The following is a 43,808-nucleotide window of genomic DNA, read 5'->3' on the forward strand; positions in this document are numbered from 1 at the left end:
CCCTTTTTCTTCCCTTTCGGCCTTTTTACCAATTTCTACCCCTCCTTCTTCCCCTTTTTACCATCCTCTTTACCTCTAATTTGTACAATAGGTATGACTTATGCCCCACTGCCCCCCGCAAAGCGGCAAATTCAGACTTTATTCACACAATCCCGTCCCGCTGTGCTACAATAAGCAGGAATGAAAGCAAGGGAGGCGGGGCCATGAGCGCTCATTCCGGCGGCAAGCGGACAAAAGCCGCGCCGAGAAACAAAATATGGGTGGCGATACTGACGCTGCTGACAGTGCTGCTGCTCTGGTCGACACTGCGGGCAGAAGCTGTCCCAGCAGGACAGGGCATCATGCCGCAGGCGGCGTATCTGGACACCTCCGGGCCGCTTTACCACTACACCGACCCCACCGGGGACGTTATTGCCCGGACAGGCGTGGATGTTTCCTCCTATCAGGGGGACATTGACTGGAACGCAGTCCGGGAGGCCGGGGCGGAGTTTGCCATAGTGCGGGTGGGCTTCCGGGGCTACGGCACCGGGGCCATCGTGGAGGACAGCCGCTTTTTGCAGAATGTCCAAGGTGCAAAGGCCGCCGGACTGGAGGTGGGCGTCTACTTCTACTCCCAAGCCTTAACAGAAGCCGAGGCCGAGGAGGAGGCTCTGTTTACGCTGGAGCGGGTACAAGCGCTGGGATTGACAGGACCTGTCGCCTACGATTTGGAGTTCTACACAGCAGACGAGGCCAGGACAGACGCCCTCACCGGCCAGCAGGCCACACTGAACGCAGCGGCGTTCTGCCAAGTACTGGAAACCGCGGGACTTCGCAGCGTGGTGTACATGAACGGCCACTGGTCCGGGGCCATGTACGATTTAGACGCGCTGGCGGACTGGCCCATCTGGTACGCCGGGTACGGCCAACCGCCCACGCTGGAACGGGGTGTGCTGCTGTGGCAGTACACCGAGGAAGGCACGCTCCCCGGTATTAGCGGACCGGTGGACATGGACCTCTGGTTCGAGAAGTCGGGCACTTAAATATTATAATAGGTATCAAAGGGCGGCTCCCGGAGTGGGAGCCGCCCTTTTTGTCCGATTAGGCTAATCGTCCGCGTTATTCCGCCATAGGGTAGGCACCGTTATAGACCACATTGCGCCAGCCAGCTGGATCCGTGTCCCCCTCGGTGCTGAACAGGAGGATAACGGAGTGTTCGTCCAGCTTCAGCTTATCCCGAAGAGCAGCATAAGCGGGGTCGCAAAGCAGCAGAGAGACCAGTCCCGATGTCACCGCGCCGGATTCACCAGAGATCACCTGAGCGTCACCGTCCCGGGGAGCGGCCAGCACCCGCATACCGCGGGCCGTTACACGATCGTCACAGGCAAAGCAGAAGTCGGCATAGTCCCGCATAATGGGCCATGTAACTTGACAGACCTCGCCGCAGTTCAGTCCCGCCATGATCGTCATATTGTCCCCGGTGGCAGGATGTGTCGCACCGTCCTGCTGCTGAACAGACTCGTAAATGCAGGCCACATGGTCCGGCTCCACAATGGAGACGCAGGGCAGCGCCGTGCCGTACACACTTTGCAGCGCACCCAGCACACCGCCGGCCATAGCGCCGACACCGGCCTGCAAAAACACATGGGAGGGACGGTCATAGCCTTTGTCCCGGAGCTGGTCCAGCGCTTCAAAGAGCATGGTGGTGTAGCCCTGCACGATCCATGTGGGGACATCTTCATAGCCGGGCCACGCGGTATCCTGTACCAGGAACCAGCCGTTTTCCTCCGCCAGCTTTGCCGAATAACGCACGGCATCGTCATACGTCAGGTCGGTGATGGTGACATCGGCATTGCCGACCTCCCGAATGGCCTGCGCCCGGACCTCTACGGAGCCTCTCGGCATGAACACATGGGCACGGCAGCCCAGCATTCCGGCAGCCCATGAGACACCCCGACCGTGGTTTCCGTCCGTGGTGGTGATGAACTCCATGCGGGAGACCCGGTCCCGATATTCCGGGGACTTCAGCGTGTCCATGGTGGCGGTGCGGTGATCCAGCCCCAGCTCCCGGCACACCACCCGGAACAGAGCGTACAGTCCGCCCAGCGCCTTAAAGGCGTTGAGGCCGAAGCGCGGGGACTCGTCTTTCACCAGCACGGAGCGGACGCCGCCCCGTTTGGCAAGACCGGATAATTCCACCAGTGGCGTAGGGGCATAGCCCGTCATGGAACGGTGGAGCCGCCGGGCCGGAGCGGTGGCCTCCCTGGAAAGGAAGCTCGTGTCCGCCGTGGGGGCGGCAGTATGGGGATTTTCCAGCATGGAAACAACGCGGACAGTCGTGGAATCAAGCATGGTGCACCTCACTTCTCCCCCCGGAAAACCGGAAGGAATCTAAAAATTGATTCTGCCGGTCTGAACCGGCGGGAATCTGGAGATACTATTACTATACAGGAGCGCAGGTTGGGACGCAAGGAGCAATTTTCGGACAGAACTCACGTGAGTTTTGTCCTACTGCTCCTCAAAGCACGAAAATGCCGGGTAATAGCGGTAGGGAATCGCCGCGCCCAGACCGCCGGAGCGGTTTTTTAAAATCTTCAGCTCCAGCTCCCGGGGGTCCTTGCGCTTTTCCTCGTCCACGCTGAAGCCGGGACGTCCCGCGCCCCGGGCCTGAAGACCGATGAGGACGTCAGCGGAGTAATCGATGCCGCCGGATTCCTTGAAGGCGTTCATGCTGACCTCTAAATTGTAATTTTCCCGGTTGAAGGAGGAAATGGCGAAAATAGTTAAGCCCTCCTCACGGCTGAGCTTTTTCAGGGCGCAGACGGAGCGGTCCAGATTCTGCTTGTCCGTAAAATGGACGTCCACCGGGGCGATGATCTGCAGATAGTCGATGAGCACCACCGGGCGCACGCCGGTTTCCCGGATGTGGCGGCGCAGCTCGGCACGGATATAGTCCAGCCCTGTCTCGTGGTCGCCCTCCCGGAACCAGAGATGTCCGGCGTAGGCGGCGTAGGCAGATTTGGCCCTTTGCAGATGCTCCCGCTCCTCTAACGAGTAGTCCGGGTAGCGGCGCCCGTCCAGCACGCCGCGAACGGTGCGGGAACGGAATTTCGTGCGGCTGTCATCGGCGAGAAACGTCTCCCGGCTGATGGAGCGGGCCATCAACTCAAAGGCGGTCATTTCCAGCGTGAAAATGAGAACGTCCCGCCCCTGCCGGGCTAAATTGTCCGCCATCTGCATACAAAACGCGGTCTTGCCGAGTGAGCTCACCGCGCCCATGACGTACAGTCCATCGTAGAGGCCGCCATCCAGCGCCGCGTCCAGTTTGGAAAAGCCGGTGGAAAGAGGCGGACGCTCCGCCTGCAGGGCGATGTAATCCTCTAACAGAGCCATCTGTCCCGCCGCGCTGCGGGTCTCATAGGGTGGTGGGAGCTGAGCGGCGCGGCTGTCGATGCAGCTTTGAAGGTACTGCCCTGCAAGTGCTCTGTCCGCACAGAGAAGCTCGTTGAGGTCCTTGCCCTCCGGCAATGGCGGACAGCGGTACAGCCACGGGAACTGCTCCGTCAGGACGGAGGCCCATTCGTCCCCGGCTTTGTCATTATCCGGCAGCAGCAGTATCGGCGCGCTGTCCGAAAGCGTTTGCAGAATGGCCGCGATTTTCGTTCGGTTGCCGCTGCCGTTCATGGCACAGGCGCAGAAGCCCAGTTCCTCGGCGGAGAGTGCATCGAACACGCCCTCTACTATGAAGACCGGCTGGCTGCCGGTGAGCTTATCCGCCTGAAATAGCGGTGAGGGCAGACCCTTTTCATTGAGATAGCGCTTTTCCGCCACAGCTCGCCGGACGATGTGCCCTCCATCACAGGGCAGCACCACGCAGTCAAGGGCCGAATCGTAGCCTAATTGAAATCGGGCGGCGGTTTTCTCAGAGAGACCTCGCCGGACAAAATAATCCGTCTCCCCCCGATGCGCCGCGCAGCTTACAATATAGCGCTGTGCTTCAGCCGTGGCTTGCGGCTTGGAGGTTGGACGCTTTTCGGAAGAAGCGGGGTTGTCTGTATGTATGTTGCCGTGTCCGTATCGTCGAGAGGCTTCAGCCAGCGCCTCCAACGGTGAGGACAGGTGTTCGTTCATTTGCAGCAGGTCATAGAGGTCATAGTCTGCGCCGCAGGCAAAGCAGTGGACCTTGTGGCGTTTCGAATCATAGCCCATGGAGGGATCGTGGTCGAAATGCTCCGGGTTCAGGCAGCGAAAGCGCTTGCGGGGATCAATGCCCTGTTCCCGGAGGTAGGTTTCCAGCATGGGACGCAGAGAGTCAAAGGTATCCGTCATAGCTGCTCCTTTTTATTGGTTTATTGAGCGGTAATAGTATAACATACCCGGCCTCCGGGATATATTCGGAGACCGGGTCATCAATTATCTTAGATATCAATAAGGGGATGAGGACGGGAGCGCACGGCGCTGAAACCGTTGGGAGCGCCCAAAAATGAGGGGGGCGGAAAAAAAGTCTGCACGGGGCGGGGTCGGGTCTGCACGGGTTGAAGTCGCCGCAGCACGGAGCGAGGTGGGAATATGCGGCGGTATGGGGAAAGATTGCCAACATACCGGGGTATTTTCGCCGGAAAGTGCCGGTTTCAGTGGGGGTTTTCGGCGGATTGACGGAATGATGTGGAGTGTTTTTCCCCAATGCGGCTTTGCGCGGTGCAGCAAGACGGAGAAAGCCGACATCGTTTCGTGCAGATGCAGGTCAGCCTTCAGTGGGCTTATCGGCGCTGTTGTCGGCCTTTTTCTTGCGGGACACCCTCTTTTTGCCGGTCTCTAACTGCTTGGCCTGCCGGCGGGTCTCGATTTTGTGGCGGTAGCCCTGTATCGTTTCATCAATGCCGACGGTCATTTTGCCGGCAAGAAATGAGTTGATGTTATCGTAGTCGAAGGACATATGCAGCGAGCCGCCGGAGATGTCTTCGATCTCCTCCACCGCCCGGTTAAAGGGACGGATGATGGCCTCGTCATAGTTGCGGTTCTTGACCTCCTCTTTGGTGGGAAGGCCGATGTAGTTGATAATGTCCTCCACTCGGACAAGGAAATTGCCGCCATCGTCCACCGGGGCCTTTCGAGCGCGGTAGTAAAGGTAGAACGCCATGCGGTAGGCATTTTCGGAGAGTTGGCCCATCCAGTCCGGGATGAGCTGGTAATACTGCGTCAGGAACTGCCGGACGTTTTCGGCAAAGGAGATCTGCACCTCGCCGGTGTATTTTTTGATGCTGGCCTCGGTGGCAAGGTGCGTGATGTAAAAGGACTCGAAGTATTTTTTATAGGACTCGGCGGTGAGCTTTACGTTTGTGATGGACTGGACGTCCTTTTTGAGCTGGCGGTAAGCGGCGTCCCGGCTGGAAAGGCCGGACCACGCCATGTATTCCGTGATGTTGAACCGGGCGCAGTTATCCCGCCATCCGTCCCGGTTGCCCCGCATCAGCGTGTAGATCAGAAGCCGGTGGGCGGTCCACGAGAGGTTTTTCGTGTATTCGCTGACCGCCTCGAAGATCAGCGTCATCTCATAGTCCTTGTTGCGGTAGCGCACGGACTGGTTGCCGTAGGCGTCCGGCTGGGAGTATGTGACGGTGATGCCGTTGGACGCCGGATGAAATTCCCGGCCCCGCTTCATGTTGGCCCACACGCCGCAGATGAAATAGGTGGCGGGGCTGTTGCCCAGCACATCGTATTCCGTCCGGGCAAGCTGGGAGAGCGTGTCGGAGAAAATGTCCATCAGCGTTTCGGCAAACGCGACGGTCTCCGGCGCGGCGGCCTCCACCAGAGCGGAGAGCTTGTCCGGCGTGGAGAGGTCATGGGCGGACAAAAAGGCGTCCATCACGGGGTAAATGCGCTGGAAATCGTATTCGGAGCATTGCTTGGCAAAGGATTTCGGCTTCGTGTCCGCCAGAGGCTTCAGCTTTTCGTAGGTCTTACGCATCTCCTGAAACTGGTCGCTTTCCAGAAACCGCGCCGGGGCCTCCTTCCGCAGGGCCTCTAAGGATTCGGATATCTGTGCCATGCGGGCGTATCCTCCCTTTTTCAGATATGATTTGATCAGTGCAAGCATATCACAATTCGCGCTCCTTTGCAAACAAAAATACGGGGCGGCAGCCTGCCCTTTCGGGTGTCCGGCGTGTCCATCCGGGCGAAAACGGAAGAAGCCGGACGGGCGGGGTCGGATGCGGGCGGAACAGGCGCCCCTATATACCCTCGTTCCGACGTGGTTTGGTGCACGAAAACGTGCAACAAACGAAAAAGTTTTTTTGTTTGTTTTCGGAGCGGGTGTCCGCAGCGGCGCTTCGGAGAAGAAATCCGACTTAAAACCGTGCAGGTCGGTCAGGGGCACGGAGCGGGAATCGGGAGGCTTCGGACAAGTCTCATGTGAGTTTTTTTGCGGCGGCGCGTCCGGGAGGCGGCTTGCTGCCGCCGGGGCGGTCACCACAAGCCCTGACGGTTTTCCGTCCCGGACAAACACAAAATGTTGCATATCCGGGCGGTTTTGTGTTCGAAATGACACAAGGCAGCGCAGCAGTCCGCATTGGGTGCGAGGAGCCGGAGACGGAGCTTGCACGAAAGCAAATCGGAAATCGGAATGGGGCTTGCACGAGATCAAGTCGGAAGCTGGGAATAGCTCTGCACGAAATGAAGTCGGCCTTCGGCATATCGCCTGCACGAAACCGTGTCGGAAATCGCGGCAGGGGATGCACGAAATGACATCGGAACAGACAGATGAGCGTGCACGAAGCTGAGTCGGGACACGGAAAAAGTCGTGCACGATTTTAAGTCGGAACTGCGCTTTATGATTGCACGAAAAAGAGTCGGAGTTTGACATTGTGTCTGCACGAAAGCAAATCGGAAATCAGGGATAGCGCTGCACGAAAAGAAGTCGGAATAGGGGAATCCGGCGCCGAGGTCTGTCAAGGGATGAAGGTCGGACAATTTTCCAATAGCTATTTGCGGCTATAAAAGTATTTACAGTCTATGAATAGGATTTATACTTTACAGAAAGATGGCCACTTTTCTGATAGATATTCCGCGCAGGAATGACACAGCGGCGTGAGATTGTCCTGTTGTCATTGACAAAGCGGTGCGTTCTTTGGTATGCTGATTGACAGCATATAAAAATAAGGAGAAGAAAAGGAGAAATTATGCTGGCTTATGTAATTTCTGTTCTGAGCAACTGGCTTTATACCTACATTTTAGTGGCGCTGCTGTTGGCGGCGGGCCTCTATTTCACGCTGCGGACGCGCTTTGTGCAGCTTCGGATGTTTGGAGAATCCTTCCGGGTTCTGCGGGAGGAAAAGCATGAGGAAGGCGGCGTGTCTTCGTTCCAGGCGCTGATGATCTCCACAGCCTCCCGGGTGGGTACCGGCAACATTGCGGGCGTATCCCTCGCTATCTGCCTCGGCGGTGTGGGGGCGGTGTTCTGGATGTGGCTGGTGGCGCTGCTGGGCGGCGCGTCGGCCTTCATTGAGAGCACGCTGGCGCAGATCTATAAGGTGCCGGACGGAAACGGCGGCAGCCGGGGCGGCCCGGCCTACTATATTGAAAAGGTGCTGGGGAGCCGGGTGCTGGCCCTGCTGTTCTCCGTGTTTTTGATTCTCACGTACATGGTGGGCTTCAACATGGTGGCGTCCTATAATCTGATGGACGCCTTTTCCGGCTATAGCTTTTTCTCTCCCACCACAACGCCTACGGTGGTGGGCGCGGTGCTGGCGGTACTGACCGCGCTGTGCATTATGGGCGGCAGCCAGCGGCTCAGCCGCGTGACCGGTGTGCTGGTGCCGGTGATGGGCGGCATTTACGTGCTGGCGGCGCTGGTGATGATTGTGCTGCACATAGGGCTGCTGCCGGGGGTCATTGCCGCGATTTTCCGCAATGCCTTTGATTTCAAGGCCATTTTCGGCGGCTTTACCGGCTCGGCCATGATGCACGGCATCAAGCGGGGACTGTTCTCCAATGAGGCGGGTGTGGGCTCCGCCCCCAATGCTGCGGCTGCGGCTTCAGTGTCCCACCCGGTCAAGCAGGGTCTGGCACAAATGCTCTCCGTGTTCCTCGACACCCTCGTCATCTGCTCCGCCACGGCGTTTTTGTGCCTGTGCTCCGGCGTGGCGCCCTCTCCGGAGCTGAAGGGCGTGCCCTACGTGCAGGCGGCGCTGGGGGCCACCTTCGGCCCTGCCGGCAACTGGTTCATCACGGTGATGACGCTGTTCTTCGCCTTTACCACCATTCTCGGCAATTACTATTACTGCGAGAGCAACCTCCACTACATTCTCAGCCGAGAGGCCCGGAAAACGGAGCTGCTGGTGTTCCGCATCATCGCCGTGCTCATCGTATTTCAAGGCGCGCGGCTGAACTTCTCCCTTGTGTGGGACACGGCGGATGTGACCATGGGCTTCATGGCCCTTATCAACCTGCCCTCTATCGTGCTGCTGGCAAAGCCCGCGCTGCTGGCGCTTCAGGATTACACCCGCCAGCGCCGGGAGGGGAAGGACCCGGTGTTTCATGCGGCGGACATCGGCCTCGGCGGCAAAACGGCCTATTGGAACTGAAAAAGCGGCAGGAGGTGTCTTGACACCTCCTGCCGTTTCCATTCCCCGGACAAAACTCACGTGAGTTTGCAGAAAAGCAGCGCCCCCGGACGGTTTTCCGTTTCGGGAGCGCTGCCTGATTCCTATATGATCTATTTTGCCGGAGCGGTTTCTGTCCGCTTCAGCCACAGGGCCACGGCCAAATCCACGGCGCAGACCGCTGCGCCCAGCACAAAGACCCATTGCGGCCCCGATAGCTTCCACACGGCGCCCAACAGGCCGGAGACCGTCACCGCAAGGATGTGGTCGATGCTCAGGCCGAAGGACAGGTTTTCCATGACGTCTGCCGGGGACTCGCTGAGGGAGCGCATGAGCATGGTGTGCACGGCGTTGAAATGGTCGGTCATGAAGATGAGAATATAGGCCAAAAACGCCGCGGCCATGGCGGCATAGCCGCTTAGTGCGCCGGAGGTTACGCCATGCACTGCCCACGCGGCGTAAAGGAACACCGCTGCCACGCTCACAGATTCCAGCAGCAGGCCCTGCCGGACGCCCCGGCGGTCCAGAAAGCGGCCGATGATGGGGGCGAACCAACTCCCACAGAAGTGGGCGGCGATACCCAGCAGCGCCACGGTGTCCGCGCCCATGGACAGCAGCTCAATGATGATCCACGGAGCGAACACCGCCCGCATCCGCTTCTGGAAGCCGTATACCGCTGTGACGAAGTAATAGGGTACGTAGCACCGTTTTACCGGCAGGCCACGGCGGCCCGCCTCCCGCTTGCGGACGTCCAGCGCGGGCATGGCGGCTCTCAGGCGGCACAGACAGACGATGGCTGCCGCCAAAATCACCATAGCAAGGCAGAACGTGGGTACAATGCTGTCCGGACGGAAATAGAAAAAGCCCGCCCGGAAGCCCACAAACACCAGCGCAGAGGCCGCCATGGAGGCCACGGTCATCACACTGCGGTACGTGCCGAGGAATGTGCCGGTTTTGCCCTCCTCGGATAAATCCATGGCGATGACGTCCCGGAGGGGCATAAACATATGGTCGCCCATCGAATAGGTGAATACGAACAACTGCATCACGGCGTAGCTCGGGGAAAGCAGTCCCAGCACGAACAGGCCCACGAAGTACAGCCCGAAGCCAAGCAAGGACAGCGACAGGCTGCCAAGAGTCGGCAGCGCCGCGATGACCAGCACGCACACAACTCCCGGCAGCTCCCGGGGAATCTCCAGCAGGCCCCGCTGCACGGCGTCTACGGCAAAGACACCCTTGAAGTAATTGGAGATGATGGAAGCACTGAGACTCCCGGCGATGGTGAACAGGAACAGCGCGATTAAAAACAGCCGTTGTGCTTTGGTGCGCTCCATGGAGCAATGCCCTCCTTGACAGCGGCGGACGCGGGGCATCAGCCCCGGGCCCGCCGGATTTCATGCCTGACCATCATACACGTTCCGGCGGAAAAAGGCAACCGTTTTTCCCATGGGATTGGGAAGAAACACGACAATTTTCAGTCCATTTTGTAGAATAAGTAGAATATTATACGATTTGAAATCGAAATTTGCCTTTCAATTCGGCCAAAGAACCCCGGACAAAACTCACGTGAGTCCGCGCCGGGAAGGGGAGGCGTGTCGAAAACCGGGGGGCGGGTGCGATTCATGTCGAAATCGGTGCGTTTCGTGCAGATGTCCCCCGGCGAATGGGGCGGTATGGTATGCTGTTACTGTGAAAAATTGGGGGCAGGCGGGAGCCGCCGGGGATAGCCGGCGGGTCTGTGCCCAAGCTGTGAAAAAAGGAGGCAGAAGCTATGAAAAAGCGAATCATCAGTCTGCTGTTGGTGGTGAGCATGGTACTGAGCCTGCTGCCGGTATCCGCGCTGGCGGCCGGAACCAAAGACACCGCGGCAGACAGTCCCTTCACGGATGTGAAGCCGGGGGACTGGTGCTATGACGCGGTGCTGTACGCCAAAGCCAACGGCTTTTTCAGCGGCACCAGCGAGACCACGTTCAGTCCCAACGGCACTATGACCCGTGGGATGTTCGTCACGGTGCTGGGCCGTATGGCGGGCATTGACCCGGCGAAGTACGGCGGGGACACCGGCTTTACGGATGTGCCGGAGGGAATGTACTACGCGCCCTACGTGAAGTGGGCGGCGCAGTACGGCATCACCGGCGGCACCGGGGACGGACGCTTTTCCCCGGACGCGCTTATCACCCGCCAGCAGATGGCGGCGCTGTTTGTGCGCTATTTTGAAAAATTCGGCATCCGCCTCACCGGCGGTACACAATATACCACCGTGCCCGCCGATTTGGACGCCGTGGCGCCCTATGCCCGGGAGGCCGTGGTGAAGCTGTGGCAGGCGGGTCTTCTGAACGGCAACGGGACGCGGTTCAATCCCACCGGCAACGCCAGCCGCGCACAGGCGGCGGCACTGTGTCAGCGGACGGACAAGGCTGTGGAGACATGGTACACCGAGCCGGGCGTGGCCTCCAAGCGGGTCAGCGTGGACCCGGCGGCCCAGACCTCCGGCAGCGGCAGCAGCAGCTCCGGCAGCTCGTCCTCCGGCGGCTCTCACAGCGGGGGCAGCAGCTCCGGCGGCAGTTCCTCCGGGGGAAGCTCCGGCGGTGGGACCAGCACCACAACCTATTATAAGGTGATGTTTGACTGGGGCAATGAAGTATCCCACGAGGGCGCGGTTCTGCCCACCGACAATACCTACGCCGCAGGCACGGCCATCCGCCTGCTGCCTACGCCCACCGTTCCCAAGGGCGGCGTGTTCCTTGGCTGGTACTATAACGCGGAAATGACAAACTCCGTGGGCGCGGGGGATACCCTGACCCATGATGTGACGCTGTACGCGGACGTGACCACCGGCACCGTTCCCATCAGCGAAACGCCTAACTACGAGACCGTGACAGTCAGCGCCGGGGAATACAGCTTTGGCGTCACCGGAGCAAGCAAAGCCGACATCAAATTCATCGACATCACCGATGCCAACGCCAATGTTGACTTTGAACTCAGCGCCGATGGAACCGTTTCCGCCGTACTGGAGGCCGGTGAGACTTATCAGGTGGAGCTGCTGAACGAGAAGGCGCAGTTTACGGGTAAGGAAGCCTCTGTCCGCTACCTGAACATTATCGTAGAGAAGAATGAGGTCCAGAATGCCTCTATCCGCAAAGATGTCAAACAGGAGGACGCAAGCGCTGTGGAGGGCTTGGATGCTTCCGTGTTTGAGGGCCTTTATAAAACGGATGGCGTCAGCACACAGGGCAACGAGACCACCGGAACGTTCCGGTCTCCCACGGCTTATGCCGTGGGAGAGACGGTAGCCTTTACAAGAGGCTCCGCAGACCTGACAGATGTGGACAGCACAAAGGGCGATGTGGCCTATGTGAAGATCACAAAAATCGGAGATACTACGGACGGTAAAACCGAATACACCTACGAGATGGCGGAGGCCGAGGATGTGCTGTTCATGCCGGATACCCTGCCGCTGTCTAAGAAGTATTTGGATACTGCCGATGGCAATACCATCGCAGTTTCAGTGAACGACATGACCAAGGCCATGACGGACGTGGACGCTACCGCACTGGATGTGGGTGATTTTATTGCGTTCTGTGACGGTGCTTACAGCGAAAACGCTACAGCCTCTGCCTACGGCAAAATCACCGGCGTTCAAAAGAGCGAGGACGGTACGCAGTACCTCATTACCTATGAAACCTACGAAAATGAGAACGATTACACTGCCGCGCTGGATGAAGCGCTGGACGTTTACTACGAGCGGGCAGAGGATATTACTCTGACGCCGGAGGAGCAGAGCGAGCTCCAAAAGCACCTGATCGACGATGTAAAGCAGAGCGGCTACATGGAGCAGGCGGCGCAGTATATGGCCGCTGTGCTGCTGGAGAGCGAGGACCCCAGTCATATCCCCACTTCGGAGGAAATTGAGGCCCGGATGCAGACCATCAGCGGGACCATGCTGCAAGCGGACGGCGCCTCGGCTAAGGTAGACTGGACGGCAGCCCGGGTCAGTATGTACAGCAAGCTTCAAAACCTTAGTGGCAATGGCTTCGGCGTGACTGTCATTGTGCCCTTCACCGTGGAAATGGGTAATGTGAGCGTGGAGGTCACGGCCCAGTTTAAGGAGGAGGTGCTGCTCAAGCAGAGCATCAGCACCAAGCGCCACAAGATCGGCTTTTTGAAGTATGACTACTCTCTCAACGCCTCCTTTGAGGTGGGCAACTACACCGGCGTGAATTTCAAGGCCGTGGTGCACACCGAAAATGAGAAGGAGTCCGACGCCGCGCTGGGCAAGCGGCTGGAGCAGGTGGTGGAGCTGCTGGAGCAGCTCTCCAATGGTGCGGACACCGCCGCCCCCGGCATGGAGGGCCTTGCGGCCACGTACCAGGACCTGATGGAGAACACCAGCGGCACCTGGAGCCCCATTATCAATCAGCAGTTGTTCCGCAGCAGCGGCAGCGCTTTCCTGCACATTTTCTGCTGGGAGGTCAAGGGCAGCTTTGTGGTGTCCGCCAATCTGAACGTGGCCATGGGTATGGACTTCCAATACAAGAACCACAAGCGCTATAACTTCTCCGTCCGGGTGAAGGCCAAGACCTCCACAAACGAGACCATCGACCTCGTTCCCGCCCAGTACAGCTTTGATTTCTACGTGGTAGGCACCGTGGCCCTGCGGGCGGGCATCAAGCTGGAAATGTATGTGGGTCTGTTCTCGCTGAAGGTGGACAAGATCGGCATTACCGCCGAGGTGGGCGGCTACGTCCAGCTCTGGGGCTATTTCTACTACCATAAGACATGGCAGGAGAAGCTGGGGGCTGCCTCCAACAGCTCCGGCGCCATGCGCATCGAGATCGGCATTTACATTGAAATCAAATTCGTGGCGCAGGCGTTTTCCAGCAGCAAGCTGACGTATAACCCCACGCTGTATGCCCACCAGTGGCCGCTGTGGTCGGCGGGGCAGGTAGATAACATCTATGCCTTTGCCAACACGGACAATACCGGCTATACCTTTAAAACGGTCAAAACGCTGGCGCTGCCCTCCAGCACGTATCTGATGCGGGCTATGGACCTCAGGACCGGCAAATTGAAGGACCTGAACCGGGACGATGCCGCGGAGAGCAATTTCCGCATCGCCTTTACCAACCCGGTGTTCAGCTATAACGCGGCCACCAACACCGTGACGGTGGCGCCGGTGAACGGCTCGCTGGCGGAGAGCACGGACATGACCATCGTGTGGAAGAAAGCACCTCTGACGTTTACCTCCACGCCCATCAGCAAGACGATTCATCTGGAGTGGAGCGACCCGGCGGGTATGCGCTATATTGCCTTTGACTCCAAGGGCGGTTCCGCCGTGGCGGGGCTTTCCGGCGGCAGCGGCGCGCCCCTGACATGGCCGGCTGACCCTGAAAGACCGGGCTACACCTTTGATGGCTGGTACACAGCAGAGGGAAAACGCTACAGCAGCGTCTCCGTTATGCCCACGTTCCCGGAGGGCCAGACCGGCGTGACGCTGGAGGCCCACTGGAAGCCGAATTTGGTGAACTACACCGTGGAGTATTACACCGAAAAGCTGGACGGCAGCTACGATATGGAGACGGAGACCCGGCAGGGCAACACCGACAGCACCACGAACATGACGGCGCAGCCCAAAGAGGGGTATACGGCCAAGCCCATTGAGCAGCAGACCGTTGCCGCCGATGGCTCCACTGTGGTGAAGGTTTACTACGAGCTGAATACCTATCAGGTAAAGTTCCATGATCGTTTCTCTGAAACATACGAGAAGACATACCGGCATGGCGAGACGATTACCGCACCTCATGTGGCAAAAGAGGGCTACGCCTTTGCATATTGGTATTCCGATTATGGAACGACGCATTTCGTAGAGGGCACGGCAGCCACTGAAAGCATTGACTATTATGCTGAGTGGGTCCCCATCACTTTCACCGTAGACTGGATCGTAGATGGAAAGTCCATCGGAACCAGTACGGTTCAGTATGGTGAGGCCATCCGTAACTGGCAGAGACCGAACGATCACCCCACCAAGGCGGAGGACAAAACCGGTACCTACGAGTTTACCGGCTGGAACACGAAGGAGGACGGAACCGGCATCCAGTATGACCACAATATGCGAGTCAAGGTTGGTATGACGTTCTATGCCCAGTTTAAGCGGACGCCCGCAAAGTACACGGTGACATGGGACGCCAACGGCGGCGATGCGCTGGTCATGGCGGATACCACCACCAACGGCCAGACGGATTACGGCACGGTCATCGTTCCGCCCGCTGACCCCACCAAGGCCAGCACGGCCGCTGAAAACTACACTTTCAACGGCTGGAATACCAAGCCGGATGGTACCGGCACGGCTTGGACTGAGGGTGCGACCGTTACCGATAATGTGACCTACTACGCCCAGTGGACAGCAGGTGTGCAGAAGTATACCGTGGGGTGGGATGCCAACGGCGGCGCTGCGCTGGTCATGGCGGATACCACCACCAACGGCCAGACGGATTACGGCACGGTTATCGTTCCGCCCGCCGACCCCACCAGAGCGGAAACGGCTAAGGCAACCTATGACTTCCTCGGCTGGAACACGCAGACGGACGGAACCGGCGCCGCGCTGAACACGCTGACGGATAACCCGGATAAGGTCACTGCCGATGTGATGTATTACGCCCAGTGGAGGGAGAATATCAAGTCCTACAAGGTGATGTGGGACGCCAACGGCGGCAATGAACTGAGCAGGACCTCTGAGGAGCTGCCCTATGGCACGGCCATTGTCCAGCCCACTACGCCCACCAGGGACAGCACTGACACCACCGCCTATACCTTCACCGGCTGGAACACCGAAAAGAATGGTACCGGCACGGCTTGGACTGAGGGCGCGACCGTTACCGATAATGTGACCTACTACGCCCAGTGGAAGGCCGAAAATCGTGTGTACAGCATTACTTATTATAGTGAGGGCGGCGAGCACTCCAATCCCAATACCTACACCTACGGCACGGCGGTAACGCTGCAAGACGCGAAGCGGACCGGCTACACCTTTGACGGCTGGTATATGGCTGGTGAAATGGACGCCGGGACGAAGGTCACGGAAATTTCCGCCATGCAGACCGGCGATGTGATCCTCACCGCCCACTGGACAGCCAAGACCTATACCGTTAATCTGAACGCCAATGGCGGCACCGGCGGCACGGAGAGCATAACGGTCACGTATGGACAGCCTATGCCGAGTATTCCGGAACTGCCGACCAATAATACAGGTCTGGTCACCTTTGGCGGCTTCTATGATGCGGAACGGTATGGAACAAGGTATTATGACGAAAACGGCACGAGCGTAAGAATGTGGGATAAGGACGAAGACGATGTTACGCTGTATGCCCGTTGGAATGACAATACCAAATATCCGCTGTTCATTGCGGACCCCGATAGCGGCGAAATGATTCAGGTTACAGGTTCCAATCGCGACGATATATTTGGAGATACTGAAAACGAGCATTGGATAAGCGCGAGCTTTACCTATGATCCTACTACCGGTGGCGTACTGACACTTAATCAGACCTATATCCGAGTTGCACCTCATAATTACCGGGACTCCATTGATTCTGAAACACCGACCAATGCACTGAATGTGAACGGTGAATATGTAACGGCGCCTATCGTGTGGCTGGGATACTCTGGTTTTAGCAGCTACAGCAGTGATCTGACCATCAAACTTGTGAGTTCCAATAGCATTTATAATCTTACAAGGAACAACATTGAGCTACCCACTGATGCGACACTGGTCAACTGCGGCATTTATGCACAAAAGGGCGACCTGACCATTTCTGTTGCAAACGGTGGCTATTTGGACATTGATGTTATGCCTGATGGAACAAAGGCTTACGGCATTTATAACGGGGAAGGTAAGATCATTCTGGAAAAGGGAAAGATTACCTCGTCTGTTATGGCTAATAAGACCAGCGCTGCGATTTACACCAAGACAAATGAGGTCAGGATTGAGGAAAATGCCAAGGTCATAGCCGGAGAGGCAACACCCTATAGATTGAATGAGTATGGCATTGAAGCTGACAAAATTTATATTTTGGGTTGTTTGGATGCGGCCGGTAACACACGCGCGCTATGGCTCGATGGTAGGTTCGGCAATGAAAATATTGTGCAGAGCCTCTACATGACGTATCAGGGGAAAAAGAACGAAAGTGATGAGTGGGGAGATTTTAGTACATTGTACTACAAAGACTATAAATACCTTCACGCTTTCTTCCGAACCTCCACTCAATCCGCAGAGGCGGAGCTGCCCGCCGTATTTGCGGACGAGGAGCCTGTCGATGTGGTCTCGGTGACGGAGGCTCCTGACGCCCTCCCGGCTAAGGATGAGGCTGTTCTCACCACGGAGGAGCCCTCCATCGCGTAACAGGCACAGACAAAACCGAACATTACAGCATAGGGCCCCGGCGGCTGTCCCATGCGGACGGTCGCCGGGGCCTTTGTATGCGCCGGGAGCGGTCTGTTAAGACGCCGCAGCGCCGGGAGCTTGACCGAAAATGTTGCAAATCGTGATAAAATTTGTGATTACCACAAGAAAACCAAAAATATGTAGAGGAAACGTCAGTTTGTCCGGAATGTAATCGGTTACTTACACGAAGATGCACAAGACGGTCGAAAGCGTTATGACCGATATTGACTAAAAGCGGAGACCGGTTTGTTGACAGAACTGTGCAAAAGTGCTAAGATAAGGCAAACCCTGAATAGGGTAAATGATGATGGAGGTATGTTATGAAAAAGATTTTTTCTCTCCTGCTGACGCTCACCATGGTCTTGTCCCTGGCTGCCTGCGGCGGCAACAGCGCTGCCCCCAGCACTCCTGGCAGTGACAGCTCTAACACCGGCTCCGACACCGCTTCCGATTCCGATACCATTAAGATCGGATATGTTTCCGACCTGACCGGCGCTACCGCCCTGTGGGGCACGGCCGGACAGTACGGCGCCGAGCTTGCTATCAAGCAGGTCAACGAGAACGGCGGCGTTCTGGATGGCAAGATGCTGGAGCTGGTCCCCATGGACGGTAAGGGCGAGCCCGCCGACTCCGTGTCCGCTTTCAAGAATCTGGTGGAGGTACATAACATCGTGGCCGAGATCGGCACGAACTTCTCCTCCTGCAACATCCCCATGGCCTCCGTTGCCGACGAGGTGAAGGTGCCCATCATCGGCACTGCCGCCTCCAACGAGCTGGTCACCGTGGATGAAAACGGCAACCTGCACCCCTATTCCTTCCGTATGTGCTTCATCGACTCCTATCTCGGCACCGTCATCGGCAACTATGCCTATGATACGCTGGGTTCCCGGAACGCGGCTCTGTTCACCGTGGCCGGCAACACCAACTCCGAGTCTGTTGGTCAGTTCCTGCGTGATGCCTTCACCGCTAAGGGCGGCACCATCGTGGCTGACGAGCAGTGCCAGGATGGCGACGTGGACTTCCGCGCACAGCTGGCCAACATCGGCGCTAAGAACCCCGACATTGTGTTCGTCATCATGAACGACTATGCTAAGAACGCTACCTTTGCAAAGCAGGCCCGTGAGATGGGCATCGACTGCATGCTGATGGGTCATGACGGTTGGGACTCCGCCCAGCTGGCCGGTGAGGCTGAGGGTGCTTTGGAGAACTGCCTGTATGTCTCCCGTATCGGCTTCAGCACTCCCGAGGCCAAGGCCTTCGGCGAGGAGGTCGCCAAGACCTACAACATCACCATGGAGGGCGAGTGCCTGTTCGGTCATGACGGTGTGATGTGGCTGGTGGATGCCATCAACCGCGCCGGCTCCGCCGATCCTCAGGCCATCCGCGACGCTCTGGAGCAGACCGATGTGTTCGAGGGCCTGATCGGTACGCTGGTCATGGACCCCGCTACCCACAACCCGTCCATGGCTTGCGCCGTGTATGAGTGCCATGGTGACTCCTTCGACTTCAAGGAGATCATCGAGGCCCAGTAATGTCCGTGACAGGGGGAAGGATATTCTCCTTCCCCCTGCATTTTTTTAGACAAAAGCCTCTACTGCGACTTTAGGAGTGATAAGATTATGTTTTTACAACAGTTGGTGACGGGCATTTCTGTTGGCGGTATCTACGCGCTGCTGGCAACAGGCTACTCCCTGATCTACAGTCTGCTGGACTTCTCGAACTGGGCCCACGGCGAATTCGCCATGGTCAGCGCTTATGTCGCCATCGTCCTGTCCAACATCATGGGAATGCCCTTTGTTCTCGCCGCCATCGGCGGCATGATGGGCGGCGCACTGGTGAGCTTTCTGTGCGAGCGCCTTGCCTATCGCCGTATCCGCCGCAATGGCGCCCCCAATATGTTCCTGATGATCGCCGCCATGGGCCTTTCCAATATGTTCCAGCAGGCGGCCAACCTGATCTTCTCCGGTCAGTACCGGTCCTATCCCTTCAAGCTGCCGGTCTCCACCATTCAGGTGGCGTCCGCCTACATCGGTGTGCTGGACCTTGTGAGCCTTGGCATCACCGCCGTTATCATCGCCATTCTGGTGTACCTCATCAATAAGACGCAATTCGGACTCAATGTCCGTGCAATCGCCTGCAACGCCCACGCCGCCAAGGTCCTTGGAGTGAAGGTGGACCGCTGCATCGCCACGGTGTTCGTGCTGGCGGGCGCTCTGGCCGGTGTGGCCGGCGTTCTGTACGGAATGAAATATAATGTGTTCCCCACCATGGGCAACGTGGGCCTCAAGGCGTTCATCGCCTCCGTTATCGGCGGCCTCGGCAGCGTGCCCGGTGCCATTGTGGGCGCTATCATTCTGGGCGTGATCGAAACGTTTGTCTCTGCGTTCGTCAGCTCCAGTCTCCGAGACTTTTTCTCCTTCGCACTGCTGATCGTCCTTCTGCTGGTCAAGCCCAGCGGCCTGTTTGGCGTGGACGTGCAGGACAAGGCATAAGGGGGGCAGAGGAATGCTTGCATTATTTAACAGTATCAACAGCGCCGTGTGCGGCGCACTGGGCATCAATACCTATTTGCAGGGCGTGATCATCATGGTGTGCATCAACATCATCGCCGTGCTGGGTATGTCGGTGCTGACGGGCTTCACCCGCCTGTTCTCCTTCGGCAACGCGGGCTTTATGTCCATCGGCGCCTACACCGCCGCCATTTTGACGGTGAAGTTCAACGTGAACTTCCTGCTGGCCATCATCTTAGGCGCTCTGTTCGCGGGCTTCATCGCTTTTCTGCTGGGTTCCATCACCCTGCGGCTGAAGGGCGACTATTTCCTTATCACCTGCCTTGGCTTCGGCGAGTGCGTCCGTGTGCTGTTCAACTACACGAAGAACATCACCGGCGGCTCTGCGGGCTATCCCGGCATCCCCGCGTATTCCAACGCGCTGTTCAGCCTTGTGTGCGTGGTGCTGGCGTTTTTCGCGGCGTGGCGCTTCATCCACTCCAAGTACGGCCGGAACCTGACGTCCATCCGTGAAAACGAGATGGCGGCCGAGGCCGTGGGCATCAACGCCTTCCGGGTCAAGCGGATGAGCTTCGTGTTCTCCGCCATCTATGCCGGCTGGGCCGGCGCGCTGTACGGCGGCTACCTTATGTACATCGTTCCCAGCAGCTTCAACCTTGCCAAGAGCTGCGAGCTCATCACCACCACCGTGATCGGCGGCCTCGGCTCCCTCACCGGCTCCGTGCTGGGCGCCATCATCGTCACGGTGCTGCCGGAGATCTTCCGTTCCCTTGCCAACTACCGTATGCTGCTCTACGGCATGGCCGTGGTGCTCATCATCCTGTTCAAGCCCAGCGGCCTGTACGGCTATAAGGAATTTTCCCTGAAGCGGACCATCCACTGGTTCCGCACGCTGCCGGCACGCCTGAGCGGCCGGAAGCAGGCTGAGACAACTGAGAAGGGGGGCCGCTGATATGGCAACACCAGTCCTTGAAATGCAGAATGTGGAGAAGAACTTCGGCGGCGTCCGCGCCATCGACAATTTCAGCGTGACGCTGGAGCCGGGAAAGATTCATGGCCTCATCGGCCCCAATGGCGCCGGTAAGACCACCATCTTCAACAACATCACCGGCATTTACGCGCCGGATAGCGGCAAGATCATCTTCAACGGCACGGATATCACCGGCAGCGCGCCCCATCGGGTGGCGCAGCTTGGTATCGGCCGCACGTTCCAGAATATCCGCCTGTTCTCCAACCTCTCTGTTTTGAGCAACGTGGTCATCGCCAGCAATCTGGACGCCACGTACAATCTGGCCGACGCCATGTTCAAGACGAAGAAGTACAAGGAGCGGGAGAAGCATCTGGAGGAAAAGGCCATGGACCTGCTGGAGGTGGTGGGCCTTGCCGATAAGGCGAACGAGCAGGCCAGCTCCCTGCCCTACGGCCACCAGCGCAAGCTGGAGATCGCCCGCGCCATGGCGCTGGACCCCAAGCTGCTGCTGCTGGACGAGCCGGCCGCCGGTATGAACGCCGAGGAGTCCGCGGAGCTGGTGAGCTTCGTGCGGCAGATTCGGGACCGCTTTGATATTACCATTTTGATGATCGAGCACCACATGGACGTTGTCTCGAACCTGTGCGACCATGTGACGGTGCTGAACTTCGGCAAGACCATCTGCGTCGGCACGCCGGAGGAGGTCAAGAGCGATCCTGAGGTCATCAGAGCCTATCTGGGAGGAGAATGATCATGGCATTGTTGGAAGTCAAAGACTTAACGGCGGCCTACGGCGGCATCCAGGCGCTGCGGGGCGTGTCCTTAACGGTAGAGGAAGGGCAGATCGTGGCCGTTCTGGGCGCCAACGGCGCCGGTAAATCCACGCTGCTCAAGTGCATCTCCTCCGTGATGAAGCCCACCGGCGGAACCATTGAATTTTTAGGCAAGCCTGTTTCCCAGAAGCCCTACGAGGTTGTGGAAGCGGGACTTGTGCAGGTGCCGGAGGCCCGGCAGATTTTCGCCAAGCTGACGGTGGCGGAGAATCTGCGGGTGGGCAGCGGCCTTAGAAAGGACGCCGACGGTATCCGGCGGGATATGGAGCGGGTGTATACCATGTTCCCCCGCCTGAAGGAGCGCGAAAAGCAGTACGGCGGCCTGCTCTCCGGCGGCGAGCAGCAAATGCTGGCCATTGGCCGGGGCATCATGGCCAAGCCGAAGCTGATGATGCTGGATGAGCCCTCTCTGGGCCTTGCGCCCGTCATCGTGACGCAGGTGTTCGACATTATCAAGGAGATCAATAAAGAGGGCATGGCCATCATGCTCATTGAGCAGAACGCACAGAAGGTTCTGGAGTTCTGCGATCAGGCCTACATCATGCAGGTAGGCAAGGTGGCCATTTCCGGCCGGGGCCGGGATCTGTTGGAGGATAACGCCGTTGCCGCGGCGTATCTGGGCGACTAAAAAAGACTGTTTCCAAGAAAGGACGAATATGCGTATGGAGGTAAAAAAAGCCGCGCAGCTTTCTCTGCTGGGCGCACAGGCCCGCAGAAGCGCGCTTGAAATGGTGTATCGGGCCACATCCGGCCATCTGGGCGGGTCCATGTCCCTGTGCGAGATTCTTTCTGTTTTGTATTTTGACACCATGCGGATCGACCCCGCCAAGCCGGATGACCCGGACCGGGACCGCTTCGTATTGAGCAAGGGACACTGTACGCCGGCATTGTATTCCGTTCTGGCAATGCGGGGCTTTTTCCCCAGGGAAATGCTTTCCACCTTCCGCAGCATCGACGGGCATCTCTCCGGTCACGCGGAAATGCGCCATGTGCCCGGTGTAGATATGTCCACCGGCAGTCTCGGTCAGGGCATTTCCACCGCTGTGGGTATGGCGCTGGCCGGTCAGGTAGACAAGAAGGACTACCGGGTCTATGCCGTGCTGGGCGACGGTGAGCTGGAGGAGGGTCAGGTCTGGGAGGCAGCCATGGCTGCCGGGAACTACCATCTGGACAACCTCTGCGTTTTTGTGGATAACAACAACATCCAGATTGACGGTACGCTGGAGGAGATCATGTCTCCCTATCCCATCGACAAGAAGTTCGAGGCCTTCAACTGGCACGTGGAGTGCTGCGACGGTCATGACGTCACCGCCATCGCGGCGGCGCTGGAAAACGCCAAGGCCGCCAGGGGCAAGCCCACGGTCATCATTGCCAGGACCGTGAAGGGCAAGGGCGTTTCGTTCATGGAGAACAATAAGGAATGGCACGGCAACGATCCCGACAAGGAGCAGTATGAAAAGGCCGCAGCCGAGCTGGACGCTCTGGTGGCTGCGGCAGAGAAGGAGGCGGCTCGCTATGAATAAGAAGATCTCTACAAGAACGGCTTACGGCGAGGCGCTGGCCGAGATCGGCTCCGATCCCCGCATCTTTGTGCTGGACGCGGATCTGCAGTGCTGCACCCGGACGGAGAAGTTCGGTGCGCTGTATCCCGAGCGGTCCCGGAACGTGGGTATCGCGGAGGCAAACATGGTGGGCATCGCCGCCGGTATGGCGGCCTGCGGCAAAATCGTGTTTGTCAACTCCTTTGCCATGTTCACCGCCGGACGGGCCTTTGAGCAGATTCGCAACTCTCTTGCCTATCCGCACCTGAATGTCAAGGTCATCGGCACCCATGCCGGCGTCAGCGTCGGTAAGGACGGCGCCACCCACCAGTGCCTTGAGGATCTGGCGGCTATGCGCTCCATCCCCGGCATGGTGGTGCTCTCTCCCTGCGACGCCAATGAGACCCGGCTGATGACGAAGGCCATGGCGGCGTATGACGGTCCCTGCTTCATGCGCCTGGGCCGGCTGGACGTGGAGGAGTGCACGAACTTTGTCCCGGGCTACAGGTTTGAGTGGGGCAAGGCCACGGAGCTTTACGAGGGCACCGATGTGACCATCATCGCCACCGGCCTCATGGTGCAGGAGTCCCTGAAGGCCCGCGAACTGCTGGCACAGGAGGGCATCAGCGCCGCCGTGCTGGATATGCATACCATCAAGCCGCTGGACCGCGAGGCGGTCATCAAGGCAGCGGAGAAGACCGGCTGCATCGTCACGGCGGAGGAGGCCAACATTCTCGGCGGCCTTGGCGGCGCCGTGGCCGAGGTGGTCACGGAGACCTGCCCGGTGCCGGTGCTTCGCGTGGGTGTGAAGGACATTTTCGGCCGCAGCGGCGACCCTTACGCGCTGTTGGAGCGCTATGAGCTGACCGCGAAGGATGTTGCGGCCGCCGCGCGGCGGGCCGTGGCCATGAAGAAATAACGATATGCAGGATGTCATTTATGTTGCCTGCGACGATTCCGGCGCGGAGGCCAAGGGCTGGATCTTAGAGTATCTGGACGCCCACGGCTATGCGTGGCGGGATTGCGGCGGGGATGAGACCCCCTCCCGCTATCCCTATTACGCGGCAAAGGTGGCAGCGGCGGTCTCCCGGGGGGAGATTCGCCGCGGCATCCTCATCTGCGGCTCCGGCATCGGCATGAGCATCGCGGCCAACAAATTCCGGGGCGTCCGGGCCAGCGTGGTGACGGATGATTATTCCGCCCGCCTCACCCGGCGGCACAACGATTCCAATGTGCTGTGCCTCGGAGGCCGGATGGTGGGCCGGTGGATGCTGCTGCGGATCGTGGAGACATGGCTGACCACGGACTATGACGGAGGGCACCATCAGGGCTCACTGGACCTGCTGGCCGAAATGGAAGCGGCCATGCTGCCCGGAGCCGTGTGGTGCCCGGAGGAAATTCCGTATGAACCCTTTGAGTGGGACCCGAAGCAGGGCCTGTAACGCTCAGTAGACCAGCCGGATATTTTTGGACTGGCAGAAGGCGGCCCACTCCGCCGAGGGCTGGACGTCCGTGATGATGGCGTTCACCAGCTCCAGACCGTTGAAGCGGATGTTGGCGCTCTCATCGAATTTCGTGTGGTCCATGATGAGGAACCGCTGCCGGGCGTGCTTGAGCATGGCCTCGCGGACACGGGCCTCGTTGAGATAGTTGTCGGAAAGGCCCTCCGCCAGCGTGACCTTGGGGCTGCTGATAAAGGCGCAGTCGGCATAATACGTGCTGAGGATGTCCGTGGTGTGATAGCCCACAAAGGACAGCGTCCGGGTCCGCAGGCTCCCGCCGAGGCAGATGAGATTGATGTGGCTGTTGGGCTCCGTGCACAGGCTGCAGATCATCATGGAATTGGTCACGATGGTCAGGCTCAGCTTGCTGCCGAGCAGCTGCCGGGCCAGAGCAAGACACGTGGTGCTGGAATCGAGGAAGATCACGTCCCGGTCATGGATGAACTCCATGGCCTTCAGGGACATCTGGTTTTTCTCCTCCTGATAGAGCGTTCGGCGCAGGGGAGAGGCGTAGGTCTTGTCATATTTGTCCGAGAGATAGGCGCCGCCCCGGATGCGGTTGAGCTTGCCAACGGCTTCCAGTTCCCGCAGGTCCCGGCGCACCGTTTCCTCGCTGCACCCCAAAAGCTGACTGAGGGAGGGAATGTCCAGACTGCCCTTTTGCTTCAGCTCCGCCTCAATTTTGGCAAACCGTTCGATTTTCAGCATATCGCACCGCCTATGATTGAAATTATTTTGCACTTATCTGTGGATTATACAGCAATTTTGAACAAAACTCAACAAAAACGTTCAACCGAACAAGTTGACAGAAGGGAAGTACCTTATGTCTGATTACAGCAGCTTTTTTCTGATGAAACCGGAGGATGTGAAGCGGTACGCCGTGGAAGTGCTCCATTTTTTCCAGCCCGACGAGGAGACGGACTGCATTGAGATCGGCGATGGCAACATCAACTATGTCTTTCAGGTGCGTTCCTGCAAGGATGGCCGCTCCGTCATCGTCAAGCAGGCAGACAAGCTCCTGCGCTCCTCCGGCCGCCCGCTGGACCTCTACCGCAACAAGATCGAGGCGGAGACGCTGAAGCTGGAGTCCAGTCTGGCGCCGAACTTTATTCCGCAGGTCTATCATTATGACGAGACCATGGCGGCGCTGTCCATGGAGGACATCTCCGCCTATAAGAATCTCCGCAAGGAGCTGGCGGCGGACCGGGTCTATGACCACCTGAGCGAGAATCTCGCTACGTTCCTGGCAGAATCCATGCTGCCTACCACGGACCTTGTCATGGACCGGCAGGAGAAGAAAAAGCAGGTCAAGTTCTTCACGAATCCGGAGCTGTGCGACATCACGGAGGATCTGGTGCTGACGGAGCCTTACTGCGCCGAGCCCATGAACCCCCGGAACAAGAACATCGTGACGCCGGGGAACGAGGAATTTGTCCGGGAGTTCCTCTATGAGGACGAGGCCCTCCACGCCGAGGTGGCTGCGCTCCGCAACGGCTTTATGAATAACGCCCAGGCGCTGATTCACGGCGATCTGCACTCCGGCTCTATTTTCGCCAACGAGCAGGGCATCAAAATTATCGATCCGGAATTTGCATTTTACGGCCCGATGGGGTATGATATCGGCAATGTCATCGGCAACCTGTTCTTTGCGTGGGCCAACAAGTTCTATACCGGCGGCAGCGCGGAGACACAGGCGGCGCTGGAGCGGACGATTCGTGAGACCTGTGACAAAACGGCGGAGAAGCTGGGCGAGCAGTACGATAAGCTGGTGCAGTTCCCGCTCTACAAGGCCCCCGCCTTCCGCAAGGCGTATTTAGACAGCGTTATGGCGGACTCCTACGGCTATGCCGGTACGGAGATCATCCGCCGGACGGTGGGCGATTCCAAGGTGATGGAGGTCACGTCCGTGGCGGAGCCGGAGCGCCGGATTCCCATGGAGCGGGCCCTCATCAAGCTGGGTATCTATCTCATCAAGGAGCGGGCCAGCGGCCTCACCGGTACAGCCGTGACAGAGATGTTCCGCATGATTCTGGCATAAAAAGGAGAGCTTTCAATGGTAAGAATGGATGAAAATATGCCGTTCCTGCTGCAATATGAAAATGTGGCATGGTACGATAACGGCAAGGTCCGCATTTTAGACCGGCGGGTCTATCCCACGGAGGTCCGCTTCGTGGAGTGCACCACCTATCAGGAGGTGGTGAAGGCCATCGCGGATATGGTGACCCAGAGCGCGGGCCCCTACACCGCTGTTGGCATGGGTATGGCGCTGGCCGCGTGGCAGGTCCGGGACAAGGGCGCCGCGGAGCAGAACGCCTTTTTGAAGCAGGCGGCTTACGATCTGGCCCACGCACGGCCCACTACCGCCAACCGCTACGGTCAGATCACCTACCGCTGCGCCGAGGTGGCGCAGGCGGCGCTGGAGGCCGGGAAGGACCCCATCGAGGCCATTGTGGAGAACACGGTGGAGTCCCTGAACCGCCGGTATTCCACCATGCAGATCGTGGGCGACCATCTGGCGGAGCTCATTCCGCAGGGCGGCACGATTTTGACCCAGTGCTTCGGCGAGACCATCATCGGCACGGTGATTCGGGCGGCCCGCCGGCAGAACAAGGATTTCCGCGTGTTCTGCGCGGAGACCCGGCCCTATCTTCAGGGCGCGCGGCTGACCAGCAGCTGCTTTGCCCAGATGGGCTTTGATACCACGGTCATTACGGACAACATGGTGGCGTATTCCATGGAGCGGGAGCACATTGACGTATTCACCTCTGCGGCGGACTCCATCGCCCGGGACGGTCACATTGCCAACAAGATCGGCACGTTCCAGATCGCCATTCTGGCCAAGTATTTCGGCGTGCCCTACTATGTCACCGGCATTCCCGATCAGGACAAGCACAGCAAGGACGATATTGTGATTGAGATGCGCGACCCCGCGCAGGTCCTCAGCTACCGGGGCATTCCCAATACGCTGCCGGAGGTCAAGGCCATTTATCCGTCCTTTGATGTGGTGCCGCCCCATCTCATCTCCGGTGTTGTCACGGATAAGGGCGTGTATGTGCCCTATCTGCTGGACCACTATTTCGACTCCGATGTGAAGAAATTCTATTAAGGAGGGGCTGCTATGAAGGTTTATGTGCGCGCGCCCTATGAGGAAGCCTGCCTTGCCGAGCTGAAGGAGCTGTTTGACGAGGTGGTCTACGAGCCCTGGACCACCACGGGCCAGCGCTATTATGAGGACGAGATGCTGGAGCATCTGCTGGCGGTGCAGCCGGACGCCCTCATCACGGAGCTGGACCGGGTGACGGAAAAGGTGCTGGCCGGTTATGACCGGCTGAAGTTCATCGGCGACTGCCGGGGCACCCCCGCCAATTTGCAGGTGGATGCCTGCACGAAGGCCGGTGTTCCCATTCTCTGCACCCCCGGCCGCAACACGCAGGCCGTGGCGGAGATGGTGGTGGGGCTGATTCTCACCATGTACCGCAAGACCATCCCCGCAATTCAGTGGGTACAGGACGGAAAATGGGTGCAGGGCACCACGCCGTATTACCTCTGGATGGGTCATGAGCTTCAGGGCAAAAAGGTGGGCTTTGTGGGCTTCGGCGCCATCAGCCATGCCGTTGCAAAGATTTTAGATGGGTTTGAGTGCGATATTTCCTTCTATGACCCGTTCCTGCCCGGCGATCAGGGCCATTACCGCAAAAAGAGCCTTGAGGAGATTTTCAGCGAGAGCGACATCGTGACGCTGCACCTGCCGGTGACGGACTCCACCCGGGGCATGATCACCGAGCCGCTGCTGCGCTCCATGAAAAAGACCGCGCTGTTCGTCAATGCCGCCCGCTCCGCCATTGTGGACTATACCGCCTTGGAGAAGGTGCTGCGGGAGGAGGCCATTGCCGGCGCCATCATTGATGTGCTGGATACCGAGCCGCCCACGGAAGCCGACCTTGCTATCGGCAAGTGCCCCAATGTGCTGCTGACGCCCCACATCTGCGGCGCGACCTATGAGGTGACGGATCACCAGTCCCGCATCCTCAACGAGCGCATCAAAAAGTGGCTCCGCGGCGAGGACATGGAGAAAATCGTTTATAACCGGGACGTTTTGAAGAAGTAGCCGATGAAGCATTATCTGATGGTGGACTTAGGCACCGGCAACAGCCGCGTGGCATTGGTGGATTCCGACGGCGGGATTCTGGGCCTGCGGACGTATACCAATGTCTATCACCGGGACAGTGCCTATGAGGACGGACAGTATTTTCTCCCGGAGGACTGGGCGGCGCTGCTGCTGCAGGGCTGCCGGGAGCTGTGCCGGGAGCACCCGGACGTTCAGGTGAACGCCGTTTCCGCGGCCGGTGCGCGGCAGAGCTTCGTGCTGCTGGATGGAAACGGCCGGGCGTTTCTGGGCCTGCCGAACATCGACAACCGGGGCCGGGCCTACATGGCGCAGGTGCCGGAGCATGACGAGATCTACCGCCTCTCCGGCAAATGGGCCACGGAGGATTTCGGCGCCGCCAAGCTGCTGGGACTGCGGATGCAGCACCCGGAGCAGTATGAGGCGGTGGAGAGCGTTCTGAGCCTCAGCGAGTGGATCGCCTGGATCTTCACCGGGCGGAAAGTCATGGAGTACACGCAGGCTTGTGAGAGCCAGCTCTATGACATCGGCCAGCGGAGCTGGTCCCAGACGCTTTGCAGCTTTTACGGTCTGCGCCCGGAGTTTTTGCCGCCGCTTCAGGCGGCGGGCACGGCGGTGGGTCCCATTCTCGATACCTATCGCCGGGAGCTGGGCATGGCCAAGGACGCCGTGTTTGTGCTGGGCGGCGCGGATACGCAGATCGCCCTGCTGCAAACGGGCATCCGCCCCGGCGGCATCGCCGTGGTCTCCGGCACCACCTCGCCGGTGGTGGCGGAACTGGAGCAGCTTTTCTATGACCCGGCCCAGCGCGTCTGGACGGACGCGGGACTGGGGGCGGAGAGCTATCAGGTGGAGATGAACCCCGGTGTCACGGGCCTGAATTATCAGCGGGTGAAGGACCGGCTCTGCGCCGATATTCCCTACGAGCGGCTGGAGGAAATTTACCGGGAGAAGACCTCGTTTGCCTGTACGGCGTCATTTTCTTCGCTGCTGTTCTATCAGCGGCGCTCTCTGCGCCGGGGCGGCTTCTTCATGCGCGCCCCGCTGGACGCCGAGGCGGACCGCACGGACCTTGCGTGGGCCGTGCTGGCGGACATCGCCTGCTCCACCCATGAGCAGCTTCAGCACCTCGTTGAGCTGACAGGGAACGAGGGCGGCCCCATTTTGGGCTGCGGCGGGGGCTTCCAGTCCGAGGCGCTCTGCCAGATGCTATCGGACCTTTCCGGGCGGGAGCTGCGGCTGCGCGCCGGCTTCCGGCAGGCCACTGTACAGGGACTTGTGACCCTCTGCAACGATTACTTGGGCGAGGTGCCCGCAAAGCGGGACAGCGCCCTGAAGACCTATCACCCCCGGACGGGACAGCTGATTCACCAGTATGCCCCGGCCTGGCGGGAGGCGCGGGACCGCGCCAATGACATCAAGGCTTGACGAAAATTTTAATTCCGCCGCAGGGCGGGTACAAAAAGTGAACGATTTTGGGAGGAATTTGCTATGCTGATGCAGGAAGAAAGAGAACTGGTCGTTGAATACGGCAAAAAGATGAGCGCGGCCCGCCTGAGCACGGGCACCAGCGGCAATATCAGTATTTACAATGCGGAAAAGGGCCTCGTGGCGCTGAGCCCCTCCGGTATGGATTATTTTTCCACCACGCCTGAGGACGTTGTGATTTTGGACTTGGACGCCAAGGTGGTGGACGGTAAGCGGAAGCCCTCCAGCGAGTGGGCGCTGCACACCACGTTCTATAAGCATAAGCCCCACGCCCGGGCTGTGGTCCACACCCATTCCGTGTACTGCACCACGCTGGCCGTTCTGGGCGAGCCCATCCGTGCGGTGCACTATGTCATCGGCGACGCCGGTGCTGCAGAGGTCCCCTGCGCCCCCTATCAGCTGTTCGGCACCGAGGCGCTGGCCGAGGCCGCTATGAAGGTCTGCGGCAAGAGTGATGGTGTTCTGCTGGGCAACCACGGCCTTGTCTGCTGCGGCAAGGACATCAAGAGCGCTTACGGCCTTGCCTGTAATCTGGAGTTCATCGCGGAGCTTCAGTGCCGCGCCATGAGCATCGGCAAGCCCAACGTGCTGACGGAGGAGCAGATGGCTGAGGTCATGGTGAAGTTCCAGTCCTACGGCCAGCCCGGCGAGAAGAAGACCGGCTATTAAGCGCCTGCCGTTTCAAGGAGAATCAGATAAAAAGGGCGGTACGTACCATTGGTACGCACCGCCCTCAGCGTGTCGAAAAAGTCTTTTCGCCCCGCTGAGCCAGTTTTCAGAATTTTATAAAAATTCTGAAAACTAAGGATTTCAATGGCGCAGGACACCCTTCTTGGGTTTCCCGCGCACACCCTTCCTTACCGTCGCGGAGAATTCACTACTTTATCGACAGTCTCAAGGGCGGTGCGTACCATTAGTACGCACCGCCCTTTTGTGTCCCATGAAAAAGCCCCGCTCCGGCTTATGCCGGGGCAGGGCTTGGCATTTACTGGATGCTCACCGAGGTGCTCTTGACCTCGGGCTTCCGGGTTTCCTTGGGAACGGAGATCTGAAGGATGCCGCTTTCAAACTTGGCGCTGATCTCGTCAGGCTCCACATCCCAGCCCACGTAGAAGCTCCGGCTGCAGGCACCGGCATAGCGCTCCTGACGGATGTACTTGCCCTTCTTGTCCTCGGCGTCCTTGTCCAGCCCCTTGGCGGCGCTGATGGTCAGATAACCGTCCTTCAGGTCGATGCTGACCTCGTCCTTCTTGAAGCCCGGCAGGTCGATGTCCAGCTCGTAGCTGGTATCGGTCTCCCGGATATCGGTCTTCATCAGGTTCTTGGCGTGCTTACCGTAAAGGGCGTCCCGGGTCTGGGGCACCATCATGCCAAAGGGATCAGAGAAGAAATCATCAAACATATTTTCACCAAAAATGCTGGGCAGCATAAGTCATTCCTCCATTCTTTTATTTCTGCGGCAATGGAAATCACTTCATCGTCCGCAGCCTTCTGTTGCCTACATGAACAAACGGTTTTGGAGCTCTCCGGGGGGACCTTTTTGCTCCCCCTCTCAAGTTCGCCTTTATTATAGCACCATTTTTAGCACTGTCAATAGGAGAGTGCTAATGTTCACAAAAGAAGTATTGTTTGTTCATAAAATATGCGATTTTTCGGAGGAATCACCTGTTTGCATCAGCAGGAGCGGCAAAACGGGGCAGAGGACTGCGGATAAAAGAAAGAAAAAGCAGAGCGGAGCCGCTGAAAGCGGCTCCGCTCAAAGTGATTTTACAAGAAACGATGCTTACCGCATACTGCCCTCCCCGCCCATGAGGGCGGTGAGTTCCTCAATGCGCTCCAGCGGGAAGGGCGGACGGCACAGGGGCCGCAGGGCGATGCTCATGAGCTTCATGGGGTTGTCATCTGCCGCTACGCGGTTGGAGCTGAAAGCTCCGCAGCGCCTGCAGCGGTGGATAATGGCCCACTCGCCATTGTTCCGCACCCAGACTGCCACCGGCTCCATGATGCCGCCGCAGTCGGCGGCCCGGTCTCCCGGCTCTATGTCCACATGGAGGCTGGAAAGGCAGTTGGGGCAGTGGTTACGGTGCTGGCTCCCGGTGTTCTCCGGCGTGCAGAGGCGTCCGCAGACTTTGCAGGTAAATGAATCGGTGCAGGGATGGGTCTTATAATAGCCCTTTTCAAAGGCTTTCCGTTTGTTTTCACGGTTCATGATATTCCTCCTGAATCGGTATGCTCCGAGCTTCGGGAGGAGCGGCGTGTGTTGGATTTGCCGGACCTCCCGGTCAGGCCACACGATCCAGTGATAAAGATAACTGTTTCAAAAAGCTCTCCTTAAAGTTTTATTTGATTTGGGGTGTTTACTTCAGGAAATGCAGCGCGTTCTGGACATGGCAGGCCGTGCCCACAGGCAGGGCGTTCAGATCCATTTTGAAATACGGATTGTGCAGGGGCTTATCGTCCTCACCCGTGCCGATGCCCAGCCAGAACAGCACGCCCGGCACGTGCTGGGTGAAGCAGCCGAAGTCCTCGGAGCCCATAAAGGGCTTGTTGGTGAGAATCACATTCCCCTCGCCGACAATGTTCTCCAGCGTGCGGCTCACCTCCAGCGCCATGGCCTCATCGTTGATGGTGGCGTCATAGCCGAGGGTCTGGGTACACACCGCCGTGCAGCGGTTGGCCTTGGCAATGCCCTCGGCCAGCTCCGGGATGCGCTGGCGCAGCAGGGCGCGGACATCGTTGTTGAACGTGCGGAAACCGCCGACAATGTGGGCGCGCTCCGGCACCACGTTCCACACGGAGCCGGGGAGCTCCACCTGCCCGATGGAGATGACGCAGTTTTCCATGGAGCTGACCTCCCGGGTGGGGAGCATGTGGATGGCGGTAATAAGCTCCGCCATGGCGGGCACCGGGTCTACGGCGTTTTCCGGCATGGCGCCGTGGCCGCCCTTACCGGTGAGCATGATGTCATACACATCGCTGGAGGCGGTGGCCTCATGCCGGGCGATCTGGATCTTTCCGGCAGGGACGGCGGGCTGTACATGAAGAGCCAGCGCCATGTCCACGCCCTCCAAAACGCCCTGCTGAATCATAAAGCCTGCGCCGCCCTCGCCATCGTATCCGGCGGCGCGGACAGTCTCCTTCATAGAGGCGGGAATGCTTTCCTCCGAGGGCTCAAAGAGGAATTTGATTTTGCCCCGGAAGGCGTCTCTATGGGCGGAGAGGAGCTTGGCGGCGCCCAGCAGCATGGTCACATGGGCATCATGGCCGCAGGCGTGCATTTTTCCGGGATTTTCGGAGCGGTAGTCGCAGGCGGTCATTTCCTCCACCTGCAGGCAGTCCATATCCGCCCGAATCAGCAGCGTTTTGCCGGGGCGGCCGGAATCCAGTGTTCCCACCACGCCGGTGATGGCGATGCCGGTCTGCACCTCCATGCCGCAGGCGCGGAGGTAATCGGCGATGATGCCGGAGGTCCGGTGCTCGTCATAGCCGATCTCCGGGTGGCGGTGCAGGTCCTTGTAAATGGTTTCCAGCTCGGCGGAAAGGGCCGCAGCTTCCTTTTTTACATCAAACATAGCACATCCTCCTGTTTCCGGCCGACAGCGCGGCCGGGTATTCAGCTTCAGTCCAGGGACGCCTTCAGGGCCTCTACGGTCCGGCGCAGCTCCTCTAAATTTGCAAGGCAGGTGTCCAGCTTTTTCCGGGCGGTGACCCGGTCCTCCGCGTCCAGCTTCAGACTTCGGAGCTGGGCGGTGGAGCGCCGGATGGAGCGACCGAAGGAGTCCACCGTCCGTAGCGCGTTGGCGGCGACGGGCTTAGGCGGCGTCACGGGCAGCTCGGCGGCCTTGGCGTAGGCAATGGCCCGGTGGACGAGGGCGGGGAAGTCGCTCTTGTCCCCAGCCTTATCCACGAAGTCCTCCACAATGGGGTAGAGGTGGGCGTTGCTTCGGCGGGCCAGCTCATAGGCGTCCGTCATGGTCATTTTTCCGCCCTCGGCCCAGCCGGTGAGGGTGTCATCCAAATTCAGAAGGTCAAGATACCGCTCCACCGTGGCGCGGGAGAGCTCCGTCTGTGACGCCATCATCTCCGCCTGCTCCTTTACGTTTTCCGGCAGGCGGTCCTCCTCCCGCAGCACCTCACGCAGCGTTTCAAGCTGCCGGGCCATGTCAAAGGGGGAGACGTTCCGGCGGTGCAGGTTCGTGCCCATCAGGGCCCGCAGCTCCTCCAGCCGGTCATGATAGTGCCGCACCTTGCAGGGGACAGTGACCTTTCCCAGCTTTTTGGCAGCCCGGACCCGGCGGTGTCCGCTGATGATGCGGTATTTCCCCTCGGCCTCAGCGGGGGTCACGATGATATCTTCTAAAAATCCGTCCTTTTCCACGCTGTCCATGGTGGCCTGAAACTGTGCGTCCTCCGCCATGGAGAAGCGGTTCATGGGATTTTCCTCCAGCGCGTCCACCCGGAGCTGCCGGACAAACTCACCGTTCACTGCGGCGGCGTTGTCCGCAGTCTTTTGCAGCGTCCCGAAAATGGACGGGGATTTTTTCGATGCCATGTCCTCAGCCCTCCATTCGTTCCAGCATTTCGCCGCAGAGCGCGGCGTAGTCCTCCGTGGCGGTGCAGCGGGGGGAGTAGAAGCACAGGGGCTTCAGCGCCAGCGGGGCCTTTTTTACGTCGATATTTTTGCGAATGTAGCTGTGGAACGCCAGCTCTGGCAGCATTTGCGGGAAATTCGCGATCATTTCCCGGTCCAGCGAGGCGCCGGTCTCCACGGCGGTCATGAAAATACCCAGCACGCGGATGTCGGGATTCACCAGCTCTCGGACGTTCTGCACGGTTTCCAGCATGACGTTGTAGCCCTCGATGGAGTTCTTGTCCACCTTGATAGGAATGAGGATGTACTGCACGGCGACCAGCACATTGATGTTGAACAGGCTCTCCAGCGAGGGGGAGCAGTCGAAGAAAACGAAGTCATAGTCCTTGGGAATCTGCGGCACCAGCCGCTTGAGGGTCATGTCCCGGCCAAAGGGCATCTCCTGCATGGCGGCAAGGGCCGGCGCCAGCAGGGAGCCGCCCCGGATGAGGTCCAGCCCCTCGATGGAGGTATGGCAGATGGCGTCCGGGATTCGGTGGTCCTTATCCACGATGATGTCCGACAGCGTGATCTTGGAAACCTCGGTCAGCTCCAAATTGCTGGTGGCGTTGCCCTGGGTGTCCGTGTCCACAATGAGGACCTTTTTCCCCCGGCGTACCAGCTCACCGGCCAGATTGATGGCGGAGGTGGTCTTTCCGGTGCCGCCCTTCTGGTTCATGATGGCGATGGTTTTCATAGCGCCTCACCTTTCTTTTCAAGGTCCTCCACGCTGGAGACCTGCTCCATGATGCTGTCCAGCATGAACTGGGTCATGCTCATGCCCAGCCGGGTAGCGGCCAGCTTGATGCGGGTGCGCTCCGACTCTGTGGCGTATACCAGCAGCTTTACCTTCTTGTCCTCCATGGTTCCCTCCTTTGCACGGTCCGCCCAAGCCGGTTCGACAGGATATGGGCGGAGTTGACATTATGATGTCATTTTTCAAAAAATATTATGACATTATAATGTCCATCTGTCAAGAAAAAACAAGGACAGATGATGTCAAATTTTGCATTGACGGGGGAGGGTGAGGAAAGCGGCGTGTAAAAGGAGCTTACTTGGACAAAACTCGTGTGAGTCCGACAAAAACAGCGCGCTTTTATTGTACACCTTTGCTGAAGAAGGACGCAGAAAATCCCCGGCAGCGGAATGGCTGCCGGGGAAGGTGAGAAAACAGAAAATGCGGCAGGTCAGGCGGCGTCCTTGGGGAGCGTCACGGTAATGACCGTGCCCTGTCCCGGTGTGCTGTCCAGTTGGACGGTGCCGTGATGGTAGGCAACGGCGTGCTTGACGATGGAAAGCCCCAGCCCCGTGCCGCCGATGGCCCGGGAATGGCTCTTGTCCACCCGGTAGAACCGCTCAAAGACCCGGCTTTGATCTGCCGGGGGGATGCCGATGCCAGTGTCCGCCACAGTCAGTGTCACGGCCTGAGGCGTTTCCGCCACCGTTACGGTGACGCTGCCGCCGGGGACATTGTACTTCACGGCGTTTTCGCAGAGGTTGCGGACGGTCTCGCTCAAAAGCCGCCGTACACCGGTAAGGGTTCCCGCCGTGCCGTTGACGGTCAGCGTGACGTTCTGCGCCTGCGCCGCGGCGGACAGGGAGGCGGCAGCCTCCTGCGCCAGCGAGAGCAGCGACACCGATTCTCTCGGCATGGCCGCGCCCTCGTCCAACTGAGAAAGCCCCAGAATATCGTTGATGAGGGACACCAGCCGCTGGGCCTCCTGATGGATGCGCCCTAAGAAGCGGGGACGGTCTTCCGGCTGCACCAAATCATTTTCCAGCAGCTCCACGCTGCCGATAATGGATTGCAGCGGCGTTTTCAGCTCGTGGGAGACGTTGGCGGTAAACTCCCGGCGCATCCGCTCCGCCTCTGCCTGTTCTGTGACGTCAAAGGCCAGCAGCACAGCGCCGAAGACCTCGCCGCCGGAGTCGATTCGGCTCAGGTCGATCTGGTATTCCCGGCCCTGCCGCTGCTGCCGGAGCTGGGCGTGTCCCTGTGTCAAGGCGGCATCCACGGCGGCGCTGATGTCACTGCGGCGGTCCACCGTCAGAAAATCCCGGCCGATACAGCTCCGGTCCGTACCGAACAGCGTCTGCGCGGCAGGGTTGATGCTGAGAATGCGGTGGTCCTGCCCCAAAAGCAGCAGCCCCTCCCGCATACTGTCGGTGATCTGCTCAAATTCGTCCTGCCGCCGTTCCAAATCCCGGGCCTGCCGGTGCAGCGCCTGCTGCTGGGCATGAATACGGCTGAGAAGGGGGGAGAGCTCATCGTAGGCGTCATTTTCCATCGGGTGCTCCAAATCGAGTTGGTTCAGAGGAGCCACTACCCGCTTTGCGGCGCGGCTTGCCAGCAGGGCGGACAGCCCTGCCGCCAGCAGCGCTACGGCGATAACCGCGTGGAGCAGCCCCAGCACCAGCATTCCCACGGTTTTCTGGCCGCCTGCAATTCGCAGTACAGACCCGTCGGACAGGCGCACGGCCTCATAAACGGTCTTTTCCGTCAGCGTGTCGGAATAGCGGACACTGCTGCCGCTGCCGGTCGTCAGGGCCTGCCGGATCTCCTCCCGCTGGGCGTGGTTTTCCATGGAGGCGGCGTCTGCCTGCGTGTCGCGAAGCACGGTTCCGTCCGGCGCTACCCATGTAAAGCGGCAGGCCGTGCCGGTGGGCAGGGAGGAAAGGTAATCATCGCCCTCTGTCTCCACCGCAGAGGCCGCGAGGCGCAGCTCCTCCCGGAGCTGCTGCTCCCACACGGAGCCGAAATACCCATACAGGCAGCCGGAGAACACCAGCAGCGCCGCCAGCAGCACCGTCAAGGACGCGCCCAGCGCGGAGCGGAAGATTTTTCCGGTCATGGGGCCGCCTCCAGCCGGTAGCCCACATTCCGCACCGTTTCAATGAGCCGCCCGCAGTTACCCAGCTTTTGGCGGAGCGTACGGATGTGCATATCCAGCGTGCGGCTGTCGTCCATGTAGGCCATGTCCCAAACCTGCGTGTAGAGCTGCTCCCGGGTGAAGGCCATGCCGGGGCGGGAGAGGAACAGCCGCAGCAGCTCAAATTCCTTATAGGTGAGCTGCACCCGCTGCCCCTCCACTGTAACGGTGCGGCGTTCCGGGTCAAGGGAAATGCCGCCGGCGGAGAGAACGTGCCCGGTCTCCTGCGGCCTGCAGCGCCGCAGCACCGCCTTGACCCGGGAGACCATCTCCATCACGCCGAAGGGCTTTACCAGATAGTCGTCCGCCCCGAGGTCAAGGCTTTGAATCTTGTCATACTCCGCGCCCCTGGCTGTGGCCATGATGACGGGAATATCCCGGAAATTAGGGGAGGCCTTCATCCGCCGCAGCAGGGAAACACCGTCCTCCCCCGGCAGCATGACGTCCAGCAGCACCAGCTCCGGGGTCTCGGTCTGCAAAGCCTCCCAGAAGGCGGCTCCGTCCTCAAAGCCCCGGGCACCCAAGCCGGTGGAGTTCAGGGCATACAGCTCGATCTCCCGAATCCCGGCATCGTCCTCTACGCACCAGATCATACGCTTCTCCTTATGTCAGAGTGATTTCGTCCTTGTGCACGCCGGTGACGGAGTAGATGACCCACTCGGCAATGTTGGTGGCGTGGTCTCCGATTCGCTCATAGTATTTGGCGATCATCAGCAGGTCAAGGGCGTATTCGCCCTCTGTAGGCGCGGCGGCAATGCGGCTGATGAGGCTCTGCTTGATGCGGGCGAAGCAGTCATCCACGTAATCGTCATCGGCAATGACCTTTTTCGCTAAGATTATATCACATTTTACATAGGCGTCTACACTTTCCGTCACCATTTGAATCACGGCCCGGGCCATTTCACGGAAAACGGCGTCATTTTCCGCCTGTCGGTCCTCCAAAAAGGCGATGATCTCGGCAATGTCCTCTGCCTGATCGCCGATTCGCTCCATGTCGGTGATCATTTTCAAAGCGGCGGAGATCTGCCGCAGGTCCCGGGCCACGGGCTGCTGCTGGAGCAGCAGCCGCAGACAAAGGCTCTCAATGTCCCGCTCCTTGCGGTCGATCTCACTGTCCACCGGCGCGACCTTTTTCGCCAGCGTCCGGTCGCTCTCTGTCAGGGCCTTGGAGGCCAGCGCGATGACCTCCTCGCACAGCGCGCCCATTTCGATCATCTCGTGGTTGAGCTGGGCCAACTGTTCGTCAAAACGGTTTCTCATGTTATCCGAACCTCCCGGTGATGTAGTCCTCCGTCCGCTTGTCGGAGGGAGTGGAGAACAGGCGCTCGGTCTTTCCGAATTCCACCAGCTCGCCCAGCAGGAAAAACGCGGTGTTGTCGGAAACGCGGGCGGCCTGCTGCATATTGTGGGTCACCATGACCACAGTGTAGTCCTTTTTCAGCTCCACGGCCAGGTCCTCAATTTTGGAGGTGGAGATGGGGTCCAGTGCACTGGTGGATTCGTCCATCAGCAAAATCTCCGGCTCCACGGCCAGCGCCCGGGCGATGCAGAGCCGCTGCTGCTGGCCGCCGGAGAGGCCCAGCGCGCTTTTCTTCAGCCGGTCCTTTACCTCGTCCCAGATAGCGGCAGAGCGCAGAGAGCGCTCCACCAGCTCATCCAGCTTGGCGCGGCTGCGGATGCCGTGGGTCCGGGGGCCGTAGGCCACGTTGTCATAAATGCTCATGGGGAAGGGATTGGCCTTTTGAAAGACCATGCCGATGCGCTTGCGGAGCCATGTGGGGTCCACGGCGCCGTCATAGATATTCTGTCCGTGAAAGTCTACCTCGCCGGTGATCCGCACGGAAGGGATGAGGTCATTCATGCGGTTCAGCGTCCGCAGAAACGTGGATTTTCCGCAGCCGGAGGGACCGATGAAGGCAGTGATCTCGTGGGGGGGAATTGCGATGGACACGTCCCGGAGAGCGTGGGTCTGGCCGTACCAGAGGTTCAGGTTTTTTACATCCAATATAGGTTCCATAGGTATCCTCAATTCTTTTTCAGCTTCCGGCCCAGCAGGGCGGCGGAAAGGTTGATGAGCAGGGTCAGCAGCATCAGGATGGAGGCGATGGAAAAGGCCACCGCCGTTTCGCCCCGCTCGTTGGCGTAGACGTACAGCGCCACCGTCAGCGTGGCGGAGGAGGTGTGCAGCGCCTTATAAAAGCCGCTGAGCACCAGACCAAAGCCTGCGGTGTACAGCAGCGCGGCACTCTCACCCACAATGCGGCCCACGGCCAGAATGCAGCCGGTGACGATTCCGTCAATGGCGTTGGGGAGCACCACGGTGCGGATCATGCGCCATTTTCCGGCGCCCAGCCCCAGCGCCCCCTCCCGGTAGGACTGGGGGACGGTCTTGAGGCTTTCCTGCGTGGTGCGGAGGATGGTAGGCAGAATCATGACCACCAGCGTCAAGCCACCGGCCAGAATGCCCGCCTGCAAATTCATTTTCTGTACGAACAGCAGCATTCCCACCAGTCCGAAAATAATGGAGGGGATGCCGGTGAGGGTCTCGGCGGCAAACTCAATGAGACTCACCAGCCGCCGGTTCTCCGCGTATTCCGTCAGGTATACGGCGGCACCTACGCCCAGCGGCAGGACGATGACCATGGCCACGAAAATAATATAGAGCGTGTTCAGGATATTCGGCAGGATGCCGATGGTATTTTGAATATAGCTGGTCTGGCCGGAGAGCAGGTCCCATGTCAGATTGGGAAGGCCCCGGCAGAAGATATAGCCGATGAGAAAGATCAGCAGGGCGCAGGTCACACCGACGCAGAAAATCATGCACAGGCGCAGCCCCAGATCATAGGCCCTGCGGCGGGGAGAAAGACGCTGGTCCATGTCAGCCCTCCTTTCTGCGCTTGACGCACACATTTAAAAATACATTGATGAGCATGATAAATAGAAACAGCACCAGCGCGATGGAGTAAAGCGCCTGATGATAAAGACTCCCCACCCGGGCGTAGGCCATGCCGGAGACGATGCCGGTGGTGAGAAAGCGCACCGGTGTAAAGAGACCCGGCATATTGGACACGTTACCTGCCACCATGATGATGGCCATAGCCTCGCCGATGGCCCGGCCCACGCCCAGCACCACCGCGGTAGCCACACCGCTGCGGGCGGCGTGAAGACTGACGCGGAACCATGTTTCCGTTTCCGTGGCACCCAGCGCCAGACTGGCCTCCTCATACTCCCGGGGAACGGCCCGCAGCGCCGTTTCCGATACGTTGATGATAGAGGGCAGAATCATGATGGCCAGCACGATGATGGCCGCCAGCAGACAGGCGCCGGAGCCAAGGCTGAACGCCTTCTGAATGGCGGGCACCAGCACGATCATGCCCACAAGGCCGTACACTACAGAAGGGATTCCTGCCAAAAGCTGCACGGCAGTGCGAATCACGGCTGCCAGCCGCGGCGGCGCGGCCTTAGCCAAGAACATGGCGGTCATCAGCCCCACCGGTACGCCCACCACGATCGCCCCGGCAGTGCCGTACACAGAGGTGAGGATAAAGGCCAGAATGCCGAACTGTGCGCCGGTGGTGGTATTCGTGGGGTCCCAGACCCGGCCCAACAGAAATTTGAACAGGCCGATCTCCCGGATGGCAGGCAGGCCGGAGAGAATCAGGTACAGGCTGATGAGCAGCACAAAGGCCACCGCCACAATGCCGCAGAGCAGGAAGATCAGGTGAATCACTTCCTCCATGGCCTTTCGGGCGCGGTAGCTGCTCCGCTCCGGCTCATGGGGGGCATTTACCATGCTCTCCGCTGCGTTTACAGCGGTCAGAATTGCGTCAGAGTCCATACAAGGCTCCTTTCTTCGTTTTCATGGGAACAGCCTCCACCCACAGCGGTGGATGGAGGTGGACCCGGTCGAGAGGGGTATGTTGTAGTCTGTTTGCTTTTTTATTGAGCTACGGGAACCGCACCGGCGGACTTGATGAGGTCATTGGCAGCGGAGGACGTAGCGAAGTCGAAGAACGCCTGAGCGGCAGGAGACAGGGCCTCGCCGGTGCGGGTCACCAGCACGAAGGGCCGCTGAATGGCATAGCTTCCGTCCAGAACAGTTTCCTCAGTGCAGGCCACGCCGCCCACGGTCAGAGCCTTGATGGTATCCTTGCCTTCTACAGCGGAGAGGGAGGCATAGCCGATGGCGTTGGGATTGCCAGCCACCGCTTCAATGACGCCGCCGGTGGAGGTCAGCTCCTGGTCCAGCTTGCAGGCGTCCCTGGTGTTGGTGATGGACTCAAAACCGTCCCGGGTGCCGCTGCCAGCCTCGCGGCCGATGCAGGAGATGGTGCCGGCCTCGCCGCCCACCTCGCTCCAGTCGGTGATCTCACCGGTGAAGATCTGGGCGATCTGTTCCACGCTCAGGTCCTCCACCTTGCTGCCCGCGTTGACGATGACAGCGATACCGTCCAGCGCCACGGTGGTGCCGGTCAGGCCGCCGGCGATCTCCTCGTCCTTCAGGGCGCGGGAGGAAAGGCCGATGTCGGCGGAGCCGTTGGAGGCGGCCTCAATGCCCGCGCCGGAGCCGGTGGGGTCATAGGTGACGGAAACGCCGCTGTTGTCCGCCATGAACTGCTCACTGAGAATGCCGATGACCTTCTCCATGGAAGTGGAGCCGTTAGTGGACACGCTGCCGGACAGGGCGGCAGGCGTCTCGGTTCCGGTGGTGGAGCCAGTGCTGTCAGCGGCAGGGGCGTCCGTCTTGGAGCCGCAGCCGGTGAGAGCGGCCATGCTCAGGGCCAGTGTTAAAAGCAATGCAAGTGTCTTTTTCATGTTGTTCTTCCTCTTTTCAGATATTCGGGATTCACTCCTCGGTACGCTTATCAGTGTAGCGGTGCCATGTAAAATGAAAAAGACAACCTATGTAAAATCCATGTCAAATCAGGGGCCGCTTCGCGGATCTTCTTGCAAAAACGCGCTGGTTCGGTATAATGGGATTCAATTATAAATAAAAAGGACCGGCCAGGGGCCGGAGAAGGGAAGCACCTGCTATGGAATATTACGGAACACTGGGCCCGGCCTGTGCCTCGGTCGATTGCCTTGCGGAAATGTTTGAGGCTGGTATGACCGGTATGCGCCTGAACCTGTCCCATGTGACGCTGAAGGGTGCCTCGGCGCAGTTGGCGGCCTTTCACGAGGCAGCGGGGCGTGTCGGCGTGGCGGCAAAGCTGTTAGTGGATCTGCAAGGGCCGGAGCTGCGGGTAGGGTCCATGGAAATGCCGGTGGAGCTGACAGAGGGAAGCCCAATTATGCTGGGACAGGGCGGCATTCCCGTACCGGCACGGCTTCTTCCGTATCTGGAGCCGGGACAGACCGTGCTGTTGGATGACGGAAAGCTGCTGCTGACTGTAACGGAGAACCGTGGAGACTCCGTGTGCGCCCGGGTGGAGCGGGGCGGTACGCTGCGGGGGCGCAAAAGCATTGCGCTGCCGGGCGTGCGGGGCCTGCGCCCACCGGCTTTGACAGAGGCTGACATGGAAAACATCCGTTGTGCGGCGGAATACGGTGTCACCGGCGTGATGCAGCCCTTTGTGCGGGACCGGGCGGACCTGCTGGCGGTGCGGCAGGCGTTGGACACTAATGGCGGCAGGCAGATCAGGTTGTTTGCGAAAATCGAAAATTTAGATGGTGTGGGACAGTTGGACGAACTCCTTCCGGCCTGTGACGAGATAGTTATTGCCCGGGGAGATTTGGGGAACGCGGTCCCGCTGTGGGAGCTTCCGGCCCTCCAGAAGCGGATTGCGGCGCGGTGCTGCGCCGCTGGAAAGCCCTTTATGGTGGTGACGCAAATGCTGGCCTCCATGGAGAATAGTCCTGTTCCCACCCGGGCGGAGGTCAGCGACATTTTCAATGCGGTGGTGGATGGCGCCTCCTCCGTCATGGTTACCGGGGAGACCGCTGTGGGGCGTTACCCGGCGGAAACGATTCGCTATCTGGTGAAAACGGCGGAGGCGGCTGAACAATGGCTGCGCTCCCGCGAAAAGGCGGATGAAGATTAAGCAACTATACCATTTACATATTAGAGAGAAGACTTCCCACCTATCCCGAATACCGATCGGGCGCAGGCCCCACAGGATTCCAACCGATTTTTTGAGATTTGACCGTGTTTCCCCACGGAAGTCATACCTATTGTACAAATTAGAGGTAAAGAGGATGGTAAAAGTGGGAAGGAAGAGGGGTAGAAATTGGTAAAAAGGCCGAAAGGGAAGAAAAAGGA

General features: G+C 59.2%; 35 protein-coding genes. 17 read left to right on the forward strand and 18 right to left on the reverse strand.

Annotation, left to right across the window (positions count from 1 at the left end; all coding sequences use genetic code 11):
- Positions 1–203 precede the first annotated feature (203 nt).
- Complete coding sequence (locus PY311_RS11450; protein ID WP_286148825.1) at positions 204–1,022, forward strand: glycoside hydrolase family 25 protein; 819 nt, start codon at positions 204–206, stop codon at positions 1,020–1,022.
- Positions 1,023–1,098: 76 nt separating this feature from the next.
- On the opposite strand, the gene PY311_RS11455 is transcribed toward PY311_RS11450, so the two are convergent.
- The 3 genes from PY311_RS11455 to PY311_RS11465 form a co-directional block, all read right to left on the reverse strand.
- Positions 1,099–2,331: a diaminopropionate ammonia-lyase gene (locus PY311_RS11455; RefSeq protein WP_286148826.1), complete on the reverse strand. Its 1,233-nt coding sequence runs from the start codon at positions 2,329–2,331 to the stop codon at positions 1,099–1,101.
- Positions 2,332–2,487: 156 nt separating this feature from the next.
- Positions 2,488–4,308 (reverse strand): DnaB-like helicase C-terminal domain-containing protein, encoded by a 1,821-nt coding sequence (locus tag PY311_RS11460; protein WP_286148827.1) that lies wholly within the window; start codon positions 4,306–4,308, stop codon positions 2,488–2,490.
- 415 nt (positions 4,309–4,723) lie between these two features.
- Positions 4,724–6,028, reverse strand: coding sequence for a RepB family plasmid replication initiator protein (locus tag PY311_RS11465; RefSeq protein WP_286148828.1), 1,305 nt, complete (start codon positions 6,026–6,028; stop codon positions 4,724–4,726).
- Positions 6,029–7,157: 1,129 nt separating this feature from the next.
- Here PY311_RS11465 and PY311_RS11470 point away from each other — a divergent pair.
- Positions 7,158–8,561: an alanine/glycine:cation symporter family protein gene (locus PY311_RS11470; RefSeq protein ID WP_286148829.1), complete on the forward strand. Its 1,404-nt coding sequence runs from the start codon at positions 7,158–7,160 to the stop codon at positions 8,559–8,561.
- A 131-nt stretch (positions 8,562–8,692) separates the two neighbouring features.
- Here the strand turns inward: PY311_RS11470 and PY311_RS11475 are convergent, their stop codons facing one another.
- Positions 8,693–9,913, reverse strand: a complete 1,221-nt coding sequence (locus PY311_RS11475) for an MFS transporter (RefSeq protein WP_286148830.1) — start codon at positions 9,911–9,913, stop codon at positions 8,693–8,695.
- Positions 9,914–10,350: 437 nt separating this feature from the next.
- Here PY311_RS11475 and PY311_RS11480 point away from each other — a divergent pair, with 437 nt between their 5' ends.
- The 9 genes from PY311_RS11480 (at position 10,351) to rpiB (ending at position 24,315) form a co-directional block, all read left to right on the forward strand.
- Complete coding sequence (locus PY311_RS11480) at positions 10,351–16,977, forward strand: InlB B-repeat-containing protein (RefSeq protein WP_286148831.1); 6,627 nt, start codon at positions 10,351–10,353, stop codon at positions 16,975–16,977.
- 362 nt (positions 16,978–17,339) lie between these two features.
- Positions 17,340–18,551, forward strand: a complete 1,212-nt coding sequence (locus PY311_RS11485; RefSeq protein ID WP_286148832.1) for an ABC transporter substrate-binding protein — start codon at positions 17,340–17,342, stop codon at positions 18,549–18,551.
- Positions 18,552–18,638: 87 nt separating this feature from the next.
- Positions 18,639–19,511, forward strand: a complete 873-nt coding sequence (locus PY311_RS11490) for a branched-chain amino acid ABC transporter permease (protein WP_286148833.1) — start codon at positions 18,639–18,641, stop codon at positions 19,509–19,511.
- Between the two features lie 13 nt (positions 19,512–19,524).
- Positions 19,525–20,481: a branched-chain amino acid ABC transporter permease gene (locus PY311_RS11495; protein WP_286148834.1), complete on the forward strand. Its 957-nt coding sequence runs from the start codon at positions 19,525–19,527 to the stop codon at positions 20,479–20,481.
- A gap of 1 nt (position 20,482) precedes the next feature.
- Complete coding sequence (locus PY311_RS11500; protein WP_286148835.1) at positions 20,483–21,250, forward strand: ABC transporter ATP-binding protein; 768 nt, start codon at positions 20,483–20,485, stop codon at positions 21,248–21,250.
- 8 nt (positions 21,251–21,258) lie between these two features.
- Positions 21,259–21,960: an ABC transporter ATP-binding protein gene (locus PY311_RS11505; protein WP_286148859.1), complete on the forward strand. Its 702-nt coding sequence runs from the start codon at positions 21,259–21,261 to the stop codon at positions 21,958–21,960.
- 28 nt (positions 21,961–21,988) lie between these two features.
- The gene (locus PY311_RS11510; protein ID WP_491066567.1) at positions 21,989–22,855 is read left to right on the forward strand and encodes a transketolase; all 867 of its coding nucleotides are present in this window, start codon (positions 21,989–21,991) and stop codon (positions 22,853–22,855) included.
- Positions 22,848–23,792, forward strand: coding sequence for a transketolase family protein (locus tag PY311_RS11515; RefSeq protein ID WP_286148837.1), 945 nt, complete (start codon positions 22,848–22,850; stop codon positions 23,790–23,792). Before PY311_RS11510 ends, PY311_RS11515 begins: the two co-directional genes overlap by 8 nt.
- A gap of 4 nt (positions 23,793–23,796) precedes the next feature.
- The gene (gene rpiB, locus PY311_RS11520; protein ID WP_286148838.1) at positions 23,797–24,315 is read left to right on the forward strand and encodes a ribose 5-phosphate isomerase B; all 519 of its coding nucleotides are present in this window, start codon (positions 23,797–23,799) and stop codon (positions 24,313–24,315) included.
- A gap of 3 nt (positions 24,316–24,318) precedes the next feature.
- Here the strand turns inward: rpiB and PY311_RS11525 are convergent, their stop codons facing one another.
- Entirely contained in the window at positions 24,319–25,083 is a 765-nt protein-coding gene (locus tag PY311_RS11525) for a DeoR/GlpR family DNA-binding transcription regulator (RefSeq protein ID WP_286148839.1), read from the reverse strand.
- Positions 25,084–25,198: 115 nt separating this feature from the next.
- On the opposite strand from PY311_RS11525, the gene mtnK reads away from it, so the two are divergent.
- The 5 genes from mtnK to PY311_RS11550 all read left to right on the forward strand — a co-directional run bounded on the left by mtnK (position 25,199) and on the right by PY311_RS11550 (position 30,658).
- Positions 25,199–26,413 carry an S-methyl-5-thioribose kinase gene (gene mtnK / locus PY311_RS11530; protein ID WP_286148841.1) on the forward strand — a complete coding sequence of 405 codons (1,215 nt, stop codon included), beginning with the start codon at positions 25,199–25,201 and terminating at the stop codon, positions 26,411–26,413.
- A 15-nt stretch (positions 26,414–26,428) separates the two neighbouring features.
- Complete coding sequence (locus tag PY311_RS11535) at positions 26,429–27,481, forward strand: S-methyl-5-thioribose-1-phosphate isomerase (protein ID WP_286148842.1); 1,053 nt, start codon at positions 26,429–26,431, stop codon at positions 27,479–27,481.
- 12 nt (positions 27,482–27,493) lie between these two features.
- On the forward strand, positions 27,494–28,483 hold the full coding sequence (locus PY311_RS11540) for a 2-hydroxyacid dehydrogenase (RefSeq protein ID WP_286148843.1): 990 nt from the start codon (positions 27,494–27,496) through the stop codon (positions 28,481–28,483).
- Between the two features lie 3 nt (positions 28,484–28,486).
- Positions 28,487–29,929 carry an FGGY-family carbohydrate kinase gene (locus PY311_RS11545; protein ID WP_286148844.1) on the forward strand — a complete coding sequence of 481 codons (1,443 nt, stop codon included), beginning with the start codon at positions 28,487–28,489 and terminating at the stop codon, positions 29,927–29,929.
- A 63-nt stretch (positions 29,930–29,992) separates the two neighbouring features.
- Positions 29,993–30,658, forward strand: a complete 666-nt coding sequence (locus PY311_RS11550; RefSeq protein WP_286148845.1) for a class II aldolase/adducin family protein — start codon at positions 29,993–29,995, stop codon at positions 30,656–30,658.
- A 316-nt stretch (positions 30,659–30,974) separates the two neighbouring features.
- On the opposite strand, the gene PY311_RS11555 is transcribed toward PY311_RS11550, so the two are convergent.
- The 13 genes from PY311_RS11555 to PY311_RS11615 form a co-directional block, all read right to left on the reverse strand.
- Positions 30,975–31,418 carry an Hsp20/alpha crystallin family protein gene (locus PY311_RS11555; protein WP_286148846.1) on the reverse strand — a complete coding sequence of 148 codons (444 nt, stop codon included), beginning with the start codon at positions 31,416–31,418 and terminating at the stop codon, positions 30,975–30,977.
- A gap of 354 nt (positions 31,419–31,772) precedes the next feature.
- Entirely contained in the window at positions 31,773–32,198 is a 426-nt protein-coding gene (locus tag PY311_RS11560; protein ID WP_286148847.1) for an RNHCP domain-containing protein, read from the reverse strand.
- Between the two features lie 148 nt (positions 32,199–32,346).
- Positions 32,347–33,561, reverse strand: coding sequence for a M20 metallopeptidase family protein (locus PY311_RS11565; protein ID WP_286148848.1), 1,215 nt, complete (start codon positions 33,559–33,561; stop codon positions 32,347–32,349).
- Positions 33,562–33,608: 47 nt separating this feature from the next.
- A complete protein-coding gene (locus PY311_RS11570) occupies positions 33,609–34,541 on the reverse strand; it encodes a ParB/RepB/Spo0J family partition protein (RefSeq protein WP_286148849.1) in 933 nt (310 codons plus the stop codon).
- 4 nt (positions 34,542–34,545) lie between these two features.
- Positions 34,546–35,316, reverse strand: coding sequence for a ParA family protein (locus PY311_RS11575; protein ID WP_286148850.1), 771 nt, complete (start codon positions 35,314–35,316; stop codon positions 34,546–34,548).
- Positions 35,313–35,483, reverse strand: a complete 171-nt coding sequence (locus PY311_RS11580; protein ID WP_286148851.1) for a hypothetical protein — start codon at positions 35,481–35,483, stop codon at positions 35,313–35,315. The genes PY311_RS11575 and PY311_RS11580 overlap by 4 nt, the downstream gene beginning before the upstream one ends.
- Before the next feature lie 323 nt (positions 35,484–35,806).
- Entirely contained in the window at positions 35,807–37,471 is a 1,665-nt protein-coding gene (locus PY311_RS11585) for a sensor histidine kinase (protein WP_286148852.1), read from the reverse strand.
- Complete coding sequence (locus PY311_RS11590) at positions 37,468–38,142, reverse strand: response regulator transcription factor (protein ID WP_286148853.1); 675 nt, start codon at positions 38,140–38,142, stop codon at positions 37,468–37,470. Before PY311_RS11590 ends, PY311_RS11585 begins: the two co-directional genes overlap by 4 nt.
- Positions 38,143–38,152: 10 nt before the next feature.
- The gene (gene phoU, locus PY311_RS11595) at positions 38,153–38,809 is read right to left on the reverse strand and encodes a phosphate signaling complex protein PhoU (protein WP_286148854.1); all 657 of its coding nucleotides are present in this window, start codon (positions 38,807–38,809) and stop codon (positions 38,153–38,155) included.
- A 1-nt stretch (position 38,810) separates the two neighbouring features.
- Positions 38,811–39,566: a phosphate ABC transporter ATP-binding protein PstB gene (gene pstB, locus PY311_RS11600; protein ID WP_286148855.1), complete on the reverse strand. Its 756-nt coding sequence runs from the start codon at positions 39,564–39,566 to the stop codon at positions 38,811–38,813.
- An 8-nt stretch (positions 39,567–39,574) separates the two neighbouring features.
- Complete coding sequence (gene pstA, locus PY311_RS11605) at positions 39,575–40,426, reverse strand: phosphate ABC transporter permease PstA (RefSeq protein WP_286148856.1); 852 nt, start codon at positions 40,424–40,426, stop codon at positions 39,575–39,577.
- Between the two features lies 1 nt (position 40,427).
- Positions 40,428–41,288: a phosphate ABC transporter permease subunit PstC gene (gene pstC / locus PY311_RS11610; RefSeq protein WP_434059946.1), complete on the reverse strand. Its 861-nt coding sequence runs from the start codon at positions 41,286–41,288 to the stop codon at positions 40,428–40,430.
- Between the two features lie 200 nt (positions 41,289–41,488).
- Positions 41,489–42,364: a phosphate ABC transporter substrate-binding protein gene (locus tag PY311_RS11615; protein ID WP_286148857.1), complete on the reverse strand. Its 876-nt coding sequence runs from the start codon at positions 42,362–42,364 to the stop codon at positions 41,489–41,491.
- A gap of 218 nt (positions 42,365–42,582) precedes the next feature.
- Here PY311_RS11615 and pyk point away from each other — a divergent pair, with 218 nt between their 5' ends.
- Positions 42,583–43,590, forward strand: a complete 1,008-nt coding sequence (gene pyk, locus PY311_RS11620; RefSeq protein ID WP_286148858.1) for a pyruvate kinase — start codon at positions 42,583–42,585, stop codon at positions 43,588–43,590.
- Positions 43,591–43,808 lie beyond the last annotated feature (218 nt).

The organism is Neopoerus faecalis (genome assembly GCF_029218125.1).
Classification (GTDB): Bacteria; Bacillota; Clostridia; order Oscillospirales; family Oscillospiraceae; genus Oscillibacter; species Oscillibacter faecalis_A.

What these genes read in the sequence shown, in the direction of transcription:
- PY311_RS11450 (WP_286148825.1), top strand. Translation starts at nt 204, where the DNA reads ATGAGCGCTCATTCCGGCGGCAAGCGGACAAAAGCCGCGCCGAGAAAC.
- PY311_RS11455 (WP_286148826.1), bottom strand. Translation starts at nt 2,331, where the DNA reads ATGCTTGATTCCACGACTGTCCGCGTTGTTTCCATGCTGGAAAATCCC.
- PY311_RS11460 (WP_286148827.1), bottom strand. Translation starts at nt 4,308, where the DNA reads ATGACGGATACCTTTGACTCTCTGCGTCCCATGCTGGAAACCTACCTC.
- PY311_RS11465 (WP_286148828.1), bottom strand. Translation starts at nt 6,028, where the DNA reads ATGGCACAGATATCCGAATCCTTAGAGGCCCTGCGGAAGGAGGCCCCG.
- PY311_RS11470 (WP_286148829.1), top strand. Translation starts at nt 7,158, where the DNA reads ATGCTGGCTTATGTAATTTCTGTTCTGAGCAACTGGCTTTATACCTAC.
- PY311_RS11475 (WP_286148830.1), bottom strand. Translation starts at nt 9,913, where the DNA reads ATGGAGCGCACCAAAGCACAACGGCTGTTTTTAATCGCGCTGTTCCTG.
- PY311_RS11480 (WP_286148831.1), top strand. Translation starts at nt 10,351, where the DNA reads ATGAAAAAGCGAATCATCAGTCTGCTGTTGGTGGTGAGCATGGTACTG.
- PY311_RS11485 (WP_286148832.1), top strand. Translation starts at nt 17,340, where the DNA reads ATGAAAAAGATTTTTTCTCTCCTGCTGACGCTCACCATGGTCTTGTCC.
- PY311_RS11490 (WP_286148833.1), top strand. Translation starts at nt 18,639, where the DNA reads ATGTTTTTACAACAGTTGGTGACGGGCATTTCTGTTGGCGGTATCTAC.
- PY311_RS11495 (WP_286148834.1), top strand. Translation starts at nt 19,525, where the DNA reads ATGCTTGCATTATTTAACAGTATCAACAGCGCCGTGTGCGGCGCACTG.
- PY311_RS11500 (WP_286148835.1), top strand. Translation starts at nt 20,483, where the DNA reads ATGGCAACACCAGTCCTTGAAATGCAGAATGTGGAGAAGAACTTCGGC.
- PY311_RS11510 (WP_491066567.1), top strand. Translation starts at nt 21,989, where the DNA reads ATGCGTATGGAGGTAAAAAAAGCCGCGCAGCTTTCTCTGCTGGGCGCA.
- PY311_RS11515 (WP_286148837.1), top strand. Translation starts at nt 22,848, where the DNA reads ATGAATAAGAAGATCTCTACAAGAACGGCTTACGGCGAGGCGCTGGCC.
- rpiB (WP_286148838.1), top strand. Translation starts at nt 23,797, where the DNA reads ATGCAGGATGTCATTTATGTTGCCTGCGACGATTCCGGCGCGGAGGCC.
- PY311_RS11525 (WP_286148839.1), bottom strand. Translation starts at nt 25,083, where the DNA reads ATGCTGAAAATCGAACGGTTTGCCAAAATTGAGGCGGAGCTGAAGCAA.
- mtnK (WP_286148841.1), top strand. Translation starts at nt 25,199, where the DNA reads ATGTCTGATTACAGCAGCTTTTTTCTGATGAAACCGGAGGATGTGAAG.
- PY311_RS11535 (WP_286148842.1), top strand. Translation starts at nt 26,429, where the DNA reads ATGGTAAGAATGGATGAAAATATGCCGTTCCTGCTGCAATATGAAAAT.
- PY311_RS11540 (WP_286148843.1), top strand. Translation starts at nt 27,494, where the DNA reads ATGAAGGTTTATGTGCGCGCGCCCTATGAGGAAGCCTGCCTTGCCGAG.
- PY311_RS11545 (WP_286148844.1), top strand. Translation starts at nt 28,487, where the DNA reads ATGAAGCATTATCTGATGGTGGACTTAGGCACCGGCAACAGCCGCGTG.
- PY311_RS11550 (WP_286148845.1), top strand. Translation starts at nt 29,993, where the DNA reads ATGCTGATGCAGGAAGAAAGAGAACTGGTCGTTGAATACGGCAAAAAG.
- PY311_RS11555 (WP_286148846.1), bottom strand. Translation starts at nt 31,418, where the DNA reads ATGCTGCCCAGCATTTTTGGTGAAAATATGTTTGATGATTTCTTCTCT.
- PY311_RS11560 (WP_286148847.1), bottom strand. Translation starts at nt 32,198, where the DNA reads ATGAACCGTGAAAACAAACGGAAAGCCTTTGAAAAGGGCTATTATAAG.
- PY311_RS11565 (WP_286148848.1), bottom strand. Translation starts at nt 33,561, where the DNA reads ATGTTTGATGTAAAAAAGGAAGCTGCGGCCCTTTCCGCCGAGCTGGAA.
- PY311_RS11570 (WP_286148849.1), bottom strand. Translation starts at nt 34,541, where the DNA reads ATGGCATCGAAAAAATCCCCGTCCATTTTCGGGACGCTGCAAAAGACT.
- PY311_RS11575 (WP_286148850.1), bottom strand. Translation starts at nt 35,316, where the DNA reads ATGAAAACCATCGCCATCATGAACCAGAAGGGCGGCACCGGAAAGACC.
- PY311_RS11580 (WP_286148851.1), bottom strand. Translation starts at nt 35,483, where the DNA reads ATGGAGGACAAGAAGGTAAAGCTGCTGGTATACGCCACAGAGTCGGAG.
- PY311_RS11585 (WP_286148852.1), bottom strand. Translation starts at nt 37,471, where the DNA reads ATGACCGGAAAAATCTTCCGCTCCGCGCTGGGCGCGTCCTTGACGGTG.
- PY311_RS11590 (WP_286148853.1), bottom strand. Translation starts at nt 38,142, where the DNA reads ATGATCTGGTGCGTAGAGGACGATGCCGGGATTCGGGAGATCGAGCTG.
- phoU (WP_286148854.1), bottom strand. Translation starts at nt 38,809, where the DNA reads ATGAGAAACCGTTTTGACGAACAGTTGGCCCAGCTCAACCACGAGATG.
- pstB (WP_286148855.1), bottom strand. Translation starts at nt 39,566, where the DNA reads ATGGAACCTATATTGGATGTAAAAAACCTGAACCTCTGGTACGGCCAG.
- pstA (WP_286148856.1), bottom strand. Translation starts at nt 40,426, where the DNA reads ATGGACCAGCGTCTTTCTCCCCGCCGCAGGGCCTATGATCTGGGGCTG.
- pstC (WP_434059946.1), bottom strand. Translation starts at nt 41,288, where the DNA reads ATGGAGGAAGTGATTCACCTGATCTTCCTGCTCTGCGGCATTGTGGCG.
- PY311_RS11615 (WP_286148857.1), bottom strand. Translation starts at nt 42,364, where the DNA reads ATGAAAAAGACACTTGCATTGCTTTTAACACTGGCCCTGAGCATGGCC.
- pyk (WP_286148858.1), top strand. Translation starts at nt 42,583, where the DNA reads ATGGAATATTACGGAACACTGGGCCCGGCCTGTGCCTCGGTCGATTGC.